Consider the following 56,789-nt stretch of genomic DNA (forward strand, 5'->3'; position numbering starts at 1 on the left):
CAGTAGGCGATGCCGACGATCAGGCAGGTGACCGTCAGCGTGCTGAAAGCGGTGAAGCCGACGATCCATGGCGAGGCCGCCAGGAACAGACCGGCCAGAACGGCCAGGGCCTCGACGGCCTGGGCCCGTGGGGTCAGGGTGACCCGCTCGTAGTGCTCCCGGAGTTCGACGATGTCCGGATGGTGCTCCATGCCCATCGGGATCTGGGTAGACACCGATACCACCTCCTACGTGCAGAACATGGAGGGCGCAAGCCCAGTACCATTCTGGCGCCGTTGGGCCGTTTTGCACCTTTTCGCCGGGGAAGCTACCCTGCCCACCCGCCGCTCCGGGCCCCCGCCCGACCGGGTGACCTCCGTCTCAACCCCGCCCGCCGCCATTGCGTATGCAACTCGTTGCATAGCAGGATGCCGCCCATGGCACTGGAGCACGCGATCCTCGTCTCGCTGCTGGAACAGCCCGGTTCCGGCTACGAGCTGGCCCGGCGCTTCGACCGGTCCATCGGCCGTTTCTGGACCGCCACCCACCAGCAGATCTACCGGGTGCTGCGGCGGATGGAGACGGACGGCTGGGTCTCGGTCGAGGAGGTCGCCCAGGACGGGCGGCCGGACAAGAAGGTGTACTCGGCGGCCGCGCCCGGCCGGACCGCGCTGGCCGCCTGGCTGCGCGAACCCGTCGAGGCGGAGACGGTCCGCCACGAGCTCGCCGTGCGGATCCGAGCGGCGGCCTTCGACGACCCCGCCGCGCTGATCCCCGAGGTCGAACGGCACCGGGACGGCCACGCCGCCCTGCTCGCCCACTACCTCTACGGCGAGGGGCGCGACTTCCCGGCCCCGGAGGCGCTCGACGCCCGGCAGCGGCTCCAGCACGTGGTGCTGCGCGGCGGGATCGAGTACGAGCGGATGACGCTCGCCTGGCTGGACGACGTGCTCGCCACCCTGCGCGAGCTGGCCGCGGACGCCTCCTCCCCCTCGTCCGACACCGCCACCGCCACCGCCACCGCCTGACCCTGCGCACTCCTCGCCCCACCCTCCACCCCCAGCTCTCCACCCTCGACCCCGGGAGCCCGCGATGCTCTTCAACCCGCGTACCTACGACCCCGCGCAGTTCGACGAGCCGACCCGCCGACTGCTGCGCGCGACCGTCGACTGGTTCGAGTCGCGCGGCAAGAAGGCGCTGATCGACACCTACATCGATCGCAGCTGGTACGCCGACTTCCTCGAATTCGCCGCCAAGGAAGGGCTGTTCGCCGAGTTCCTGACGCCGTCCGCCGCCGACCCGGAGAAGCGCTGGGACACCGCCAGGATCGCCGAGCTGAACGAGATCCTGGGCTTCTACGGCCTCGGCTACTGGTACACCTGGCAGGTCACCATCCTGGGCCTCGGCCCGGTCTGGCAGAGCGAGAACGAGGCCGTCCGGGCGCGGGCCGCCAAGCTCCTCGCCGAGGGCCACGTCATGGCGTTCGGGCTCTCCGAGCGCAGCCACGGCGCCGACATCTACTCGACCGACATGGTCCTCACCCCGGACGGCGAGGGCGGCTTCACCGCCACCGGCTCCAAGTACTACATCGGCAACGGCAACGTGGCCGGCCTGGTCTCGGTGTTCGGCCGCCGCTCGGACGTCGAGGGGCCGGAGGGCTACGTCTTCTTCGCCGCCGACAGCCGGCACGAGGCGTACCACCTGGTCAAGAACGTCGTGAACGCCCAGATGTACGTCAGCGAGTTCCGGCTGGAGGAGTACCCGGTCCGCGCCGAGGACGTGCTGCACACCGGCAAGGCCGCCTTCGACGCGGCGCTGAACACCGTCAACGTCGGCAAGTTCAACCTCTGCACCGCCTCCGTGGGCATCTGCGAGCACGCGATGTACGAGGCCGTGACGCACGCCCACAACCGGGTGCTCTACGGCAAGAAGGTCACCGACTTCCCGCACGTGCGCCGCGAGTTGACGGACGCCTACGCGCGGCTGGTGGCGATGAAGCTGTTCGCCGCCCGCTCGGTGGACTACTTCCGCACCGCCTCGCCCGAGGACCGCCGCTACCTGCTCTTCAACCCGATGACCAAGATGAAGGTCACCACGGAGGGCGAGAAGGTCATCGACCTGATGTGGGACGTCATCGCGGCCAAGGGCTTCGAGGCGGACACCTACTTCGACAAGGCCGCCAAGGACATCCGGGGCCTGCCGAAGCTGGAGGGCACCGTCCACGTCAACCTGGCGCTGATCCTCAAGTTCATGGCCAACTACCTGTTCGCCCCGGCCGAGTACCCCGCGGTGCCGACCCGCCGGGACGCCGCCGACGACGAGTTCCTGTTCCGGCAGGGCCCGGCCCGGGGCCTCGGCGCGATCCGCTTCCACGACTGGCGGGCCGCCTACGACGCGCACGGGCACCTGCCGAACGTCGCCCGGTTCCGCGAGCAGGCCGACGGCTTCTGCGCGCTGCTGCTGGAGCACGCGCCGAGCGCCGAGCAGCAGGCGGACCTGGACTTCCTGCTGGAGATCGGCCAGCTGTTCGCGCTGATCGTCTACGGCCAGCTGGTACTGGAGCAGGCCGAGCTCACCGGGCTGGACCAGGACCTGCTGGACCAGGTCTTCGACGCGCTGGTGCGGGACTTCTCCGCGCACGCCACCGAGCTGCACGGCAAGGCGTCCACCACCGAGGCGCAGGCCGCGTGGGCGCTGGCGCACGTGCGCCGCCCGGTCGCGGACGGCGCCCGGACGGCGAAGGTGTGGGGCATGGTCGAGGCGCTCTCGGGCGCCTACGAGATGGCCGAGTAGCCGCCCCGCCCGTGCGGAACCCGGGGGTGCCGGTCGGCGGACCGGCACCCCCGGAGTCGTGTCACCGGCGGACCGTCAGAAGGTGAGCTTCCAACTGTCGATGTAGCCGGTGTCCTGCGGCCCCACGTCCTGGACCTTGAGCTTCCAGGTCCCGTTGGCGGCCACCGCGGACGCGTTCACCGTGTAGGTGGTCAGCACGTTCGGCGCGGAGTCGCTGCTGGACGCCTTCAGCCGGAACGAGGTGCCGTTCGGCGCGACCAGGTCGATGACCAGGTCACCGCGGTAGGTGTGCTTGATGTCCACCCCGACCTGGAGCGCGGACGGCGCGTTGCCGGTGCGGCCGGTGACGGCCACGGAGGAGGTGACCGCCGCCCCGTTGTCCGGGACCTGCACGTCCGCGGTGTTCTCGAACACGGTGCCGGTGGGCGGGGTGGTGCTGCCGGCCGACAGGGTCCAGATCGCGTAGGCGATGGCGTCGGTCATCCGGTCCAGCGCGGTGTCGTTGATGTTGGCGCTGGTGTCGCAGGAGGAGTGGTAGCAGCGGTCGAAGGGCTGGCCCGCCGTTCCGCCCCACTTCGCGGCCTGGGCGCTGGTCTTGGTGTAGTCGGCGCCGCTGAACAGGCCGCCGACCCGGATGCCCGCGTCCTGGAACGGGGCGTGGTCGGACCGGCCGTCGCCCTCGAAGTCCTGTTCGGTGGTGATGCCGATACCGGCGAAGTAGTCACGGAACAGGGCGTCGAGCGCGCTGTCGTAGCGGTAGGTGAAGTAGCCGGGGTTGGGCGAGCCGATCATGTCGAAGTTGAGGTAGGTGTCGATCTTCGAACGGTCGGCCGCGGAGAGGCTGTTGACGTAGTTCTTGGAGCCGACCATGCCGTACTCCTCGGCGCCCCACCACCCGAACCGCAGGTGCTTGGAGGGCGTGAGACCGGCCCGGGAGACGGCGAGCGCGGTCTCCAGGATGCCGGCGGAGCCGGAACCGTTGTCGTTGATGCCCGGCCCGCCGGTGACGGAGTCCAGGTGGGCGCCGGCCATGACGACGTGCGAGGTGTCGCCGCCGGGCCAGTCGGCGATGAGGTTGTAGCCGGTCGAACCGTTGTAGCTGAAGGTCTTCAGCGCGGTGGTGTAGCCCGCCGCGTCCAGCTTGGCCTTCACGTAGTCGATGGACGCCTTGTAGCCGGTCCGGCCGTGGGCGCGGTTGCCGCCGTTGGCGGTGGCTATCGACTGGAGCTGGGCGAGGTGGGCCTTGACGTTGGCCACCGGGATGTCGGGGGCGGCGGCCGTCGCCGGGGCGGCGACGGGGGCGGCCGGGGACGGCGCCGAGGGCGCCGCGGCGGCGGCCGGGGTCAGGAGGGCGGCCGCGAGGGTGACGACGGCGGCGGCGGACAGGGCGGATCGGCGCAGGCGGGATCGCCGCGGGGCGCGCTCGGTCAATGGAGGCTCCGGTATCTGATGGGGCAGAACGGAAGCGCGCCGTTCGCGGGCGGCGTCGGGATGGTGAGGGGGGTGTGGGGCCGACATCGCATCGCAAAGTTGACGCGACCATGATGATTGAGGGTGCGTCCGGTCCCGTCAAGAGGCAGGGGTGAGAAGGGCCGCCGGGGCGGGCGGCGTGGAGCGGCGGCCGGGAGCGGCCGTCAGCCGTCGGCCGACGGCCGGTCCGGGGTGCGGGGCAGCTCCGCACGGACGAGGGCGCCGCCGTCGTGGTTGCCCGTGCTGAAGCGGCCGCCCAGCTCCTCGGCGCGCTCGGCCATCGAGCGGAGCCCCAGTCCCGACCCGCTCCGGCCGACCGACCGACGACCGCCCCCGCGCGCCGGGTCCGCCCCGTCGAGCGGCTCCGACAGCTCCGACAACCCGGGCTGCTCGGGCAGGTCCGACAGGTCCGACAGGTCCGACAGGTCCGTCGGGCCCGAGGGGAAGCCCCGGCCGTCGTCCCAGACCTCGACCACCACCGCCTCCGGCCGCACCCGCAGCGTCAGCCGGGCCTGCCCGGCCGCCGAGTGACGCAGGACGTTGTGCAGCGCCTCGCCGCTGATCCGCAGCGCCGCCACCTCCACCGCGGCCGCCAGCGCCGGCGGCGGGTCCGGGTCCAGCACCAGCGCGATCCGGACCCGCGGCCCGTCCAGCTCCGCGACCAGCCGTCGCAGCGCCACCGCGAGCCCCTCCCCCGCCAGCGCGGCGGGCGCCAACCCCTCCGTGATCCGCCGCAGTTCGTCGATCGCCTGCCCGATCCCCGCCGACACCGCCCGCAGCGAGCGGGCCGCCGACGAACCCTCCGGCACGGCCGCCCTGGCCGTGTCGACCCCCAGCCGCAGCCCCGAGAGCGTGGGCCCGAGCCCGTCGTGCAGGTCGTGCCGCAACCGGCGGCGCTCCTCCTCCCGGGCGAGCACGATCTGCCGCCGCCCGCGCTGCAGCTCCTCGTACATCCGCAGCGAGGCGATCGCGGGCGCGGCCTGGTCGGCGAGGAAGCGGAGCACCTCGTGGTCCTGCGCGTCCAGTTCCGGCTGCCCGGCCCGCGGCGGCGCGTAGAGGTCGCCGATCACCGCGCCCTCGTAACTGAGCGGGAACACCTGGCTGTCGGGGCCGACGGTGCCGACGGAGGCGAGTTCGTGCGGACCGGTGCGGGTGTGCAGGACCACGCGGGCGCCGGGCAGGCCGAGGGCTCCCACCACGGTGTCGCACAGCAGCGGCGGGGCGTCGGCCGGGCTGACCGCGCGGCTCAGACGCTCGGCGAGCGCCCGCACCACCTGGTAGGGGCGGGCCCGGTCGCCGTAGTAGAAGCGGTCGACGGCCCGCACGACCCAGCGGGTGGTGGGCCCCAGCAGTCCGCCGATGGCCAGCGCCCCGGCCGCCAGCAGCTGCGCGCCCGCGTTGCTGGCCTCCGGCAGGGCGCGGCGCAGCAGCAGGGCGATGCCGAGGTAGCCGGCGATCAGCAGGGCGATGACCGCGAGCACGCTGAGCATCCGGCGGGTCGCCCGGTCGAGGTAGCGGGAACGGTCGCGGGTGAACGCGTAGCCGACCGCGCCGAGCATCCACAGCGCCGACCCGGCGAAGTAGGCCACCGCCGCGACGCTCTCCGAACCCCCGATCCGCAGCGCGATGTTGGTCGTGACCAGCCACACCAGGTACGGCACCAGCACGGCGGTGACGCTGCGGTGCGGCCGCGCGGAGCGGCGCCAGCGGACGGCGGCCACGGTCAGGCTGGTGAGAACGATGCCCCAGGCGACCAGGGTGGCGTGCCATTCGTCGAGCGGCAGTCCGCGCCCGTCCGGGACGAGGACGTCGCCGAAGTACGGCAGCGGGCTGCCGAGCCGCACGGCGCAGGCGTGCAGCGCGCTCCAGACGGCCACGGCCGCGACGAACGCGCGGCCCGGCCCGCCGGGCAACCGCCCCTCGGGCAGCCAGAGCGGCAGGGCCAGGGAGACGAAGACGAACAGGGTGACGGAGGCGAGCAGCAGCCCGGCGCCGAGGGCCCGGACCGCCGGTCCGGCGTCGGCGGCGGCGCCCGCGAGGAGGGCGAAGCGGGAGAGGCAGCCGCCGAGACCGGCGGCCAGCAGACAGTGGCCGAGGCTTCGGCCCGCCGGTGCCCCGGTCGGGGCCGGGGCGGCCCCGATGCCGGTACCGATGCCGGAGCCGGGGCCGCCGTCGGAGGCCCGGGCGGGCGCCGGTTCCTCGGCTCCCGGTCCGGCTCGGTGGGCGAGGACGAGCAGCCCGGAGAGCGCGAACGCGAAGCCGAGGAGGACGGTCTCGCCGTCGTGGAGGTAGAACGGCGTGGCCCAGGCGGCGTCCTGGTGGGTGACGGCGAGCAGGACCCAGCCGAAGCCACTGAGCAGGGTCGCCGCACAGGCCCAGGCGGCCGGGGTGAGGCCGCCGCGCCGGGGCGGTGCGGACGGGCTGCCCGGCCGGGGGGCCGACGGCCGCGCGGGCGCGGCGGGCGGCCCGTGGTGCGCGGCGGTGCCGGTGGAAGCGGCGGTGCCGGTGGACGCGGCGCCGGGCCCGGTGCCGGTGGTGGCCGAGGTCGCGGCCGGTTCGCTCATGAGAGCCTCCTCTCCCGCATCCTCGGTGTCCCGGCGTCCCGGGGGCGCGGGACGCCGGTCCGGTCCCGGTCCCGGGCGCGCGGTCGGACGACGGTCCGGGGCCGGGCGCGCGGTCGGACCGCCGCCCGGGTCAGCTGTCGCCGAGGCCCATGTCCCTGGCCCGGGCCACGGCCTCCGCCCGGGTGGCGACGTGCAGCTTCTCGAAGATGTGGGTGACGTGGTTGCGCACCGTCTTCTCCGCGACCACCAGCTCGCGGGCGATCCGGCGGTTGTCCAGCCCCCGGGCCACCAGGTCGAGCACCTCCGCCTCGCGGGCGGTGAGCGCCGGGAACAGCTGCCCGGCCTCGCGCACCCGCGCACCGGCCAGCAGGGTGGTGATCCGCTCGGCCACGTCCGCGCCGAACACCGCGCCGCCGGCCGCGACCGTCCGCACCGCGTGCAGCACCTCCTCCCGGCCCGCACCCTTCACCAGGTAGCCGCGGGCCCCGGCCTGGAGCGCGGCGAGCAGGCTCCCGTCGTCGTCCGCCATGGTGAGCATCAGTACGGGCGGGGACGGCGGGTCGGCGGAGAGCCGTCGGGTGGCCTCCAGTCCGGAGCCGTCCGGCAGCGAGAGGTCCATCACGACCATGTCCGGACGGTGGCGGGCGACCGCCTCCGGCACCTCGGCCACCCGCTCGGCCTCGGCGACGACGACGATGCCCTCGGCGCTCTCCAGGGCGGCCCGCAGCCCCTCCCGGAACAGCGGGTGGTCGTCGACGATCAGGACCCGGACGGGTGCGGTCGCCGACTCCTCGTCCGGGTGCGGTCCCCCGGTCCGGGGGGCTTCGGAGGGCTGCTGTTCATCCACCTGGCCGACACTACCAGCGATGCCAGTGTGACTTTCCGTGACCGAATGGCCGGGTGGCCGGGGCGGACGAGACCGCTGCCCCATGCGCCCGGGACGGCGGGCGGCCGAGACTGGGGAGAACGCGCCCGATCCGGCGACCGGCCCCCGGTGGACCCCGCCCTCACCCCTCCCTAGGCGGTGCCATGACCACGGTGACCCCTCTCCCGCCCCTGCCGCGCACACCCGCCGGGGCCCCGCCGCGCCGGACGCCCGCCCGGCGCAGCCTCACCGGGGCCGCGGCGCTCACCGTGCTCTGCCTCGCGGTCGCCACCCTCTGGGTCTGCTACGTCCTGGTCCACCTCGACTCCCCGGGGGTGGAGGCCCCCCGGGACCAGCTCGCGATCCTGCTCTACGCGCTGCCCACCGCCGGCGCGGGCATGCTGCTGCACGCCCACCGGCCGGGAAATCCACTCGGTTGGGTGATGCTCGTCTACGCGCTGACGTCGATGCTGCCGAGCGCGGCCGCCGCGCCCGTCTGGGTGGAGGTCTCCGACCCCGGGCTCGTAGGCGCGGCGGCCGTGGTGCGGGCGGTGTGCGACACGGTCAGCACCACGCTGTTCTACGTCCTGCCGCTCTGGCTGCCGACCGGACGGCTCACCGCCCGCGGATGGTGGTGGTACATCGGCGCCGTCACCCTCTGGACGCTCCCCGACACCATGTCCTTCCTGGACCGGGCGACCGTGTTCGGCCGCCCGAATCCGCTCGCCGACAGCGCGGCCGCGAACGCCTTCGGCTCCGTGTCCGACCACCTGGACCGTCTCTACGAACCGGTCAACTACCTGCTGATCGGCGTCGCGGCGGCCGTGCTGCTGGTCCGGCTGCTCCGCCGGAGCGCGCGCCGCCACCGCGCCCACCTGGCCGGCCTGCTCGGCGCCTACCTGCTGTGGGCCGGCATGCAGGACTACTACACCCGGCGGTTCCAGTACGAGTACTGGCTGAGCTACTCGCTGTTCACGGCGGCGGGCGCGGTGTGGGCGGTCGCGGTGGCGTTCCTGGTGGTGCGCGGCGGCGGGTGGCGGCTGGACCGGGCCGCCCGGTCCGTGCTCACCGGCCTGCTGCTCGCCGCCGGGCTCACCGTGGTGTTCGTGGTCTGCGCGGCGGTGCTCTCGGGCTGGCTGGTGCCCGGCCGGGGCGGCGCCGCCCTGGTCCTGATCGCCCTGCTCCTCGCCCTGGGCGCGGGTCTGCCCCGGGCCGCCCGGCGGGCGGTGGGCGTCGTGGACCGGCTCTACTACGGCGAACGGGCCCAGCCCTACCAGGTTCTCCGCACCCTGGCCGGGCAGGTCCGGCAGGTCGTCGATCCGGAGCGGCTGCCGTCCGCGCTGTGCGGCACCGTCGCCGAGGAACTGCGGCTGCCGGGTGTGGCGTTGGCCGTCACCACCCGGGCCGGGCGGCGCCCGCTGGCCGCGGTGGGGCGGCTGGACGGGCCGGTGCAGGGCTTCGCGCTGGTCCACCACGGCACGACGATCGGGGAGTTGACCGTCGGGCTGCGGGCGGGCGAGGAGCGGCTCGACCCCAGCGACATCGACATCCTGCGCTCACTGGCGGACCAGGCGTCGCCGGCCGTCGCCTCGTTGCGGCTCCAGGAGGACCTCCAGGCCAGCCGGGAACAGATCGTCGCGGCGCGGGAGGAGGAACGGCGGTGGCTGCGGCGGGACATCCACGACGGGCTCGGACCGGCACTGGCGGGCCTGCGGCTGCGGGTCGACAACGCGGCCTCGGTCGCCGCCGGGGCGGCGGCCGACGTGCTGGCGCCGACCCTTCAGGGCATCTCCGGCGACCTGGCGCTGACGATCAAGGAAGTCCGGCGGATCACCGACCGGCTCGGACCCGCCCCGCTCGGCGAGTTCGGCCTCACCCGGGCCATCGAGCACCTGGCGGCCACGTTCAGCGGCGACGGCCTCGCCGTCAGCACCACGCTGCGGCCGGACCCGCTGCCGGAACTGCCCGCCGCCGTCGAGGTGGCCGCGTACCGGATCACCGCCGAGGCCCTGAACAACGTGCTCCGCCACGCCCGCGCCCGGCACGCCGAGGTGGCCCTCCGGGTGGACGAGGCGCACCTCACCCTGACCGTCCAGGACGACGGGGTCGGCTTCGGCGACCCCCGGACACCCGCCGAGGAGCACCCGGAGGCGGGCCCGGGGCAGCGCCCGGCCAGGGGCCCGGAGCAGCGCCCGGACGCGGGCCCCACCGGGACCGGCCCGGCCGACGGGGTCGGACTGCGGTCGATGTCGGACCGGGCGGCCGAGATCGGCGGCCGCTGCACCGTCGGCCCGCTCCCCCGCACCAGCGGCACCCGGGTCCTCGCCGTCCTCCCCCGCCATCCCTCCCGCGGTCCGCGCCCCGGCGCCTGACGGTCCCCGGTCCGCCACGGGTCGATGCCCGTGCCCCCGCGTGGAGCGCGGGGGCACGGGCGGGGGACGGTAGAGGGACGAGGGGACGCCGCGGGCGGAGGGCGCGGAGGGGTCAGGGCTTGCAGTCCTTCTCGCCCGGCTTGCAGCGGCACTCGGTGACCGTGGTCCCGTCGGCGGGCGCCGCCTTGGCCAGCGCGCCGACGGCGCTCCTGATGACCACGGTGGCGGTGGCGATGCCGACGACTACGGATGCGACGCCGAACGTCTTCGATCTCGTGTTCGTTGCCATGAGTGGTGCTCCAGACTTCTTCGCTTCGAACGGTCCGACCGATCGACCGCTCTGCCCTCCACTCTGGTCGGCGGCGCGCCCCGGGCACATGGGCCTGCCGTCCTGTTCCGGTCCCACGGCCGGAACCGCCCGGCCCCCGCCGGGGTGGCGGGGGCCGGGCGGCTCGGCGACGGTGGGGCAGGCCGGGGCCGGACGGGTCGTGGCGGATCAGGGCCTGCTGCGCCGTTCGGCGCGGCGCCGGGCCAGGGAGTCCCTGGTCGCGGTGGTGCGGCGCGGGGCGTCCAACGCGAGGCAGAGCACCTCGGCGCCGAGCGGGCCGGCCTCCAGTCGCAGCGGAAGCCCCCGGGGTGCCAGCAGCAGATCGCCGTCGACGGCCAGGTGGTCCGGCTCGTCGGCGGTCCGACCGACGAGCAGCGAGCCGCGCACCACGAAGAGGACGGTCTCACCGTCGGACCGTCCCGGCAGCGCGTGGTGCGCGCCGGGGCCGAGCCGCAGGTGGTCGAAGGTCTCGCAGGCGCTGGCGAGCATGGACCGGCGTGCCAGGCAGCGGAGGCGGACCCGTTCGCCGTTCGGGCCGAGGATGACGGTGGCCGAGGCGGTGGCGGTGGTGACGATCACCGTGCTTCGCCTCCCTTCGGGCTCGGAGGGGTCTCGGGGCGGTCGGGGGTCTCGGCGGCGCGACCGTTCGCGGACGGGCGGTCCGTGAACGGGTGGTCCGTGGACGGGCGGCCGGTCGGGGGACGCCGGGGCGCCGGGGGGTCCGCGCTCGGGTGTTCGGTGCCGGGCTGTTCGGTGCCGGGACGGTCGGCGAGGGGGCGGTCGGTGGCGGGGCAGTCGGTGGCGGGGCAGTCGGTGCCGGGCCGCTCGGCGGTCGGGTGGGCGGTGGCACCGCCCGGACGGCCGGTGACGGCGAGGACCGCGTGGAAGTACTCCAGCCCGGCCGTACCGGCCCTGAGCACGGTGCGCGCGCCGAGCGGCAGGGTCAGGGCGGTGCCCTCGACCAGCGGGAGTCCGGAGTCGGCGACCGTCGACGCGCCGGTCCCGTCCTGCTCCGGCACCGTGGCGGTGCCCGAGCCGGCCGTGATGTAGAGGGCGCGCTCGACGCCCTCGGCGGCGACCTCGACGCTGCGGCCCGGATCGAGCCACTGCAGTCCGACGGCGCGGAGCGGTCCGGTCAGCACCCGGGTGGGGTCGACGGCGCCGCGTCGGCGGAGGTCGGTGATGACGGTGCCCGTCATGACGGGAACTCCTTCTGCTGTGCCGCGGTCCCTGCTGGGCCGCTTCTGTTCTCCACCGTGCGGCGCCTGCCGTCCCGGCCGCACGGGGACCCGGTCCCGTCCTGTTCCCGTACGGCGCCCGGGCGTCCGTCCCCCCGGTCCGAAGATGTGGTCGGGCCGGTCCCGGCGGCCCGGTGGTCCGGCACCGCCGCCCGGCTGCGCGGAACGGTGACCCGGTCGGCCCGGGCCGCCGCCCAGTCGACGGCGGAGCGCAGTACCGCGCCGTCCACCGGGGTCAGCAGCCGCCCGTCGGCGCAGTACGGGCGCCCCAGGCCGGCGAGCAGCAGCAGCCCGGGCCGGGCGGCGGCGACGGCCGCGACGGCGAGCCGGCCGAGGTCCGACCCGGACGGCAGGGCGGTCGCGGAGCCGTTCCGCGCGAGCAGTTCCCGGTGGGCCCGGCCGGTCGGGCGGTCGGCCAGGCCGAGCCGGTCCGCCACCGCGGCGGTGAGCAGCAGGCCGAGGGCGTCGGCGTCGCCGGGAGCGAGGGCGGGGCCGAGGGCCGCCCGCACGGCGGCGGCGAGGCTCCGGCCGTAGCCGAGGGCGAGCGCGGGGCCGGTCTCGTCCGGGTCGAAGCAGATCAGGGCGGACCGGGCGTCGGCGCACAGGGCGAGCAGCGCCGTCAGGGTGCGGGCGTCGTGGCGGGCCCCGGGCGTGAGCAGGTCCGGGAGCGCCGGGTAGTGGACCGGGCAGACGGCGAGCACGTGCCGGACGACGGCGACGAGCCCGGCCCGGGTCCACGCGGCGGGGCGGGCGGCGCGCAGGTCCGACCGCACCCAGGCCAGGGCGGCCGGGACCGGACCGCGCAGGCCGAGGGCGGGACCGCAGGCGGCGGCGAGGTCGGTCGGCACCCTGACGACGGCGGCCAGGACCGCGCAGGCGCGTTCGCCGCCGACCGCGACCACCGTGCCGTCGGGGCGGGCGTCCGCGTCCGACCGGCCGTCGGCGGCGGCGAACGGCTCGGCCCGGAGATCACGCAGGACGGTGGGCGCCCGGGCCCCGGCGAGCGCGCGGACGCGGGCCAGTTGCTCCCGGGGCGCGGTGCCGTCGGTGACGAGGACGAACCGGCGGGTCTCGAACTCGGCCAACCGCGTGCCCAGTTCGCCCCAGGAGCGGTCGTCGTCGCGAACCGCGAGGGTGAGGTGCGCGGCACCGGCCTGGATCCGCCGGTCCAACCGGGCGCTGCGGCGCATGGGACCTTCTCCCGTTCGGGTCGGAGGCCCAGCGTGTCGCGCCCGCCGACCCGGATGCCTGGGGCCCGAGGCCCCTCCGTGCCCCGCCCGCCGGGCGGGACGCCCGGGGCGTTCGACCCAGGGACGTGCGACTTGCGGGCATGCGGGCTTCGGGTGTGCGGGCATGCGGGCTCGCGGCAGGGGCGGAAGCGGTCAGCCGTCGGCCGACGGCACGCACCCCGCCGCCGGCTCCGGCCGACGCCGGTCGGCCGGAAGGGTCGCCGGGAGCGCGGCCGCGGCGGCCGTCACCGCCGACCAGGCACGCAACCACCCCGCCGCGCCGACGAGTTCGCGGCCGCCCAGGTCGTCGACGAGCACTCCGGCGCCGATCCCGGACGGCAGCGGCAGCCGTCGCCGGCCGACCCGTCGGCCCACGGTGTCGGCGACCTCCTCGCCGAGCGCGATCGACTCCAGCAGCGGGTGCCAGACCGGCAGTTCGAGCCGCCGCATCAGCCGGAGGATCCGTTCGGCCTGCTCCCCGTCGACCAGACCACGTCCGCGGGCGACCGCCGTGGTCAGCGCCATGTCGACGCAGACCGCCTCGCCGTGCAGCAGCTCCGGCAGGGCGCGCGTCTCCACCGTCGGGCTGAACGTGTGCCCGTAGTGCGGCGGACGCTCCGAGCCCTCCTCCCCGGCCCGGGGAAGGATCTCGACGCGCGCGCCGTCGACGACGCTCCCGTCGAAGCCCTTCCCGTCGACGACGCGCGCGAGCACCGCGGTGCCGATGCCGGCGGCCTGGAAGCGGGTGTCGAGCAGGTCCCGGCCGCGCCGTTCCAGCAGCCCGAACAGCTCCGCGTCCGCGATCAGCGCGACCTTGAGGATCTCGGCGAGACCGCTGGCCACCTGTCGGCGCCCCAGGGTGACCAGGAAGGCCGGGTCGACCAGGGTCTCGACCCCGGGGCGGTGGGCGACCAGCCCGTGCAGGGTGGTGGGGACCCGCACGAACGGCGTGGACCGGCGGTAGAGGCCGCAGGCGAGCCCGACCACCTCGGCGAGCGCGCCGCCGCCGACCGCGAGCACCGGCGCGCCGAGGCGCGGGATCCCGAAGGAATCCATCCGGTCGGCGACCTGGAACACCGCGTCCATGGTCTTCACCTGCTCGTGGACCGGCAGCACCAGCGTCTCGCGCTCGACACCCCGGGCGTCCAGGTAGTGCCGGAGCCGGTGGCCGTGCAGCTCGTGCACCCGGGCGTCGACGACGACGAGCCGGCGGCCGGGCGGGCCACCGGCCCGGGCCAGCACCGGGCTGCCCGGATCCAGCAGGCCGGGCACGAAGCGGACCCCCGGGCGGGCGGGGTCGGCGGCCGGGGCGGGAGGAGGCACCGCGGGGGCGGGGCGGTCCTGGGATCGGGGGACGTTCACGGGTCGGCTCCTTCGAGCGGGACGGGACGGCGCCGGGGGACGCGGACGGACGCGGACCGCGGGCGGACGCGGACCGCGGGCGGGGGGACGGGCCGGCGGGTGAGGGATCGACCCGCCGGGCCGCTGTTCCCACGGTGCGGCGCCCGCCGTCCCGGATGCACGGGTGGACGGCCCCATCCCGGTCCCGACCCCGCGCGGGACCGCGCCCGGGCCGGGCGCCGGACACCGGGAGTCCGCCGGACCACCGGGAGTCCGCCCCGCCACCCCGGCGACGTACGGTGGAACGGAGAGGCCGCACCCATGCCCGCCACCCGCATCCGTTTCACCGACCGCGCCGACGCCGGCCGCCGACTGGCCGCCCGGCTCGCCCACCTGCGCGGCCCGGACACGGTGGTGGTCGCCCTGCCGCGCGGTGGGGTGCCGGTGGCCGCCGAGGTCGCCGCCGCGCTCGCCGCGCCGCTGGACATCTGCGTCATCCGCAAGCTGGGCGTCCCCGAGCAGCCGGAGCTGGGGGCGGGCGCGATCGGCGAGGACGGGGTGCGGGTGCTCAATCAGGAGGTGCTGCGGCTCGCGCGGGTCACCCCGGGGCAGTTGGCCGCCGTGGAGGCGCGCGAACGGACGGAGCTGGAGCGGCGGGCCCGCCGCTACCGGGGCGACCGGTCGCCGGTCGACCTGCGCGGGCGAACGGTGGTCGTGGTCGACGACGGTGTGGCCACCGGTTCGACCGCGCGGGCCGCCTGCCTGATCGCGCGGGCGCGCGGAGCCCGGCGGGTGGTGCTCGCCGTGCCGGTGGCGCCGGAGGAATGGACGGAGCGGCTCGGCGACGTCGCGGACGAGCTGGTCTGCGTCGCGACCCCCGCACCGTTCTTCGCGATCGGCGAGTTCTACGCCGACTTCGCGCAGACCGGGGACGCCGAGGTGCTGCGCCACCTCGGCGGGGCCGGAGCCACCGGCGGGACCGGGGCCGGAGCCGGAACCAGCGGCGCGAGCGGAGCCGGAGCCGCGGTGGCGGCCGCGACCGGGCCTACCGCCGCCGACCGCGAGCTGACCGTCCCCGCCGCCGGCGTCCGCCTGACCGGCCGGCTGACCGTCCCCGGCGGCGCCCGCGGCCTCGTGGTGTTCGCCCACGGCAGCGGCAGCGGTCGGCACAGCCCGCGCAACCTCCGGGTGGCCGAGGAGCTGAACCGCGCCGGGCTGGCCACGTTCCTGTTCGACCTGCTCACCGAGGACGAGGAGTCGGACCGGAGGAAGGTCTTCGACGTCGCCCTGCTCGGTGCCCGGCTCACCGACGTCGCCCGGGCCCTGGCCGCGGGGACCGGAGGCGGACCGCCCGTGGACTCCGGGAACGGACCACCCGTGGAAGCCGGGAGCGGACCGCTCCCGGGGCCTCCCCTCCCCCTCGGCCTGTTCGGCGCGAGCACCGGCGCCGCCGCCGCGCTGTGGACCGCCGCCCGGCTCGGCGACGGAGTGGCCGCGGTGGTCTCCCGGGGCGGGCGGCCGGACCTCGCCGGGGCCCGGGTCCTGGCCGCCGTGACCGCGCCGACCCTGCTGATCGTCGGCGGCCGGGACCCGGAGGTGGCCGACCTGAACCGGCGGGCGCGCGAGCACCTGCGCTGCGAGAGTGAACTCGCGGTGGTCCCGCGGGCCGGCCATCTCTTCGAGGAGCCCGGCACGCTGGACCGGGTCGCCGAGCTGGCCCGGGACTGGTTCCGCGACCGTTCCGGCGCGGGCCCGGGACTGGGAGCCGGACCGCTCTGAACACCGGCCCCGACGGAGGACACGGCCCGTCGACGACCTGCGGACGGCCGGTACGCAGAACCCGTGAAACCCCGCCGATCCACCGGGCATTCTGCACAGCCCGATCGGCGATTTCCTGATCACCTTGTACACATTGAACAGTGAAAACCCGACCTGTTGCCCAACCACCCCGACTGGAGCAAGCTCTCGGCACAACCGCCCGCACCGCCTTGCCCACCCCCAGCGGCGCGGTCGCCACCAGCGGATGCCTCAACGCCGAGGCTCAATGTGGAGGAACGACCGATGACCCCGCAGTCCCACGCCCTTGAGCTGACCCCCGAGGAGCGCGAGGCCGGTCTCGACGCCGAGCAGCTGCGCCGCCTCGTCGGCCTCGTCGAGCACGACCCCGCCACCGACCCGTTCCCGGTCACCGCGCAGGACGCCGTCGTGTTCGTGGTCGGCAACGCCACCCAGACGGCCCAGTTCTACCAGGTCGTCTTCGGCATGGAGCTGGTCGCCTACTCCGGCCCCGAGACCGGCCGCCGCGACCGCAAGGCATACGTGCTGCGCTCCGGCTCCTGCCGCTTCGTGATCAAGGGCGGCGTCGCCCCGGACAGCCCGCTGCTGGACCACCACCGCCGCCACGGCGACGGCGTCGTCGACCTGGCGATGGAGGTGCCGGACGTGGACAAGTGCATCGCGCACGCCCGCGCCCAGGGCGCCACCGTCCTGGAGGAGCCGAACGACGTCTCCGACGAGCACGGCACCGTCCGCCGCGCCGCGATCGCGACCTACGGCGAGACCCGCCACACCCTGGTCGACCGCTCCCGCTACACCGGCCCCTACCTCCCGGGCTACATCGCCGCCGAGAGCCGGGTCAAGCACCCCGAGGGCTCCCCGCGCCGCCTGTTCCAGGCCCTGGACCACGCGGTCGGCAACGTCGAGCTCGGCAAGATGGACGAGTGGGTCACCTTCTACAACAAGGTCATGGGCTTCGTGAACATGGCCGAGTTCGTGGGCGACGACATCGCCACCGACTACTCCGCGCTGATGTCCAAGGTCGTCGCCAGCGGCAACCACCGGGTGAAGTTCCCGCTCAACGAGCCGGCCATCGCCAAGAAGAAGTCGCAGATCGACGAGTACCTGGAGTTCTACACCGGCCCCGGCTGCCAGCACATGGCCCTGGCCACCAACGACATCCTCACCACCGTCGACGTGCTGCGCTCGCGCGGCGTCGAGTTCCTCAACACCCCCGACTCGTACTACGACGACCCCGAGCTGCGCGAGCGGATCGGCCACGTCCGGGTGCCGATCGAGGAGCTGAAGAGCCGCGGCATCCTGGTCGACCGCGACGAGGACGGCTACCTGCTGCAGATCTTCACCAAGCCCATCGGCGACCGCCCGACCGTCTTCTACGAGTTCATCGAGCGGCATGGTTCGCTGGGCTTCGGGAAGGGCAACTTCAAGGCGCTCTTCGAGGCCATCGAGCGCGAGCAGGACGCCCGCGGCAACCTCTGAGACCGGCCCGCCCCCGCGGGCGGCCGGCCACCGCTGGAGCCGTACGAAGGTCTGGGCCCCGGAGGGTCCGGGAGGAGCAGGGACGATGGCGCACTACCGGCAGCTGGGCAGCATCCCGCCCAAGCGGCACACGCAGCACCGCACGCCCGAAGGCGGACTGTACTACGAGGAGTTGATGGGCGAGGAGGGGTTCTCCTCGGACTCCTCGCTGCTCTACCACCGGGGCATCCCGTCGGCCGTGGTGAACGCGGTGCCGTGGGAGCTGCCCGACCAGTCGACGGTCGCCAACCACCCCCTGCTCCCCCGGCACCTCAAGCTGCACGAGCTGTTCGCGGGCCAGGAGTGGAAGTCCGCCGACGTCGTCGGCAGCCGGCGGCTCGTCCTCGGCAACGGTGACGTGCGGATCTCGTACGTCGCCGCCGGGGCGCCGAGCGAGCTGTACCGCAACGGGCTCGGCGACGAGTGCGTGTACGTGGAGTCCGGCTCCGGCACCCTGGAGACGGTCTTCGGCACGCTGGAGGTCGGCCGGGGCGACTACGTGATCATCCCCCGGGCGACCACCCACCGCTGGGTGCCGACCGGCGACGAGCCGCTGCGCGCCTACTGCATCGAGGCGAACAGCCACATCACCCCGGTCAAGCGCTTCCTCTCCAAGTACGGGCAGCTGCTGGAGCACGCGCCGTACTGCGAGCGGGACCTGCGCGGCCCGTCCGGCCCGCTGCTGGTGGACGGCACGGACGTCGACGTCCTGGTCAAGCACCGCGGCCCGAACGGCATCGCGGGCACCCGGTACACCGTGCCGCACCACCCTTTCGACGTGGTCGGCTGGGACGGCTGCCTGTACCCGTACGCGTTCAACATCAGTGACTACGAGCCCATCACCGGCCGGATCCACCAGCCGCCGCCGGCCCACCAGGTGTTCGAGGGCAACGGGTTCGTGATCTGCAACTTCGTTCCCCGCAAGGTGGACTACCACCCGCTGTCGATCCCGGTGCCCTACTACCACTCCAATGTGGACAGCGACGAGGTGATGTTCTACTGCGGCGGCGACTACGCGGCGCGCAAGGGCTCGGGCATCGCCCAGGGTTCGATCTCGCTGCACCCGGGCGGGCACACCCACGGCCCGCAGCCGGGCGCGTACGAGCGGTCGATCGGCGCCGAGTTCTTCGACGAGCTCGCGGTGATGGTGGACACCTTCCGCCCGCTGGAGCTCGGCGAGGGCGGCCGGGCGACCGAGGACCCGAACTACGCCTGGACCTGGGCCGGTCGGGGGCCGCAGTCGTGAGCGGCACCGCCTCCGCCGCCGGGGCGGCCACCGTTCCGCCGCTGTTCCAGGGGCTGTTCGACGACGCGGCGGTGTTCCCGCCCGGGAACCTGCCCGTCGCCGATGCGGTGCCCGCGCACCGCGCGCACCGCGCCGCCCCGTACGCCGACGCCGTCGGCCCGCTCCTCTGCGGGGCGGGCCGGCTGGGCGAGCTGGCCGCCGCGGCGGGCGCGACGACGGGCACCTCGGCGGGCGCCGCCGACGGCACCGCCCACCGGCTCCGGGTCGGGCTGGTGCTGCCGGGGGGCAGCTCCGAGCTCGGCCCGGCCCTCACCGCCGCCGCCCCGTTCCTGGTGGCCGGCGTCGAACTGGCCACCCGGGACGCCGCCGAGGCCGTCGCCGCACTCGATCTGCTGCTGCCGCCGGACGTGCCCGCCGCCGTCGAACTGCCGCGCGAACTGCTGCGGGGCGACGGGCTGGAGGAGGTCCTCGACGTCCTGGTCGACAGCCCGTACCGGGCCAAGTTCCGCACCGGCGGCGTGGTCGCCGGCGCCTTCCCGGACGAGGCCGAGCTGGCCGGCTTCCTCACCGGGTGCGCGCAGCGCGGCCTGCCGTACAAGTGCACCGCCGGGCTGCACCACGCCGTCCGGCACACCGACCCGGTGACCGGCTTCGAGCACCACGGGTTCCTGAACGTCCTGCTGGCGGCGGCGGAGACCGACCCGAAGGCGGCGGCCGACATCCTGGCCGAGCGCTCCGGCCCGGTGCTCGCCGAGGCCGTTCGCACCCTGACCGACCATCAGGTGACGGTGATCCGCAACTCGTTCACCGCGTTCGGCACCTGTAGCATCGCCGAGCCCCTGGACGACCTGGCCGCCCTCGGCCTGCTGTCGCCCACCCTGACGCCCCAGGAGGACCGTTGACCACCCCCCGCAGCTGGCTCGCGCCCGCGAACGACTCGCCGTTCGGCGTGCACAACCTGCCGTACGGCGTCTTCACCGCGGCCGACCGGCCGGGCACGCGGCGGATCGGCGTCCGGATCGGCGACTTCGTCCTCGACGCGGGCGCCGCCGCCCGGGCCACCGGGGAGCCCTCGGTCCTGCTCGACGCGGACTCGCTCAACCCCCTGCTGGCGGCCGGCCGCCCGGTGTGGACCGAGGTCCGCGCCGCGCTGACCCGCTGGCTGACCGACGAGGCCCACCGGGACGCGCTCACCCCGCTGCTGCTGCCGCTCGCCGAGGTGGCGCTGCACCTGCCGTTCGAGGTGGCCGACTACGTCGACTTCTTCGCCTCCGAGCACCACGCCACCAACCTGGGGAAGATCTTCCGCCCCGACTCGGAACCGCTGACGCCCAACTGGAAGCACCTGCCGATCGGTTACCACGGCCGCTCCGGCACCGTGGTGGTGTCCGGCACCCCGGTGCGCCGCCCGCAGGGGCAGCGCAAGGCGCCGGCCGACGCCGTCCCGTCCTTCGGGCCGTCCCGCCGACTGGACATCGAGGCCGAGGTCGGCTTCGTCGTCGGCGCGCCCTCGACGATGGGCGAGCCGGTCGCCCTGGACGGCTTCCGCGAGCACGTCTTCGGCGTCTGCCTGCTCAACGACTGGTCCGCGCGGGACATCCAGGCGTGGGAGTACGTACCGCTCGGCCCGTTCCTCGGCAAGTCCTTCGCCACCTCCGTCTCGCCGTGGATCGTGCCGCTGGACGCCCTGGAGCACGCCCGGGTCGCCCCGCCGGCCCGCGACGTCGAACCGCTCCCCTACCTCGACGACCGCGCGGGCGACGAGCCCTGGGGCCTGGACCTCGCCCTGGAGGTCCGGCTGAACGGCCACCCGATCTCCCGCCCGCCGTTCGCCTCGATGTATTGGACGGCTGCCCAACAGCTCGCCCACATGACGGTCAACGGCGCCTCGCTGCGCACCGGCGACCTGTTCGCCTCCGGCACCGTCAGCGGACCGGAGCCGGAGACCCGCGGCGCCCTGATCGAGCTCACCTGGAACGGCGAGAACCCGGTCAAGCTTCCGGACGGCTCCACCCGCACCTTCCTGGAGGACGGCGACGAGGTGACCATCACCGCGACCGCCCCCGGCCCGGCGGGCACCGTCATCGGCTTCGGCGAGGTCACCGGCCGCATCACCCCCTGACCCGGCGGGGACCCCCCACCCGGGTCCCCGTCGCGGCACCACCCGCGGTACCCGCAGCACGGAGGGCGGCACCGGTCACGCCGGTGCCGCCCTCCGCGTTCTCACGTCCCGCCGTACCGCCGTACCGCCCCGGCGTACCCGCCCCACCCGCCGTACTCGCCCCACCCGCCGTGCTTGCCGAACGGCCCGGGCCCGAAGGTACGGTGGCAGCAAGGATCTTGGCCGCACGGGCCGGCCGACCGACGGACGGGAGTGGGGACGATGGGCGACGAGGTGCTGGTCCGACGGGACGGCGGGGTGGGGCGGATCGTGCTCGACCGGCCCCGGGCGCTCAACTCGTTGACGCACGGCATGGTGCTGGACGTGCGGGCCGCGCTGGACACGTTCGCCGGGGACGACGCGGTGCGGGTCGTGGTGCTGACCGGCGCCGGGGAACGCGGCCTGTGCGCGGGCGGCGACATCCGGGCGTTCCACGACGACGCCAAGCTCGGCGGGGCGGGCACGCGCGCGTTCCTCCGCGACGAGTACCGGCTGAACGAGCTGATCTCCCGCTACCCGAAGCCGTACGTGGCCGTGATGGACGGCATCACCATGGGCGGCGGCGTCGGCGTCTCCGCCCACGGCTCGGTGCGGATCGTCACCGAGCGTTCCGTGGTCGCCCTGCCGGAGACCCGGATCGGCCTGGTGCCGGACGTCGGCGGCAGCCGGCTGCTGTCCCGGGCGCCCGGCGAGCTGGGCACCCACCTGGGGCTGAGCGCCGCCTCGATGACACCCGGCGACGCGCTGCTCTGCGGGTTCGCCGACCACTACGTGCCCTCGGCGGCGCTGCCGGAGCTGCTGGCCGGCCTCGGCGGCGGGCCGGTGGCGGAGGTCGTCGCCCGGTACGCGGAGCCGACGCCGGCCGCGCCGCTCGCCGAGCAGCGGGAGTGGATCGACGCCTGCTACGCGGCCGACAGTGTGGAGGAGATCGTCGCCCGGCTCCGGGCCAGTGGCGTGCCGGAGGCCAAGCAGGCCGCCGAGGAACTCGCCGAGCGCTCGCCGACGATGCTGAAGGTGACGCTGAGCGCGCTGCGGCGGGCCCGGTCGCACGGTTCGCTCGCGGAGAGCCTGGAGCAGGAGTACCGGGTTTCGTGCGCGGCGGTCGCGCACCACGACCTGGTCGAGGGCATCCGGGCGCAGGTGGTCGACAAGGACCGCAACCCGCGCTGGTCACCGGCGACGCTCGCCGGGGTCGACGAGCGGGCGGTGGCCGCGTTCTTCGAGCCCCCGGCGGACGGTGACCTGCGGCTGGACCGGATGGACGGGTGACGACCGTCTCGCGGATCGAGACTGGCGCGAGGAGGCCCGTTTCGGAGATCGTTGGACGGTCCTGGCGCGCCCCGAGAGGGGCCGAGCAGCGGAATGGGAGTCAACGGCGATGACCGAGACCTACGAAACGATCCTGGTGGACCGCAAGGGCCGGGTCGGACTGATCACGCTCAACCGGCCGGAGGCGCTGAACGCGCTCAACACCACGCTGATGAACGAGGTCGTGGCCGCCGCCACCGCGTTCGACCGTGACCCGGAGATCGGCTGTCTGGTGATCACCGGCTCGGAGAAGGCTTTCGCGGCGGGCGCGGACATCAAGGAGATGCAGGGCAACAGCTTCCCGGACGTCTACCTGGACGACTGGCTCGGCCCGTGGGACCGCCTCGGCGAGCTGCGCAAGCCGGTCGTCGCGGCGGTCGCCGGCTTCGCCCTCGGCGGCGGCTGCGAGCTGGCCATGCTGTGCGACATCCTGCTCGCGGCGGACACCGCGAAGTTCGGTCAGCCGGAGATCAAGCTCGGTGTCATCCCCGGCATCGGCGGCTCCCAGCGGCTCACCCGCGCCGTCGGCAAGGCCAAGGCGATGGAACTGTGCCTCACCGGCCGGATGATGGGCGCCGAGGAGGCCGAGCGGGCCGGCCTGGTGTCCCGGATCGTCCCGGCCGACCAGCTGCTCGCGGAGGCCCTCGCCACCGCCGAGAAGGTCGCCGCGATGTCCACCCCGGCGAGCATCATGATGAAGGAGAGCGTCAACCGCGCCTTCGAGACCACCCTCGCCGAGGGCGTGCGCTTCGAGCGCCGCCTCTTCCACGCCACCTTCGCCACGGCGGATCAGAAGGAAGGCATGGCCGCCTTCGCCGAGAAGCGCCCGGCGGAGTTCAAGCACCGCTGAGCCGGCTCTGAGGGGGCCCCTTCGTCGACCGGCGAAGGGGCCCCTGCTGCTCAATCACCCCTCCGAACGGTCCGGCTGGGGTCGTCCAACCAGACCTGCTGCCCTGCGGGCGTGACGGTCAGCCCGAACCGCTCGGGGCCCGGCCTGCCTTGCCGGTCCCACCAGCGGTGGGCCTCCTCCACCTCCGCCCAGAGTCGACGCGGCCCGTACTGGCGCACCGTGCCGTCCGGGTCGACGGCGGCCCAGGAACGGGCATCGGTGGTCGCCACCCAGAGCCGGGCGGCGTCCTCCTCCCACGCGGTCCACACTTCGCCGAGGCGCAGGCCCAGGGCGAACCGGGCCTCCCACGCATCCCCGGTGACCTGCCGGGGATCGAAGGAGGTCCGGCTCTCGTCGGGCACGTGCTCGTCCCCCACCACATCGCGGAAGATGCGCAGGTCCTGGCGCTGGGTGCGCATCAGCATGAACGCCGAGTGCGGGCCGAACCGGCCCTGTGCCGTCCGGTCCAGTCCGACGGTGAGCCTGAGCAGTCCCCAGCAGATCATCGGGCTGTCCCACGGCGTGAGGACGACGCCTCCGGGCGCGGTCTGCTCGATCCACGCCCGGGGCACCCGGCGGACCGAGCAGGTCGACACGATCCGGTCGTACGGGGCCCGGCGCCGCCAACCGTCGGCGCCGTCCCCGCAGATCACGTCCGCCCCGAGACCCGCCGCGTACAACGACGCCCGCGCCTGCCGGGCGACGTCGGGGTCGATCTCCACCGAGACGACGTTCTCGGGCCCGAGCCGGTGCGCCAGCAGCGCCGCGTTCCACCCGGTGCCGGTACCGATCTCCAGCACCCGCATACCCGGCCGGACGTCGAGGTCGCACAGCATCCGCACCACGACCGAGGGAGTCGAGGCGGAGGAGGACGGCCACGGATCGGGCGACTCCTGGCCGTCGTTGACCTGGGTGACTACTGGGACGTCGGCGTAGGCGGCGCCGAACCAGCAATCGTGGGCGGTAGGAAGATCACACGCCTCGTAGTCGCCGCTGTCGTCCGCCAGCCAGATCCGCTCCGGCAGGAAGTTGTGGCGCGGGACAGCCTTGATCGCCTCCCGCCACTCACGGGGAACGGGGCCACCGAGCGCTTCGCCGACGGCCCGGAGCAGGCCGCGCACGGCGGCCTGCTCCGGAAGATGCACGGAGTCCGTCACTTCTTGTCGTCGTCCTTCCGGTGCTTGGGGTCGGGCAGCGGCCGCGACCCGTCGGGCGACGGCTTGGCGGTGCCGGGGTCCTTCTTGCCGCCGTGCCTGCCGTTGCTGTCCTTGTCGGTTCCCCAGGCCATGGGTTCCTCCTTGTGGTGCTGTGTCTACCGGTCGGGCGGGCGGGGCGTGGGCGGGTTGAGGGGCTTGGGCTTCGGCGGCTTCGGGTCCGTGATGAACACAGCAGACCTACTTCCGATCTGACGAGGCGGGTTCGTCGGCCCGTCCGTGCCACCGGTTCGGCGGCACGGACGGGATTCAGCGGAATCGGTGGATCAGCACCAGGGCCGCAGCGACAAGATGGAAAGCCGCAGCGACCGAAACCCCGCATGCGGCCCAGAACGCCACTGGATCCGGTCCGATGGGCGATCCGTCCTCGGAGCCGCCGATCGACCGAGGCGGCGCGGTCGGCCGGGTGACAGTCCCCATGGTCGGGCCCGCCTCGACGCCCTGGAGTCGCGGGTCAACGGCGGGATTCTCGGTCACGGGTCGTCTCAAGTCCCCTCAGGGTGTCAGCAGTAGGGGGCAGACTCACGACGAAGGGTCCTTCCTCAGGAGCCGGATGCGGACCGATCACGGCCCACACCAGCTTGCCGCCGTGGTGGGGCTCGTAGCCGCTCGCCACCGCATATGTGCTGATCAGCCCAAGGCCACGCCCGGACTCGTCGCCAGAGCCGGCATCGCGGATCATCGGAACGTTGGTTGTGCTGTCCCTGACCGTGACAACGACGTGGTCGTTGTCGAGCCACATCTCAGTGTCGATCAGCCCGAGGTGGGGTCGACCGTGCCGACTCGCATTGGTCACCAGTTCAGTCAGGACGAGGAGCACGGCGAACGACTGGTCACCGTCCCGGTCGAGCCCCCATGTGCCGAGGACATCAGCGGTGTTGGCCCGGAGACCGGTGACGGCAGCAGGCGCCCGATCGACCACCCACGTGGCTCGTGGCACTCCGTACGGAGTCTGCGGGCAGGGTTGCAGCTCGGGACTGCGAGCGACGCATTGCGGCTCCACCGCATGGAGTCGGACAGGGTGCGGCACTGAGGGCTCCTGTGGGGTGACAGGGAGGCGGGAAACAGCATCCGGCCTGCAAGGGAGTTCAGGCCCGACACCGTCAGCCGCCCTGCACTCCGACGACCGACAATGCGGCCTTCCTGGCGGCTGCGTTCCAGTCAACGGGCATCACAGCCGTTTGGGCAGGGTGGTTTTCCGACCGCGCGCTCGCAGCACACCGGAGGTTTTGGTGTTCTCTTTACCTGCCCGGCTGTGCCCAATACCGTGAAGGCACTACTTTGCGCTCATGGGCGACAACGCTGCGCTTCGCCGACGACTGGCCGAACTCGGCCTGAGCCACGCCGAGCTGGCACATCGTGTGAATCGGCACATCGAGAAGGTCAGCGGCCGCTACGGCAGTTGCAGTCAGCGCACGGTGCGGGACTGGCTCAGCGGCAGGACGGCCTGGCCGCATCAGAAGCAACGCGCTTCGCTGGAGGCAGTATTCGACTGTCCGGCCGAAGAACTCGGCTTCACCCCGCGGGCTGCGAAGCGTCCCGCTCCGCCGCCGGAGGAAGACGTGCGACGTCGAACCTTCATCGCATCCGGTCCGGCCGCCGTCGCGGGCTCAGCGTTCCCGTCCTCCAGCAGCCGGACCATGCTCGGCGCATCCGACGTCCTGAGGCTGCGCTCGGGCCTGGAGACGCTCCATGCCCTCGACGACAACCAAGGCGGCCACGCCGCACTGGAACGGGCCGCCCTCACGCACGCCGAGCAGGTCCTGGCCGCGCTCCGCAGAAGCAGCACCACCGAGCGAGTGCGCCGCCGCCTCTTCAGCACCGCCGCCGACTTCACCGCGATGGCATCCTGGTCGTGCATCGATGCCCGCGCACTCGACGACGCACAGCGGCATGTCGACACCTGCATGCGGCTCGCCGGCCTGGCCCAGGATCCGACTGCTCAATTCAAAGCCTGGAACCTGATCGCCATGCTCAGCAATCAGCGAGGCCGCCACGCCGACGCCGTCGCCGCTGCCCAAGCGGCTCGGGCCACGGGCATCACACGCCGTGACCCGATGTTCTCCTCGCTCGCGCACGCTCGAGCGGCGGTCGGGTATTCCAACAGCGGCGAGCGTCAAGCAGCGATCCGCTCCCTCGGACTCGCCAATGAAGCGCTCTCCCGTACTCACCAGGAGCCCCGGCCGTCCTGGATGGCGTTCTACGGGCCGGCCGAGCTCCACGCACTGACCGCGCTCGTCCACGATCGGCTCGGCGAAAACCAACAGGCCGAGAGCGCGTCCCATCAAGCACTCGCCGTGCTTCCGGACCAGTTTCGCAGGAACCGTTCCCTCATCACCGCGCGCCTCGCCCTGGCCCAGCTTCGCCAAGGTGACCTGGAGTTGGCTGCCGCAACCGCGTCCACCGTCTTCGACCTGATGGACGGCGCCCCGCTGCCCGGCCGTCTACGAACCCTCCTCGGTGACTTCCACCGGGATCTGCTGACCCTTTCAGCGAACAGCGGGGCTGCGAGAGAGTGGGCCGACCGCCACCGGAGCGAATGGAGCCGAACGTGATCGAGCTACGCCACTACCAGCAGGACGCGCTCCCGGAGGGCTTCCGTCGAACGCTGCTCGACATCCACGCGGACGCCTACGCGGCCGAGTTGGTCACCGACGAGTTCGTGCAGCGCTTCCCGTGGTTCGTCGACCACTGGACGAGCCTGGCGGGCTTCGCCTGCGTCGTCGCCTACGACGGCGACGAACCGGTCGGCTTCGCCTACGGGGCCCCGCTGGCCGCCGGTCGGGAGTGGTGGCGCGAACTCCTCGCCGTCCCTCCTCAGCGGTCCGCTACTTTCGGCTTCTCCGAGCTGATGATCCGCCCGGCCTGGCGAAGGACGGGAATCTCGGCGCAGCTCCAGTCCGCGCTGATCGACAGCCGGCCCGAGGACCTTGCCGTACTCCTCGTCGACCCCGGGCACCACAAGGTGCAACGGCTCTACGAGTCCTGGGGCTACACCCCGGTCGGCTTCAGGCAGCCCTTCCCGGACTCACCCCGCTTCGCGGTCATGCTCCGCACGCTCAGGTAGGAGCGTGCGGAACGACACCACCCGATTCACCGGAGAGGATTCCGAGGAATGCCTGATGACTTGTCCTCCGTGGCACGCTTCCTGTTCGAGGCCGGGACGCTCAAGCACACCAAGCGCACGGGCTGGTGGATGGCGGGCGTCCGCGATCCCGAGTCGGTGGCCGAGCACTCCTGGCGGACCTCGCTGCTCGCGTCGATCATCGCCAGGCTCGAAGGGGCGGACCCGGCGCGGGCCGCGTTCCTCGCCACCTGGCACGACGTCGCCGAGACCCGGACCGGCGACATCAACTACGTCGGGAAGAAGTACTCGTCCGGCGCCGATCCGGAGGCGGTCATTGCCGACCAGGTTGCCGGTATGCCCGAGACCCTCTCCTCAACAGTGCGGGAGCTCGTCGCCGAGTACGAGGACAAGGAATCACCCGAAGCGCTCTGCGCCCGTGATGCCGACAAGCTGGAGTGCCTGATCCAGGGCGTCGAGTACCTGGCCCAGGGCTACGCGAACGCCCAGCGCTGGATCGACAACAGCCGTGCTCGGCTGACCACGAGGACCGCCAACGATCTCGCCGATGCCGTCCTCGCCACCGACTCCCTCGACTGGCTCCGCCATGCCCTCGGGGAGAAGCCGCGCTAGTTGGACCATACCTACTGTCAACCCTATTTCCAGGGAGGTCCATTGCCGGCGCACCACAACATCGACTCCGAGCGCGAACTCTGGGACACCTGCGCCGCCGGTATCAAGGACGACGTGTTCGACACCGGGCCCGTATTCCGCTGGACCCAGTACGCCGACCACGGGCCCGGGCCGGAGCTGCTCGGGTCGCCGGCCACTGCCTTGGAGATCGGGTGCGGCACCGGACGCGCGTTGGCCATGCTGGCCGACCGGGGTGTGAAGGTCACCGGCATCGATCTCTCGCCGGTCATGGTCGGGAAAGCCTCCGAGCGCTGGGGTCCGTCCGGCGTCCGGATCCACTGTGCCGAGGTCCTGGACTACCTGAGGGACACCGACGAGACGTGGGACGCGGTCTATTCGGTGTTCGGCGCGGTCTGGTTCACCGACCCGCTGAAGCTGCTCCCCCTCCTCGCCTCCCGACTGAACCCCGGTGGCGTACTGGCCTTTTCACAGCCACCCGCCATCCCCGGCGCCTACGGTCCGCAGGGCATGTACAAGGGCGGTTTCGCCGGGAGGGCGCTGTACACGTACCGCTACTCCTACACACCCCGCCGGTGGGTCGGCCTTCTCCGACGGAGCGGATTCGAGTCGGTGGAGGCAACGATCCTCGCCGCCCCGACCGAGGGACACATCGGCACGCTGATCGTTACGGGCAGGACTCCGGGAGCCTGAACTGCGGGCGATGTATCGGGCGGGAGAGTCACAGGCAGCTCTCCGGCTGTGCCGCCGGCTCGGCGGCACAGCGGGTGTTCGGACGGCCGACGCCCGAGCGCGGGACGTCGGCGTGGCCGACTTCCCGCGCTCAGGTGTTCTCTGTCAGGGTCGTGTTGAGGCGGGCGAGGCCGCTGCGGGTGGTGGCGACCACTACGCGGTCGCCCGGTTCCAGGGTCCGGGTGCGGTCGGCGTAGTTCCAATGGAGGAGTTGAGGGCTGCGGGCCAATCGAACTGCCAGGACCCTTACGCCGCCGGGGTCCTCCAGGTCGTGGCGGTTGAGGCCGATCAGGCCGCTGCCGAGGTCGGCGGACAGCTCCGCGATCAGCAGGACGTGCCGGAACACGGAGAGGGTGCCGAGCACTTCGCGGCCCATCAGGGCGGCGGCGAAGGCCGGGGCCGACAGGTAGGAGGTGGAGCGGGAGACGACGTTGTCCAGGGTGGCGTAGACGTGGCTGGCGAAGGAGTCGTCGAAGAGGCGCAGCACCACCCGGACGTCGGGGCGGACGGCGCGGGCCTCCAGTGCCGCCTCCAGGTTGGTGGCGTCGTCGCCGCTGACGGCGACGACCGCGCGGCTGTGCTTGAGGCGGGCGCGGCGCAGTTGTTCAGCGAGCGGGCCGTCGTCGACGACGACCGGGACGCCGAGGGCGCGGACGGCGGAGATGCCGCGGGCCTGCGGGTCGCTCTCCAGGCCGACCAGCGGCACGCCGAGGCCGTGCAGCTGCTCGACGACGCGGGTGCCGACGTTGCCGAGGCCGACGACGATGACGTGGTCGCGGGTGCCCGCGCCCGGGTTGCGGTGCTGGCCGCGCCGACCTGCGGCGAGCACCTCGACCATGATGGCGGTGGCGACCGGTGCGAAGGTGATGCCGCAGAAGGTGATCACCACCTGGGCGACCCGCTGCCAGGTGCCGCCGGTGCCGCTGCCGTCCCCCGCGCCCGGCTGGTCCGGCTGGGCGGCGCCGGCGAGGTCCAGCAGGGAGGCGTAGAAGGTCCAGGCGAAGTCGCCGTTGAGGTACCAGAGCAGACCGAACGAGAACAGCACGGCAGCCAGGGCGGTGATCAGGACGACCCGGAGGCGGGCGCTCGTGAAGAAGCGCAGGGTGTCGAGGAAGCGCCAGCGCAGCCGCCGCCACCAGGGGATCCGGACAGCGGGTTCGCGCGGCAGGGTCTGGAGCGCGGCGACGCCACCGGTGGCGGGGGACGGTTCGTCGGGGACGGGGGCGGGTTCGGCGGCGCGGCGGGCCTCGGCGCCGGAGCGGATCGGCCCGCCGTCGCCGAACTCGCCGGCCAGCCGGACGAAGGAGGCCGAGTCGCCCTCCTGATCGGGCAGCAGGCGGATCCGGCCGAGGTCCTGGCGGTCGATGCGGTCGGCGACGACGCAGATCCGGTCGGCGGCTATGTCCTCGTCGTAGGCGATGTGCAGGAAGCGGTCGCCGACCTGGACGGAGTTGGGCCGGGACAGCGCGGCGTCGGCGAAGGCCGGGGCGGCGGTGGCGGAGCCGGAGAGCGCGGTGCCGTTGCGGAGCAGCCGTTCGATGTTGGAGCCGAGCCGCTGGTTGAACATCCGCAGCACGATGCGGATGTTCGGGTTGTGTCCCTGGGCGGAGAGCGCGGCGTGGATGTTCTCCTGGTCGCTGCCGTCGACGAGGGCGATGCCGCGCGCGGTCTCGACCCGGACGGCGCGCAGGGCCTCCTCGGTGACGCTGCTGTACTCGACGACGGCGGCGACGCCGTCCAGCTGTTCGATCCGGGGCGCGTGGTCGCGGGTGCGGTCCGGGACGAGGACGACGACCGGTACTTCGTAGTGCTCGACGAGTTCGAGGACCAGGCGGTGGGCGAGTGCGTTGCCGCCGCAGACGATGTAGTGCTGACCGATCGGCTCGACCGGAGGGGTCCCCCACCCTTCAGAAGTCATATCGACGGATCTTATCGACGGTAAGTGAGGGTGGGGTGACGTTCGGGGAACCCCGGGGGAAATCCGTTCGATCGCCCGAACGGGTGCGCCCCGCGAGCGAGAACGGGCGCGGGCGGTGATCGTGAGGAACGCCGTCCGCTGCCCGCACTCCAGGAGGATGCCACCGTGGTCTCCCCGATCATCACTCCCGACGGTTCCCCGGTCCGGGGTCCGCTCGGCATGCTCGCCAAGGCCGCCTGGCAGGTACTGCTGCTCGCCGGACTGGTCTCGCTCGCGCTCGGCATCATCGTGTTCGTCTGGCCGCGACAGACGTTGTGGGTGGTCGGCGTGCTGTTCGGCCTCTATCTGCTGGTCATCGGCATCGTGCAGCTGGTCGCGGCGTTCGGCACCCACGGCGCCACCGCGATGCGGGTACTGGCCTTCATCAGCGGCGCGCTCTGTGTACTGCTCGGCCTGCTGTGCTTCCGCAGCGCGGCGCAGTCGCTGCTGCTGCTGGCGATCTGGATCGGCATCGGCTGGCTGTTCCGCGGCATCACCCAGCTGGTCGCCGCGATCTCGGACGAGACGATGCCGGCCCGCGGCTGGCAGGCGTTCGCGGGCGCGGCGAACACGCTGGCCGGGGTGCTGCTGATGGTCTGGCCGGTCGGCTCGATCACCGCGCTGACGGTGCTGGCCGGGTGCTGGCTGCTGTTCCTGGGGGTGGTCGAGATCGTGACGGCCCTCCAGGTCCGCGGCTCGGCGAAGCGGATCCCGTCGGGCGTCTGACGGCGGGCGGAGCAGACGCCGGAACGGGAGCCGGAACGGCGGGCGGACCGGCAGGCGGACCGGCGGCCGGACCGGCCCCGGGACGGGACGCCGCCCGCAGCCGGTTGCGGCGCGCCGGAGGGTCAGCGCCAGGTCGGCGTGTCCGTGCCCCAGCGGCCCGGGGGGCGGGACCAGTCCGTGGGGGCGCCCGCGTAACCGAGGGGCGGGCGGGCGTGGCGGAGCCGACCGTGGTCCGGCGAGTCGGTGTCGGTGATCCACCGGGCCGGGTCGTAGGGCTCGTCGTTCGGCAGGACGTGCGGGTCGGCGGTGGGGGCGATGCCCTGCAGCAGCCAGGAGGCGGTGCCGGCCAGGGAGTAGCGCAGGTGGCGGCTCCCCGGGCGGCCGGTGCGCTGGTCGGTGAGGGCGCGCAGGACACCGGCCGCGATCAGGTAGCCGGTGCCGTGGTCCAGGGCCTGGGCGGGCAGGACGCCGGGGCGGCCGTCCGCCCCGGCCTCGATGGCGGCGATGCCGCAGCCCGCCTGGACCAGGCTGTCGAAGCCGCGGCGTCCGCTCCACGGTCCGGTCCATCCCCAGGCGTTCAGCTCGACCGCGACCAGGCCCGGCCGACGGGCGAGCAGTTCGTCGGGGGCGAGGCCGTACGCGTCCAGGGCGCCGGGGCGGTAGGCGGTGACGAGGACGTCGGCGGTGGCGAGCAGTTCCTCGAACGCGGTCCGGTCGGTGGGCCCGGCGAGGTCGAGGCGGGTGGAGCGCTTGCCGAAGCCGGTGTCGACGTGGGCGTCCTCGGCCTCGGGCAGGCGCGGCGGGTCGACCCGCAGCACGTCGGCGCCGAGCAGGGCGAGGGTGCGGGTGGCGACCGGTCCGGCGATCACCCGGGTGAGGTCGAGGACGCGGATCCCGGCGGCGGGCAGCTCGGCGGGGGCCAGCGGGCGGGGCGCGGCCGCGTCGACGGTCCGGCGTTCGACCAGCGGCAGGACGAGGTCCCGGGCCGGCGCGACCGCGACGGCGAGCGCGCCGGCCGCGTAGGCGCGCTCCTGGACGACGGCGGCCGGGCGGTCGCGCAGCACGGCGGCGAACCGTTCCGGCCCGGTGTCGGCGGGCAGGCCGAGGGCGGTGAGGAGCCGCTCGCGGTGGTGGGGGTAGTTGGCGTGGGTGCGCAGCCAGCCGTCGGCCGTCTGCCAGAAGCCGGAGAGCGGCGCGAAGCTGACCGGTGCGCGGCCGTCGATCCGCAGGTGGCGTTCGCTGACGAAGGCCGTGGCGACCGCGCCCTGGTCGATCCGGACCTCGGCCACCGGACCACCGGAACGAGGACCACCGGGACCCGGAGCACCGGAACGAGGACTGTCGGCACGCAGGTCACCCGAGCGCAGCGCGGCGAGTTCGGCCGCGGCCAGCGAGCAGGCGGCGACGGTGGCCCGGGCCAGTCGCCCTACGGGCAGCCGCGAGGGCAGTACCGCGTCGGGACCGTGGAAGGAGACCCGCTCCAGCAACGCGGCCGGCCCGCCGAGCGCGGTCCAGGCGTCGGCGGTGGGCCCGTCGACGCCGGACGGCAGCGGGTCGGCGGGGCCGGGGCCGGGGCCGGGGCCGGACGGGGACGCGGAGAGCGAACGGTCGGTCATGTCCGCATTCTGCTCCGTGCCCCGGGTAGGCGCAGTGATGTCCGCCACCGCGGCCCCGCGCGGCACGGTGGCCCCACGACCGCAGGAGAGCCGGATGACCGCACCTTCACTGCGGCGGGAACCCGCTGCTGGCGGGGGTGCCGGTCCGGGTGCAGGGGGTGGAGCCGACGGCGGCCCGGGCGGGCGGGCGGGCGGGCGGGTACACGATCGACGCGCTGGTGGACTTCCCGGGTGCCCGTTACCGGGAGCTGGACGGGGAGGCGGAGGTCCGGCCGGGCGTGCGTGCGGGTGGTGCCGACGCCCGGTCACACCGCCGGGCACCAGTCGCTGGTGGTGGACGGGCTGGACGGCTCCACCGTGCTGGCCGGGCAGGCGTACGACTCCGCCTCGGCGTACGGCGCGGCGGTGCCGACCCGGCGGGCGGCCCGGGAGGGGGTGGTCGGCGCGCCGTTGCCCGGGTTCCCGGCCCGGCTGGACCGGTTGGCGGAGTTCGCCCCGCGCCGGGTGCTGTTCGCGCACGACCACGCGGTCCGGGAGGCCGACGGGCCCGCGCGGGACGACCCGGGGCCGGCCGGACCCGGCCCGGGCGAACGGTGACGCTCAGAAGGCGAACGGCAGCGCGCGGACCCGGTGGTCGAAGCTGGACGGCGCGAGGTCCGGTTCGCCGACCGACCGGGCCTCGGGGAGCCGGGTGAACAGCTCCCGGTAGAGCACCTTCATCTCCTGCCGGGCGAGGTGCGCGCCGAGGCAGTAGTGCGGACCGCCGCCGCCGAAACCGAGATGGGGGTTGGGGGTGCGGGTGATGTCGAAGGCCGCGGGGTCGGCGAACACGGTCTCGTCGTGGTTGGCGGAGCCGTAGTAGAGCACCACCTTCTCGCCCGCCCGCAGCAGCGGCCCGTCCGGTCCGCCGAGCCGGTGGTCGACCGCCAGGGTGCGGCGGAACTGGATGATCGGCGTCGAGTGGCGGACGATCTCGTCGACCGCTCCGCCGAGGTGACGGTCGAGGTCGCCGAGCAGCAGGGCGCGCTGGCCGGGGTGGACGGTGAGCAGGTGGAGGCCGTGGGCGAGGGCGTTGCGGGTGGTCTCGACCCCGGCGACGAGCAGCAGCGAGAAGAAGGCGCCGAGTTCGCGGCCGGTGAGGCGGCGGCCGTCGACGTCGGCGGTGACCAGGGCGGAGATCAGGTCGTCGGCGGGGCGGCGGCGCCGTTCCCGGCCGAGGGCGGCGACCATGCCCTGCATCCGGGCCAGGGCGCGCAGCCCCCGGCCGGGTGTCCGGAGGCGTTCGCGCAGCGGGCGCGCGACGCCGGTGTGCTCGGAGGCGTGGTTGACCTGGTCGAGGATGGCACGGCGGAGTTCGGCCGGAATGCCCATCATGTCGCAGATCACCCGGAAGGGGAGCTCGGCGGCCACCGCGTTGACGAAGTCCCTGGGGCGCTCGCGCTCGACCCGGTCGACCAGCTCGGTGGCGGTCCGGCGGATGTCCTCCTCCACCCGGGAGAGCAGCCGCGGGGTGAAGGCGCGGAAGACGATCCGGCGCAGCTGGGCGTGCCGGGGATCGTCCAGGTTCACCATCGAGTCGCCGAACAGGAGGCGCACCCAGCGGGCGGGTTCGGGGGTGGTGACGCCCGGTCCGCTGAGGAAGACGCCGGGGGTGCGGCTGGCCTCGACGACGTCGGCGTGCCGGACGAGGGCGTGGAAGCCCTGGTCGGCCCGCCGTCCGGGGGCGCCGCCGAAGCGGGCCGGGGCGGGGAGGCGGCGCAGTTCGGCGAAGGCGGCGGCGCGGGCCGGGGCGGGCAGTCGCCAGAAGGCCGGATCGGCGAGGTCGACACCGGTCGGCCGGTCGGCGGCGGACCCGGGGCGGACGTCCGTGCCCGCGGGGTGGACGTCCGTACTCCCGGACCGGCCGACCGCGCTCCCGGAGCCGCCGGTCGCGGCCGCTCCGGCCGTCGCGTCGCTGGTCGTGGTCGCGCCGGCGCCGGATGCGGTGGTGCCCATCCCGGCCTCCTGTCCCTGTCGTCCCGTGTGTGCGGAGTCACATTGCGGAGTCACATTCAGTGCGTATCGGAACGAAGCTGTCAAACCGATATGACGGCATGAATAGCACCTTCCGGGACCAGTCGGACGCCGCTCCGCACCCCGCCGCCGTCCGCACCGTCGGGATCCGGCCACCGCGTGACGACCGTCGCGCACCACCCTTCCCGGCCGCCCCGGACGTACCAGTGCCCGAACGACCCGCTCCGGCCGGCCCCGCCGGAGGTGCCCGGACCTGCCGTCGCAGGGGTGGAACCGGCCAATACCGGAGGGTGCGGTACTGGTCGGCGGAGGCGGATGCGACGATGAGTGTCATCGTGATGACCGACCGGATTCGCTCGCTGCGCGCCGTGGTCTTCGCCGCGCTCTGCGTGGCGCTGGCCGCCACGGCGCACGTCTCCATGTCCGGTTCCGGGGTTTCGGCTCCCGTCCTCGCCGGCGCGTTCGGTCTCACCCTCGCCGTCACCTGGTTGCTGGCCGGCCGCCGTCGCGGGCTCACCGTGATCAGCCTCTGGATGGTGGCGGCGCAGACGGCCCTGCACCTGACCTTCGAACAGGCGGGCTCGCTGTTCGGCGGCGGCGGTGCGGGGCGCGTTCCGGCGACGGACTGGGCCTCGCTCCTGCTGTGCAATCCGGACTCGACGCCCACCGGGGTGACGCCGGACGACCTGGCCCTGATGGCCGGGCTCGATCCGGACGTTCCGCCGGCCGGTGCCCAGGCCGCGGCCGCCGCGCACCACACCCACGGCGCGGCGGCGACGCCCGCCCTCCCGTCGGGGTCGGGCACGGGGTCCCTGGCCGGTCAGGGCGCGGGCGGTCACAGCACGGGCGGTCACGACATGGCCGCGCACGGCATGTCCACCGGCATGATCGCGGCCCACGTGCTCGCCGCGCTCGCCTGCGCGCTGCTGCTCTGGCGCGGCGAGACGGCGCTGGTGCGGCTGTTCGACCTGCTCGGCGCGCTGGGCGCCGTCCTGGCCGGGGCGCTGCTGGCGCCGCTGCTGGTCCTGTTCGGCCGGCCCGCCGGGTACCGGCCGCCGGGAGCGCCGAGACCCGTCGGCGGCGGGGCCCGACCGCCGCGGCTGGTGCTGCTCTCGCACGCCCTGGTGAGGCGTGGGCCGCCCGGTGCCGCGTTCGCCCGCTGACGCGCCCTCCGCCGTCCCGGACACCACCGGTGTCCTCGGCGCGGTGGGCAGGTCGCCCCGCGCCGCAGCCGCGCCGCCGGGTACCGCCGCCCGTCCCGGACGACCCCGACCGATCGCGCACCACCGCACCGCCGTGCCGTCGCACCGCCCCGTACCGCGCCTCCTGCCGAGGCCGGGACCGGGAGCGACGGACACCGAAGGCGACGGGGGCCGCTGCCGGCCGGACGGCCCGGAACGGCGCGCCGCCGGTACCGACGGACGCCGCCCGCGCCACCGGGGCCAGGGCCCGTGCGCGCCGACCGTCCCGCCGCTCCGCCGGACGGGGCTCCGGACGCGCGGCCGCCCACCGACGCCGACGGTTCCGCCCGCAGCGGGACCGCACCACCGTCTTCCCCTCGGGACCCTTCCATGTCTCACTTCGACGGCGCACCGGTCCGAACCGGCGCCACCGTCCTACCGCGTCCGCCCGCCGTCCCCCTGCCCGGGGCGGCCCTCCACCTCGCCGGCCGTCAGGTCGGCCGCCTCCGCCACTTCGGTCGCCCCGGTCGCCCCGCGCTCCGGCCCCGCGCCGAGGCGGGCGAGCAGCTCCGCCGTCCACTCCGCCGACGGGTCGCCGCCGGTCCGGTCGGCGACCAGCGGTCCGCGCAGCCGCTCCGCCCGCTCCAGCCAGTCCCGGCAAGCCGCGCAGCGCGCGACGTGCTTGTCCAGTCGACCGTCCGGCACACCGGCCGCCTCACCGTCGAGGCGGGCCGAAAGGGCGGTACGGAGTTGCTCACATCTCATATGACCATCGTCCCGCACCTTCTCCGAAGTGGGACTGTCCGGGTGGGGGGCCGCCATGGATGACGAACAGCTGACCGCTCTCGCGCTGGCCGCCCGCGAGGGGCGGTCCGCCGACGTCGAAGCCTTCGTCCGCGCCACCCAGCGGGACGTGTGGCGGTTCGTCGCCCACCTCACCGACGTGCAGTCCGCCGACGACCTCGCCCAGGAGACCTTCCTGCGCGCCCTGCGCAGCCTGCCCGGGTTCGCCGGACGCTCCTCGGCGCGCACCTGGCTGCTCTCGATCGCCCGCCGGACCGTCATAGACCGCTACCGGACCGCCGCCGCCCGCCCGCGCTGCGCGGCGCTGCCCGACTGGCAGGAGGCCGCCGAACGGCAGGGCACCGCGCCCGCCGCGGGCTTCGAGGACGGCGTGGCGCTCGGCGACCTGCTCGACCGGGTGCCCGCCCAGCGGCGCGAAGCCTTCGTCCTCACCCAGGTGGTCGGGCTCAGCTACGCCGAGGCCGCCGAGGTGGCCGGCTGCCCGGTCGGCACCGTCCGCTCCCGGGTCGCCCGGGCGCGCGAGGAACTGATCGCCCGTCTGCGGGCCGCCGAGGCCGGTGAGCCGGCACCGGGCACGGCGGCGGCGGAACTGGCGGCCGCCTGCTGAGGGGTGTGCGACGACCGACGGACGGGGGGGCGGGGGGCCCGGCCCCCCCCCCGCCCCCCCGGGGGGGGGCCGGGGGGGGGGGGCGGGGGGGGGGCCCGGGGGGCGCCCCCCCCCCCCCGCCCGCGCCGGGCCCCCCCCCCCCCCCCCCCCCCCCCCCCCCCCCCCCCCCCCCCCCCCCCGCCCCCGCCCCCCCCCCCCCCCCCCCCGTCCGGGTCCGGCCACGCGGCCGGACCCGGAGGTCACACGCACACCATTGTCACCCGAAAGTGGATCAGCCCTGACCGGCGTCGAGGATGTCGACGACGAAGACCAGCGTGGAGTTGGCCGGGATGTCGCCCTGGGCCTGGTCCTTGTAGCCGAGCGAGGCCGGGATGACCAGCTCGACGCGGCTGCCGATGGTCTGGCCCTCAAGACCCTGGTCCCAGCCGGCGATGACCTGGCCGCCGCCGAGCGGGAAGGAGAACGCCTGGCCCTTGCTGAGCGAGGAGTCGAAGACCTTGCCGTCCTTGAACAGCGCGCCGGTGTACTGGACGAGGATCTTCTCGCCCTTCTCGACCTTGCGGCCCTCGCCCTTGATCAGGAGGTGGCTCTTGAGCTCGGTCGGGTCGGCGGCGCCCGGCACCGGGGTGATGTCGGCGGGCTTCTTGCCGTTGTCCTTGACCTGCGGGAAGTCCGCGGGCGGCGGGGTCACGGTGCCGCTGACGACGGCGTCGGGGGCGTTGCTGTTGCGGATGTCGATGACGAAGACCAGGTTGTCCTTCGCCCCGATCGACATGCTGGGGTTGCCCTGGGCGCCGAAGGCGGCGGCCGGCGGGGCGACCACGAGCAGCCGGGAGCCGGCCTTCTTGCCGACGACGGCCTGGTCCAGCGCCGGGATGAGGGCGTCGGTGCCGGCCTGGAAGATCTGCGGCTTGCCCTTGTCGTCGTACGAGGACGGGATGTCCTTGCCGGTGTTCCAGTCCTTGCCGGTGTAGTCGACCGAGGTCCAGGAGTTCTTCTCGACCTTGGGGCCGGTGCCCTCGGAGAGGACCTTCACCACGAAGCTGCCGTCGGCCTGGTCGGCGGACGGCACCTCGATGGTGGCCTTCTTGCCGAACTCACCGGTGACGGTCGGCAGCACCTTGGCGCTGTCCTTGATCGGCGGGACGGGATCGGCGGTCGGCGTGGCCGGGGCGGACTTCGCGGTGTCCGGCTTGGCGGCGGCGCTGTCGTCGGAGGAGCCGTCCTTGTTCACCAGGTACAGGGTGACGGCGCTGCCGATGAGCAGGACGCCCAGGACCGTGCCGAGGATCACACCGAGCCGGCCGACGTTGCCGGGGTTCTCGTCGTACCCGGCCTCGGACCCGTCCTGGCGGCGGACGGTGGACGCGAAGATCTGCGGGACCTCGTCGGTCTTCGTCCCTCCCGTCCGCGGCACCTCGTCGGTGCCGCCCCAACCGGCCTGCTGCCGCAGGATCGCGGGCGGGACGACGATCGACTCGCCGTCGCCCGGGAGCGGGCCGCCGGGCCGCGAGTCGGCCGGGTCTCCGGCGGAGTTACCGTGCGCGGTGCCGGACCCGCCCGGGCTCGACGCTTTCTCAGACATGACTCCCCATCCATCTCGCCACGAGGTATTCGAGGTCTACGGCCGGCGTGGTGGCGCCGGGGTGCTTGTCGCACTGCCCGCCCGGACCCCGGACGCCGGCGGCGCCTACCACAGTGCGAGGGCAGTATGACAGGTCAGGATGAGGGCGGGCGCTTCCGTGTGCGAGCGCCCGCCCAAGCGTACGGAATCCCCCGGGGCCGGAACCAGCCCGCGCGAAGGATCTCCGCATTCCCCACGCCCCGGGGCGGCTCCGTCTCCCCCGCTTCCCGGGGCGGTCCGACCGGGCCCTACCGGCTCCGCCCCGGTCCGCCCCGGTCCGACGAAGGGACCCTAGACGGCTTCCAGGATGTCGATCACGAAGACCAGGGTGGAGTTCGGCGGCACGGAACCCTGCGCCTGGTCCTTGTAGCCGAGGGCCGGCGGCACCACCAGTTCGACCCGGCTGCCGACGTTCTGCCCGACCAGGCCCTTGTCCCAGCCCTCGATGACGCTGCCGGTGCCGATCTGCAGGGCCTGCGCCCCGCCGTGGCTCCAGGAGGAGTCGAACTGCTGGCCGTTGGCCCACAGCACACCGGTGTACTGCACGACCAGCGTCTGCCCGGACTTGACCTGCTTGCCCTCGCCCTTGATCAGCACGGCCTGCTGGAGCTCGGTCGGCGGGGCCTGTCCGGCCGGCACGGTGATGGTGACCGCGGCCTTGCCGTTGTCCTTGACCTGCGGCAGGTTGGCCGGCGGCGGCGTCATGGCGCCGGAGAGGGTGGCGTCCGGCGGCAGGCTCTCCATGATGTCCAGCACGAAGACCACGGTGTCGCCGCCGGCGACGCCGAGCTGGGTGCTGCCCTGGGTGCCGAACGCGGCGGCGGGCGGGGCGACGACCAGCAGCCGGCTGCCGACCTTCTTGCCGATCACGCTCTGGTCGAAGGCCGGCACCAGCTGCCCGCTGCCCGCCTGGTAGAGCTGCGGCTTGCCGCCGGAGTCGTAGGAGCTGGGCAGGTCCTTGCCGGTGGTCCAGTCCTTCGCGGTGTAGTTGACCGTCACCCAGTCGCCCTTGTTGACGGTGGACCGGTCGCCCTCGCTGACGGTGTTCACCACGAACTGCCCGCTGGGCTGCTGGCCCTCGGGGATGGTGATGGTGGCCTTGCTCCCGAAGCCCCCGCCGGACAGGGTCGGCATCGGCGCGGCCTCGTTCACCGGGGCCGGCACCGTGGGCGCGGCACTGGGCGACGCGCTGGGCGTGGCCTGGCTGACGGGCTTGGCGGAACTGCTGCAGGCCACCGCCAGCAACAGGGGCAGGGTGACAAGCAACCCGGCGGTGCGGCGCACGGCTTTCCTCACTGTCGGTCAAAGTCGGCTCTCCGGACCCGGCTCCGGACTCGACGGACAGCGTATGCGCAGACGGTGTCCGGTCCCGGGAGGCACCACCGGGACCGGACACCGCGAAGATCACATCGGCGGGGGCACCGCTCCCCCGCCGCCGCGCCGGCCGGACGCCGGCGCGGTGCCGGTCACATGCCGGCGATGAGCTTCTCCACCCGCTCGTCGACGGACCGGAACGGGTCCTTGCAGAGCACGGTGCGCTGGGCCTGGTCGTTCAGCTTGAGGTGCACCCAGTCGACGGTGAAGTCGCGGCGCTGCTCCTGCGCGCGGCGGATGAAGTCGCCGCGCAACCGGGCCCGGGTGGTCTGCGGCGGGATCGACTTGGCCTCGAAGGTCTTGAGGTCGGTGGTGACCCGCTCGGCCTGGTTCTTGGCCTGGAGCAGGTAGAACAGGCCGCGGCGGCGGTGGATGTCGTGGTAGGCGAGGTCGATCTGGGCGATCCGGGGGTTGCTCATGCTCATCTGGTGCTTCTCGCGGTAGCGCTCGATGAGCTTGTACTTCATGATCCAGTCGATCTCGCCGGCGACATCGTCGAGCCGCTCGCTCCGGACGGCCTCCAGGGTGCGGCCCCACAGGTCGAGGACCCGCGCGATGGTGCCGGTGTTGATGCCCTTGCGGTCGGCGAACTCCAGCGCCTTGGTGTAGTACTCCTCCTGGATGTCCAGGGCGCTGGCCTCCCGGCCGTTGGCGAGCCGGACCTGGTGGGTGCCGGTGAGGTCGTGGCTGACCTCGCGGATGGCCCGGATCGGGTTCTCCAGGGTGAGGTCGCGCATGACCACGCCGGCCTCGATGAGCCGGAGCACCAGGTCGGTGGAGCCCACCTTGAGCAGGGTGGTGGTCTCCGACATGTTGGAGTCGCCGACGATGACGTGCAGCCGGCGGTAGCGCTCGGCGTCGGCGTGCGGCTCGTCGCGGGTGTTGATGATCGGACGGGAGCGGGTGGTCGCGGAGCTGACGCCCTCCCAGATGTGCTCGGCCCGCTGGCTGACGCAGTAGACCGCGCCGCGCGGGGTCTGCAGCACCTTGCCGGCGCCGCAGATGAGCTGTCGGGTCACCAGGAACGGGATCAGCACGTCCGCCAGCCGGGAGAACTCGCCGTGCCGGGCGACCAGGTAGTTCTCGTGGCAGCCGTAGGAGTTGCCGGCCGAGTCGGTGTTGTTCTTGAACAGGTAGACGTCCCCGGCGATGCCCTCCTCGTGCAGCCGCCGCTCGGCGTCGACCAGCAGCCCTTCGAGGATGCGCTCACCCGCCTTGTCGTGCGTCACCAGCTCGACGACGTCGTCGCACTCGGGGGTGGCGTACTCGGGGTGGGAGCCCACGTCGAGGTACAGGCGGGCACCGTTGCGCAGGAACACGTTGCTGCTGCGGCCCCAGGAGACTACGCGGCGGAAGAGGTAGCGGGCGACCTCGTCCGGGGACAGCCTGCGCTGCCCGCGGAAGGTGCAGGTGACCCCGTACTCGTTCTCCAGCCCGAAAATTCGGCGGTCCATGGGCCATCCATTCTCTGATGGGAGCTGTCCGAAACCGCCTCCGCGACGCCGTTCCGGCCGCCGCAGGGGCACCGGGGTCCCGTCCGGCGGCCGTGGCCGGCGCCGTCCGGGACCCCGTGGGCACTACTGGTCGGAGTCGCCCGGCGGGGTGGCCGCCGGCTTCTCCTCGTCGTCCGTCTCGGCGGACTCGTCGCCGTCGAGCAACCGGGCGAGCTGACCGCCCAGGATCCGCTTGAACTTGCGCTGCTGGAAGCGCTCGCGGTCGAGGACCGCGACCTCCAGCTGGTCGGGGGTGAGGGCGCGCGGGCTGCCGCCGTTGGGGTCGCGGGCGAGCGAGTCCACGGCGACCTTGACGGCCTCGGTGAGCGAGAACCCGGCCCGGTGGCGCTGGCCGAGGTAGTTGCCGATCGAGTCGGCGTTGCCGCCGACCACCACGTAGTTCTTCTCGTCGACGACCGAGCCGTCCGGGGTCAGCCGGTAGATCTGGTCGTCCTCGGTGGTGCGGCCGACCTCGGCCACGATCAGCTCGACCTCGTAGGGCTTCTCGCCGACCGAGGAGAAGATCGTGCCGAGCGTCTGCGCGTAGACGTTGGCCAGGCCCCGGGCGGTGACATCGGCCCGGTGGTAGGTGTAGCCGCGCAGGTCGGCGTAGCGCACGCCGCCGATGCGCAGGTTCTCGAACTCGTTGTACCGGCCGACCGCGGCGAAGGCGATCTGGTCGTAGATCTCGGACACCTTGTGGAGCGCCCGGGAGGTGTTCTCGGCGACGAAGACGATGCCGTCGGCGTAGGTGAGCACGACCACGCTGCGACCGCGCGCGATGCCCTTGCGGGCGTACTCCGCGCGGTCCGCCATGGCCTGCTGGGGGGAGACGTAGAACGGTGTCGACACCGGCGGTCGTCCCTTCCTTCTCGGGTGACGGCTAGAGCAGCGGGGCCTGCGGCCCGTTGGGGTTGTTCAGGCGCTGATCGGTGATCGAGACGGCGATCTCGGTCACCTCGGCCTCGGTGAGCCGGCGGAAGCCGTCCTCGGTGATCAGCGAGACGATCGGGAAGATCTTGCGGGCCAGGTCGGGGCCGCCGGTCGCGGAGTCGTCGTCGGCCGCGTCGTAGAGGGCCTGGACGACCATGGTGCACGCCTGCTGGGCCGTCAGGTCCGCGCGGTGGAGCTTCTTCATCGAGCCGCGGGCGAAGACCGAACCGGAGCCGGTGGCGGCGAAGCCGCGCTCCTCGGAGCGGCCGCCGGTGACGTCGTAGGTGAAGATCCGGCCGCGGCCCAGGTCGAGGTCGTAGCCCGCGAACATCGGGACGACCGCGAGGCCCTGCATCGCCATGCCCAGGTTGCCCCGGATCATGGTGGTGAGCCGGTTGGCCTTGCCCTCCAGGGAGAGGACGGCGCCCTCGATCTTCTCGTAGTGCTCCAGCTCCAGCTGGAACATCCGGACCATCTCGATCGCGAGGCCGGCGGTGCCGGCGACGCCGACCGCGCTGTACTCGTCGGCCGGGAAGACCTTCTCCATGTCGCGCTGGGCGATCACATTGCCCATCGTCGCGCGGCGGTCACCGGCGAGGACCACGCCCTTGTCGAAGATCGCGGCGACGATGGTCGTCCCGTGCGGGGCCTCGACCACGCCCTCGGGAAGCTGCCGCCGCCCGGGGATCAGCTCGGGCCGGTGGGCCTCCAGGAAGTCGAGGAACGACGAGGACCCCGGGGTGAGGAAGGCAGCCGGTAGACGCCCGGTGCCACGAGTGTTGGCTTCCACACGATTCCTTCCAGGTAGCTTGAAGAGCGCACTGCCCGACCCTATCGGCCGGGCGATCACTGTCCAGCGGGCCCGGGGGCGGACCCGGCGGACGGACGGCTCACGCCGCCCGTCCGCCGCTGTCGGCCTCGGCCGTGAATTCCCGGAATACCCGCCGGGACGCCCGGCCGGTTTCCGGTCCGGCTACTGCCCGCCCTTTTGCACGAACTGCCGCACGAAATCCTCGGCGTTCGATTCCAGGACCTCGTCGATTTCGTCCAGAACCGCGTCGACGTCGTCGCTCAGCTTTTCCTGGCGTTCCTTGAGCTCGTCGGAATTCTGCGCTTCCGCGGCCTGCTCCTCGACCTCCTCGGAGGAGCGGTTCGCCCGCTGCTGGCCGCCGTCGGTGTCCTTGCTCGCCATTTACCTCACCCCGCTCGATCGTCTGGCACGGTTTGGTCGCTGCTTGCTGCACCGACCCTATACACAAGGTGCGACAACCCGCTTCCGGTTTGCCGGTGGCGCTTCCTGTCCAACACCCGCCGTCCCCCCGGATGATTCCCATTTGCCCGGGCTTCACCCGTGGTGATCGAAAAGTTACCCGCCGGACAGCACCCGCAGCAGGTCCTCCGCCGTGCGGCAGCGGTCCAGCAGTTCCTTGACGTGGTTCCGGGTGCCGCGCAGCGGTTCCAGGGTGGGGACCCGCTGCAGCGAGTCCCGGCCCGGCAGGTCGAAGATCACCGAGTCCCAGGAGGCCGCCGCGACATGCTCCGCGTACTGCTCCAGGCAGCGCCCCCGGAAGTACGCCCGGGTGTCCTCCGGCGGCTTGGTGACCGCCCTGAGGACCTCCTCCTCGGTCACCAGCCGGTCGAACCGGCCGCGGGCCACCAGGCGGTTGTAGAGGCCCTTCTCGGGCCGCACGTCGCTGTACTGGAGGTCGACCAGGGCGAGCCGCGGGCTGTCCCACTCCAGCCCGTCCCGGTTGCGGTAGCCCTCCAGGAGTTCCCGCTTGGCGATCCAGTCCAGCTGCCGGGAGAGCGACATCGGGTCCCGCTCCAGCCGGCCCAGCACGTCCTCCCAGCGGGCCAGCACGTCCACGGTCTGCTCGTCGGCGTCGGTGCCGAAGCGGTCCTCGACGTACTTGCGGGCCAGCTCGCAGTACTCCAGCTGGAGCTGGACGGCGGTGAGCCGACGCCCGCTGCGCAGCGTGACCAGGTGCTTCAGCGAGGGGTCGTGGGAGATCCGGTGCAGGGTGCGCACCGGCTGGTCGACGGCGAGGTCCGAGGTGATGAAGGCGTCCTCGATCATGGCCAGGACGAGCGAGGTGGTGCCGAGCTTGAGGTAGGTGGAGATCTCGGAGAGGTTGGCGTCCCCGATGATCACGTGCAGCCGGCGGTACTTCTCGGCGTCGGAGTGCGGCTCGTCCCTGGTGTTGATGATCGGGCGCTTGAGGGTGGTCTCCAGGCCCACCTCGACCTCGAAGAAGTCGGCGCGCTGGCTGATCTGGAAGCCGTGCGCGGAGCCGTCCTGCCCGATCCCGATCCGGCCGGCGCCGGTGACCACCTGGCGGGAGACGAAGAACGGGGTGAGGTGGCGGACGATGTCGGCGAACGGGGTCGCCCGCTTCATCAGGTAGTTCTCGTGGGTGCCGTAGGAGGCGCCCTTGTTGTCGGTGTTGTTCTTGTACAGGTGGATGGTCTGCCCGTTGGGCAGTTCCAGGGCGCGCTGTGCGGCCGCTGCCATGATCCGTTCGCCGGCCTTGTCCCAGAGCACGGCGTCGCGCGGGTTGGTCACCTCGGGCGAGCTGAACTCGGGGTGCGCGTGGTCGACGTAGAACCGCGCGCCGTTGGTGAGGATGACGTTGGCGAGGCCGATGTCCTCGTCCGTCAGCTGGCTGGAGTCGGCGACGTCGCGTGCGAGGTCGAAGCCCCGGGCGTCGCGCAGCGGATTCTCCTCCTCGAAGTCCCAGCGGGCCCGACGGGCCCGGTGCATCGCCGCCGCGTAGGCGTTGACGATCTGGGACGAGGTGAGCATGGCGTTGGCGTTGGGGTGCCCGGGCACGGAGATCCCGTACTCGGTCTCGATGCCCATCACGCGCCGTACGGTCATGCGGCCCTCCTTGCCCCGGTGTGCCGCCCCCGACGGACGGCACACGCTGACGTACCGCTGATCAACACCGATGCCGGGCCGTCTGCCCGCGAACGGTGGGTCGAGCCTAGAACGCCGTACCGGGCGGCGGGTCCCGAGACGCGCCGTCCGGCTGCGGGGCCGCGAGGCGCCACAGCCGGACGGGGTGCGTGCGTTCCGGAAGCCCGGACCGGACCGGTTACAGGTACTGCCCGGTGTTGGCGACAGTGTCGATGGAGCGGCCGGACTCGGCGCCCTGCTTCCCGGTGACCAGGGTGCGGATGAAGACGATCCGCTCGCCCTTCTTGCCGGAGATCCGGGCCCAGTCGTCCGGGTTGGTGGTGTTCGGCAGGTCCTCGTTCTCCTTGAACTCGTCCACGCAGGCGTTGAGCAGGTGGGAGACCCGCAGACCCCGCTGGCCGTGGTCGAGGTAGTCCTTGATGGCCATCTTCTTGGCCCGGTCGACGATGTTCTGGATCATCGCGCCGGAGTTGAAGTCCTTGAAGTACAGGACCTCCTTGTCACCGTTGGCGTAGGTGACCTCCAGGAAGCGGTTCTCCTCCGTCTCGGAGTACATCCGCTCCACCACGGACTGGATCATCGCGGCGACGGTGGCCTCCAGCGAGCCCTCGTGCTCCTTGACGTCGTCCGGGTGGAAGGGCAGCGAGCCCTTGAGGTACTTGGAGAAGATGTCCTTCGCCGCCTCGGCGTCCGGGCGCTCGATCTTGATCTTGACGTCCAGGCGGCCGGGCCGCAGGATCGCCGGGTCGATCATGTCCTCGCGGTTCGAGGCGCCGATGACGATGACGTTCTCCAGGCCCTCCACGCCGTCGATCTCGGCGAGCAGCTGCGGGACGATGGTGTTCTCCACGTCCGAGCTGACGCCGGAACCGCGGGTGCGGAAGAGCGACTCCATCTCGTCGAAGAAGACGATGACGGGCGTGCCCTCGCTCGCCTTCTCCCGGGCCCGCTGGAAGACCAGGCGGATCTGCCGCTCGGTCTCGCCGACGTACTTGTTGAGCAGCTCCGGGCCCTTGATGTTGAGGAAGTAGCTCTTCCCCTGGGGCCGGCCGGTGACCTCGGCGACCTTCTTGGCCAGCGAGTTCGCCACCGCCTTGGCGATGAGCGTCTTGCCGCAGCCGGGCGGGCCGTAGAGCAGGACGCCCTTGGGCGGGCGCAGCTCGTACTCCTTGAAGAGGTCGGCGTGCAGGTACGGCAGCTCGACCGCGTCGCGGATCTGCTCGATCTGGTTGGCGAGGCCGCCGATCTGGCGGTAGTCGATGTCCGGGACCTCTTCGAGGACGAGCTCCTCGACCTCGGACTTCGGCACGACCTCGTACACGTAGCCGGAACGCGGTTCCAGCAGGAGGGCGTCCCCCGCCCGGAGGGTGAGCTCGCGCAGCGGTTCGGCGAGGCGCACCACCCGCTCCTCGTCGGTGTGGCCGACGACCAGGGCCCGCTCGCCGTCCTCCAGGACCTCCTTGAGCGTGACGAGGTCGCCGATGCGCTCGAAGGCCATCGCGTCCACGATGTTGAGGGCCTCGTTGAGCATCACTTCCTGGCCGCGCCGCAGTTCGTCGAGGACGACGTTGGGGCTGACGTTCACGCGGAGCTTGCGGCCGCCGGTGAAGATGTCGGCGGTGCCGTCCTCGTTGGAGCTGAGGAACACGCCGAATCCGGCCGGGGGCTGTGCCAGCCGGTCCACTTCCTCCTTGAGGGCCACGATCTGGTCGCGGGCCTCGCGCAGGGTGGAGGCGAGCCGTTCGTTCTGGGCGGACACGCCGGCCAGATTGGTCTGGAGCTCGACGATCCGCTCTTCGAGGATTCTCGAATTGCGCGGCGAGTCGGCGAGCTTGCGGCGCAGTCCGGCGATTTCCTGCTCAAGGTACGAGACCTGAGCGGCCTCGTCGGAACCACGAGCGGGCCTGCCGGTGCTGCGGTTGTAGTCGTCATCGTGGGCTGCCACGGTCCTCACCTCCTCCGGGGAGCTGGACGCTTCCAGACCCTACCTGGGACCAGGGGTCCGTAAACCCCTAGATCAAGAAAGATGGAACGGGCGTGTCCGATCTTCGCCCTCGCGTGCTTCCCCTCTGCTAGGGGGATACCCACCGCGCACCGGCCAAAGCGGACCAGATGTATCGTCGGGCGAGTCGATATCCGATCGCGACCGACGCCCGAGGTCCGATCGTTGTACGAATGGCGGGAATGCCCCAGGACGGGGCGTCCCGGGACAGAAACGGCGGACGAAACATGTCGGTGAGCGGGACAACGGCGGCGGCCGAGCCACTGGAGGTCTGGATCGACCAGGACCTGTGCACCGGCGACGGCATCTGCGCGCAGTACGCGCCGGAGGTGTTCGAGCTGGACATCGACGGCCTCGCCTATGTGAAGGGCGAGGACGAGGAGCTCCGTCAGCAGCCGGGCGAGAGCGTGCCGGTGCCGCTGACGCTGCTTCAGGACGTGGTGGACTCGGTGAAGGACTGCCCCGGGGACTGCATCCACGTGCGCCGGGTCGCCGACCGGGTCGAGGTCTTCGGGCCCGACGCCGACTAGCGGTTCACGGCCCTCGGTCCACTGTCCTCGGCACCCGGGCCGGCGCGGCGGGAGACCGGCCTAGGTGAGCGCCGACGGGACGGCGGTCTGGGAGCGGTCCCAGGCCCCGCCCCGGTGGGTCCAGGTGAGGTCGAGCGAGATGTCGGGCGCGAAGCGCGGCACCTCGTCGCTCGAATACCCCTGCGCGTGCCCGGTGATGGCGCCGTCCGAGCGCAGCGCGAGCCGGCTGACGGTGAGGTTCTCGCGCTCCGGGAGCAGGGTGGCCAGGACGACGGGGCGGCCGCCGGGGCCGGGGCCGAGCAGGAAGACGCCGTCGGGCGGGGTGCCGTTCCCGGCCGCGCAGTGCGCGGCGGCGACGGTGCCGGGGCGGCCGTCGCCGAGGTCGGCGGCGAAGCTGATGGCTATGGCCACCGGGAACGGCCCGCAGTCGAGCGGGAGTTCGGCCCGGGCCGGATCGGGGGCGGCGGCCGCGGGGAGGGCCCTGGGAGTGGGCCGGGCCGGCCCGGTGGTGCCGCCGGCGGGGCCGGCCGCGAGCGCGACGGCCACCAGCGCGACGCAGCCTCCCACGGTGACGCCCCAGTGCCAGGGGGTGGTGCGCCCCCGACCGGGGCCGGTGCGGCCCGTCGCGGTCCGCTGTCCAGCCGTCGTCCCGAGCGCGCTCTCCACCAGGCGTCCCCTCCAGTGGTCCGTGTGAGCGAGCATCGTCCCACACCGGGGCGGCCGGGGAGTGTCACGGGTGTGCGGGAACGCGGGAGGGGTGGTACGGCGATGCCGTACCACCCCTCCGTGAGGTGTCTCAGCCGAGGTCGACCTGGTCGGCGGCCTCGGTGCGGGCGGCGGCCCGGGCGGCCGCGCGCTCCTGCAGGGTGGGCTCGGGGGCCCCGTTGTCGTACTCCTCGCCGTAGGCGCCCTTGGCCGGGCGGCGGCGGCGCAGCGGCGGCTCGACGCCGTCGGCGAGGCGCCGGGCGGTGAGCAGGAAGCCGGTGTGACCGATCATCCGGTGGTCCGGGCGGACGGCCAGGCCCTCCAGGTGCCAGGTGCGGACCATGGTCTCCCACGCCTGCGGCTCGGTGTAGGTGCCGTGCTCGCGCAGCGCCTCGACGGTCCTGGACATCTGCGTGGTGGTGGCCACGTAGCAGCAGATGAGGCCGCCGGGGACGAGCGCCTTGGACGCGATGTCCAGGCACTCCCAGGGGGCGAGCATGTCCAGGATGACGCGGTCGACGTCGGTCTCGACCAGGTTGTCCTGGAGGTCGCCGACGGTGAGCTTCCACGCCGGGTGCGGGCCGCCGAAGTAGCGTTCGACGTTGGCCTGCGCGATGTCGGCGAAGTCCTGGCGGCGCTCGTACGAGGCGAGCACGCCGGTGTCACCGACGGCGCGCAGCAGGTACGTGGAGAGCGCGCCGGAGCCGACGCCGGCCTCGACGACGCGGGCGCCGGGGAAGATGTCGGCCATCGCCAGGATCTGCCCCGCGTCCTTGGGGTAGATCACGGCGGCGCCGCGCGGCATGGACAGGACGTAGTCGGGGAGCAGGGGGCGCAGCGCGAGGTACGGGACGTTCCCCGTGGTGCGCACGACCGTGCCTTCGGGGGCGCCGATCAGCTCGTCGTGGGGGAACGCACCCTTGTGGGTGTGGAACTGGTTCCCGGCCTGGAGCGTGAACGTGTAGTGGCGACCCTTGGGGTCGGTCAGCTGGACCTGGTCCCCGACCTGGAAGGGCCCGCGTCGGCGGGCGGCACCGGTCGGTTCGGACATGCGCTCAATCCTAAGGGAAGCGCGCCGTCCGCCTTACCAGGTGATCGTCCCGGCCTCCCCCGGCGGTCGTGTCAGCGGCCGGTGACGGCCGCGGTGAGCCGCTGTTCGATGTCGGTGAGCGCGACGACGCCGAACACCCGCCCGTCCTCCTCGACCACCAGGTACTCGCCGGCGGGGGTGGCCCGGACGGCGCGCAGCAGGTCCTCGCCGGCGAGGTCGGCGGACAGCCGCAGTCCGGGTTCGAGGTCGCGGGCGAGCGGGCCCACCGCGACCCAGGGCCGGCGGTGCTCGGGGACGGCGCGCACGGCGGACTCGCGGACGAGGGCGATCGGCTCGCCGCGCCCGTCGACGACGACGACGGCGCCGGCCCGGGCCTCGTGGGCGCGCCGCATGGCCTCGCCGAGCGGGGTGTCGGCGGTGACCTCGACGGCCCGGCGGGCGAGGTCGCGCAGCCGCAGGCCGGGCAGGACCTCCTTGAGCCGGGCGTTGCGCAGGGCGCCGGTGGCGCCGTTCCAGATGATGGCGGCGAGGACGGCGGCGAGGACGGCGTCGACCAGGGTGTCGGTGCGGCTGCGGTCGAGCTCCCGGGCGGAGCTGACCAGTGGCAGGCCGATCAGGACGGCGACGGCGAGCGCCCGGCCGGCCCAGGCGGCGGCGACGGTACCGGCCATCGGCCGGCCGGTGACGGCCCAGACGACGGCGCGCAGCATCCGGCCGCCGTCCAGCGGCAGTCCGGGCAGCAGGTTGAAGGCGGCGACGACGAGGTTGGAGGCCATCAGTCCGGTGAGCAGGACACCGGGGACGGTGGACAGCTCGACGGCCTGGAGGGCGAGGTAGAACACGCCGCCGAGGACGAGCGAGAGCAGCGGGCCGACGAAGGCGAGCCAGAATTCGCGCCAGGGACGTTCGGCCTCGTTCTCGATCTCGGAGACGCCGCCGAAGAACTGCAGCTGGATCCGGCGCACGCCGAGCTTGTAGCGCAGGGCGACCAGGGTGTGGGCGAGCTCGTGGATCAGCACGGAGCCGTAGAAGGCGACGGCGAAGAAGAAGGCGACGAGGTAGCGGGCCGCGCCGAGCTCGGGCAGGACCCGGTCGAGCTGGCCGCCGAAGACCCAGGTGATGAGGGCGGCGATGACGAACCAGGACGGGGTGACGTAGATCGGTACGCCGAAGGGGCGGCCCATCAGGATGCCGCCGCGGGGCTCCGGGTCCTCGGGCGGCGGGGGCCCGGTCCGGGTGCCGCCGCCGGGCGGTGGCTGGTCGGAGGTCGGCCGGCCACTGGAGTCGCTCACCGTGTTCCCTTCGTCCGTCTGCCACCGGCGCGCGCCGCGCGCCGGTGCGCCCACGCTACGTGATCGGGACGGTCGGGCGGCGCGCGCCCCTCGCCCTCCCCTGCTTCATACCCAGCCGCGGCGGCTTGCGGCAGCACCGTGGCAGCGGGATGACAGCACGGGGCAATAGGGTCTGGGGTATGCAGCAGACCGAGACCAGCAGCGCCGTCGTGGCCCCGGCGCGGGCGGCGGCGGCCCCGACCGGGCTGTCCCCGTCGCGCGCGGGCGACTTCCTGACCTGCCCGCTGTTGTACCGGCTGCGGGTGATCGACCGGCTTCCGGAGCCGCCGAGCTCGGCGGCGACCCGGGGCACGCTGGTGCACGCGGTGCTGGAGCGGCTGTTCGACTCGCCGGCGGCGGACCGCACGCCGGAGCGGGCGCTGGGGCTGCTGCGGCCGCAGTGGGAGCGGCTGCTGGGCGAGCGGCCGGAGCTGGCGGACCTGTTCCCGGAGGACCCGGACGGCGCGGCGCTGACGCGCTGGCTGGGGGACGCGGAGAAGCTGGTCGCGCAGTGGTTCCGGCTGGAGGACCCGACCCGGCTGCATCCGGTGGAGCGCGAGTTGTACGTGGAGACGGCCCTGGAGTCGGGGCTGCTGCTGCGCGGGTACATCGACCGGGTCGACGTCGCGCCGACCGGCGAGGTCCGGCTGGTGGACTACAAGACCGGCCGGGCGCCTTCGAGGGATTTCGAGGGCAAGGCGATGTTCCAGATGAAGTTCTACGCGCTGGTGGTCTGGCGCTGGAAGGGCGTGCTCCCCCGGCGGCTGCAGCTGGTCTACCTGGGCGGCGGCGGGGACGTGGTGAGCTACGACCCGGACGAGGCGGACCTGCTCGCGGTGGAGCGCAAGCTGCTGGCGCTGTGGGAGCGGATCGGCCTGGCGGTGGCCACGGGCGACTTCCCGGCCACCCGCAACCGGCTCTGCGACTGGTGCGACCACCGGGCCAGCTGTCCGGAGTTCGGCGGCACGCCCCCGCCGTACCCGCTGCCACTGGCGCGTACGCCCGACGAGGACGATCCCACGGGGGATCCGACGAGCAAGGAGTCCTAGGTGACGATCCGAGTGCTGCTGGTCGACGACCAGCCGCTGCTGCGCACCGGTTTCCGGATGATCCTGGAGGCCGAGTCCGACCTGGTGGTGGTCGGTGAGGCCGGCGACGGCCAGCAGGCGCTGGACCAGGTGCGGGCGCTGCAGCCCGATGTGGTGCTGATGGACATCCGGATGCCGCGGATGGACGGGGTGGAGGCGACCCGCCGGATCGCCGGTCCGGGGCGGGACGGCCCGGCCAAGGTGCTGGTGCTCACCACCTTCGACCTGGACGAGTACGTGGTGGAGGCGCTGCGCGCGGGTGCCAGCGGCTTCCTGCTGAAGGACGTGCCGGCGGAGGAGCTGGTGCAGGCGATCCGGGTGGTGGCGGACGGCGCGGCGATGCTTGCGCCGTCGATCACCCGTCGGCTGCTGGACATGTACGCCACCAAGCTGCCCTCGGGCGAGGAGGCGCCGCCGCAGGCGCTGAACGCGCTGACCGAGCGGGAGCTGGAGGTGCTGAAGCTGGTGGCGCGCGGGCTGTCGAACGCGGAGATCGCGGCGGAGCTGTTCGTCAGCGAGACGACGGTGAAGACGCATGTCGGCCATGTGCTGACGAAGCTGCAGCTGCGGGACCGGGTGCAGGCTGCGGTGTACGCGTACGAGAGCGGCCTGGTGCGGCCGGGAGCGCTCTAGACGCCGGAACGGACGGCGGCCCGTCCGCTCCCCTCCCCCGGTCGTCCGGGGTGGGAGCGGGCGGGCCGCTTCGTCGTGTGCGGGGCGCCGGCGCCCCTCGGGTCACGCGCCCTCGCGGGTCACTTGCCCTTGCCGACCCGGCCGATCTCCCAGAAGCGGAAGAAGCCGGTGGTGTCGACGGTCGACTCGACGCCGGTGATGTTGGAGCGGGAGGTGTAGAACGCCTTGTTCTGGAACAGCGGGATGAGCGGGGCGTTCTCGGCCACGATGCCCTGGATCTGGGCGTAGGTGCTGCTGGCGGCGGCCCGGTCGGTCTGCTTCAGGGTGTCGGGCACCAGCTTCTGGCTGATCCGCTGGTCGTCCCAGCCGTGGTGGTAGGCACCGCCGTCGACGATCAGCGGCGCGACGTAGTTGTCGGGGTCCGGGTAGTCCGCGAACCAGCCGATCAGGTACATCTGGTACTTGCTCTCGTTCCAGCCCTTCTTGAAGGCGTCCCAGTCGGGCTCCTGCTGGACGGTGACCTGGAACAGGCCGCCGGCCTCCAGCTGCTTCTTGAGGGTCTCGGCCTCGACGGCCTCGGCGCGCGAGCGGGACCAGGTGAGGTTGAGCTTGACCGGGGTGGCCACCTTGGCGGCGGCGAGGATGGCCTTGGCCTTGGCGGGGTCCTGGTCGCCGTAGCGGTCGAAGAAGGCGGTGTTGTGGCCGGTGACGCCGGCCGGGACCATCGAGTACAGCGGCTGGACGGTGCGGGCGAAGACGTCGCGGGCCAGCGCCTTGCGGTCGACCAGCTGGGCGGCGGCCTGGCGGACGGCGACGTTGCCGGCGGTGGCGTCCTTGGTGTTGAAGACCAGGTACCGGGTGTCGTTGCTGTCGCCCTCGACGACGCGCAGGTCGGTCTTGCCGCCCTGCTGGTCGGAGAGGATCTGCGCGGCGGTGTTCGGCTCCAGGCTGTTGTCGGCCAGGTCGACCTCGCCGTTGTCGATCGCGGTCTTGAGGTCGGCCGGCTTGTCGAAGTAGCGCAGCACGAACTTCTTGTTCCGCAGCTTGGCGTCGCCGGTGTACTTGTCGTTGGGCAGCAGCACGACCTTGGCGGGGCCGCTCTTGGGCGTCGCCTCGATGGAGTCGATCTTGTACGGGCCGGAGCCGACCAGCTTGTCGTTCGGCAGCGCCTTGTCGGCCGGGAAGACCTCCTGGTCGACGATGGCGCCGGCCGGGCCGGCCAGCTTCGCCGGGAGGGTGGCGTCGGGCTGGGCGAGGTGGAAGAGCACCTCGGTGTCGTTGACCGCCTCGACCGTCTTGATCGACGACAGCAGGCCGGCCGGGCCGTTGGGGTCGTTGATCTTCAGCGTCCGCTGGATCGAGTGGACCACGTCGGCGGAGGTCAGCGCGTGCCCGTTGGAGAACTTCAGCCCGCTCTTGAGCGTGCAGCGGTACTGGGTGGCGTCGCCCGCGGTGAACTCGCAGGACTGGGCGGCGTCCGGGGTGGGGGCGCTCGACGCGGCCGGGTAGCTGAGCAGCGACTGGAAGGTGTTGCGCAGCAGCAGCCAGGAACCGGCGTCGTAGGCGACGGCCGGGTCCAGGGCGTTGGTCGTCGCGGTGGTGCCCAGGGTGATCGCCTTGTCGCTGTCCCCCTTGACGGCGTCGGTCACCGAGCCGCAGCCGGCCACCGAAACGGCCACGAGGCCGGCGCAGCCGAGGACGGCCAGTCGTTCAGCGGAAGTCTTCACGGGTCGCGTCCTTCTGGGTGCGGGGCTGCGACCGCGGGCACGACGGGGGTGCCCGTCAGCGGCGGTGCCTGGGCTCGGGGGGTGGAACGAACTGGAGTAGCGTGCCATATCGAACACACACCCCCGATACCCGCACCGGTGACGTTTGGGACACGGGCGGGGGTGCTGGGCTGGCCTCTCCCACGAGTTGTCAGGCAATGCCCGTTTTCTCCCCGGGCAGTCCCCCGACCCGGCCGGATCCGTGCGCTTACCGGTCGGTACTGGCGCTCCGCAATGAGACGACAATCACACTCGCGAGGCGACCAGCGAGCGCAGCAGCTCCAGATCGACCTCTTCCAGCGAGGACAGCACCAGGCGTCCCGGCGCGGGCTCGATCGGCGCCACCGAGGGGACGGCGATCACCGGGCAGCCGGCCGCCTCGGCGGCCCTCACCCCGGTCGGCGCGTCCTCCACCACCACGCAGCGGGCCGGGTCGGCGCCGAGCCGGCGGGCCGCCTCCAGGTACGGGTCCGGGTGCGGCTTGGTGCGGGCCACCTCGTCGCCAGCGACCGAGAAGGCGAAGTGCTCGGCGCCCAGCGAGCGGAGCACGATGTCGATGATGTGCCGGTGCGAGGCGGACACCAGGGCGGCCGGGACGCCGTGCGCGGCCAGCGTGTTGAGCAGCCGCTCGGCGCCCGGCATCAGCGGGACCCCGCCGTCCAGCAGGTCGACGAAGCGCCGGTTGATCAGCACGGTCAGGTCGGCCGGCGAGAGGTCCACCCCGGTGCTGCGCAGCAGGTGGTCGATGACCCGGGTCATCGGGCCGCCGACCACGTGGGCGCGGTCCTCGGCGGTCAGCTCGTGGCCCAGCTCGGCGAAGAGCGAGGACTCCGCCTGCCACCAGAAGTCCTCGGTGTCGACCAGCGTCCCGTCCATGTCCAGCAGCACCGCCTGCAGGCCGCCGTCGTCGTCGCGGCCGAGGGTCGGGGTGGCGGTGGAGATGGTGGTCATTGGCGGGATCCTTCCGTCCGTGCCCGGATCGGACCCGGGGATGGCACGGGCCGGCCCGCTTTTGAGCGGACCGGCCCGTTCAGGATCATCAAGGATACGCCCGGGGACCCCGAATGAAGCGAACGCTGCGCAGCGTGCGCGTTACCGGGCGTTGAAGTACTTGGCCTCCGGGTGGTGGATCACGATCGCGTCGGTGGACTGCTCGGGGTGCAGCTGGAACTCCTCGGAGAGCACCACGCCGATCCGCTCGGGCTTCAGCAGCTCGGCGATCTTGGCGCGGTCCTCCAGCTCCGGGCAGGCCCCGTAGCCGAGCGAGAACCGGGCGCCGCGGTACTTGAGCGCGAACATGTCCTTGACGTCCTGCGGGTCCTCGTCGCCGAAACCGAGCTCGTAGCGGACCCGGGCGTGCCAGAACTCGGCCAGCGCCTCGGCCAGCTGGACGGACAGGCCGTGCAGCTCCAGGTAGTCCCGGTAGGAGTTGTCGGCGAACAGCTCGTTGGCCGCCTCGGAGATCCGGTTGCCCATGGTGACCACCTGGAGGCCCAGCACGTCGCGGACCCCGGACTCCTCCGGACGGAAGAAGTCGGCCAGGCAGAGCCGGCGCCCGCGCCGCTGGCGCGGGAAGGTGAACCTGGTCCGCTCGCTGCCGTCCTCGTGGAGGACGACCAGGTCGTCGCCCTTGGAGTTCGCCGGGTAGAAGCCGTAGACGACCGCCGCCTCCAGCCAGC

At 73.2% G+C, this 56,789-nt stretch carries 50 protein-coding genes and 1 pseudogene (2 of these 51 cut by a window edge); 21 read left to right on the top strand and 30 right to left on the bottom strand.

What is annotated here, in order from left to right; genetic code table 11:
* Positions 1-215 carry the 5' end (the start) of an SPW repeat protein gene (locus ACIQ9P_RS18960; RefSeq protein ID WP_037778888.1) on the bottom strand. The gene continues 256 nt to the left of window position 1, outside the view, so only the first 215 of its 471 coding nucleotides appear in the window; its start codon is at positions 213-215; the stop codon falls past the left edge of the window.
* A gap of 201 nt (positions 216-416) precedes the next feature.
* On the opposite strand from ACIQ9P_RS18960, the gene ACIQ9P_RS18965 reads away from it, so the two are divergent.
* Together ACIQ9P_RS18965 and ACIQ9P_RS18970 are read left to right on the top strand one after the other, a co-directional pair.
* Positions 417-1,007, top strand: a complete 591-nt coding sequence (locus ACIQ9P_RS18965; protein ID WP_402356786.1) for a PadR family transcriptional regulator — start codon at positions 417-419, stop codon at positions 1,005-1,007.
* A gap of 64 nt (positions 1,008-1,071) precedes the next feature.
* Positions 1,072-2,772, top strand: coding sequence for an acyl-CoA dehydrogenase family protein (locus ACIQ9P_RS18970; RefSeq protein WP_402356789.1), 1,701 nt, complete (start codon positions 1,072-1,074; stop codon positions 2,770-2,772).
* Between the two features lie 75 nt (positions 2,773-2,847).
* Here ACIQ9P_RS18970 and ACIQ9P_RS18975 read toward each other — a convergent pair whose 3' ends face one another.
* From ACIQ9P_RS18975 to ACIQ9P_RS18985, 3 genes are all read right to left on the bottom strand, one after another.
* Positions 2,848-4,203 (bottom strand): M28 family metallopeptidase, encoded by a 1,356-nt coding sequence (locus ACIQ9P_RS18975; protein ID WP_402356792.1) that lies wholly within the window; start codon positions 4,201-4,203, stop codon positions 2,848-2,850.
* Positions 4,204-4,406: 203 nt separating this feature from the next.
* Complete coding sequence (locus tag ACIQ9P_RS18980) at positions 4,407-6,806, bottom strand: ATP-binding protein (protein ID WP_402356795.1); 2,400 nt, start codon at positions 6,804-6,806, stop codon at positions 4,407-4,409.
* A 130-nt stretch (positions 6,807-6,936) separates the two neighbouring features.
* Positions 6,937-7,569 (bottom strand): response regulator, encoded by a 633-nt coding sequence (locus tag ACIQ9P_RS18985; protein WP_402357047.1) that lies wholly within the window; start codon positions 7,567-7,569, stop codon positions 6,937-6,939.
* A 266-nt stretch (positions 7,570-7,835) separates the two neighbouring features.
* Here ACIQ9P_RS18985 and ACIQ9P_RS18990 point away from each other — a divergent pair, with 266 nt between their 5' ends.
* Positions 7,836-10,043, top strand: a complete 2,208-nt coding sequence (locus ACIQ9P_RS18990) for an ATP-binding protein (RefSeq protein WP_402356798.1) — start codon at positions 7,836-7,838, stop codon at positions 10,041-10,043.
* Positions 10,044-10,155: 112 nt separating this feature from the next.
* Here ACIQ9P_RS18990 and ACIQ9P_RS18995 read toward each other — a convergent pair whose 3' ends face one another.
* The 5 genes from ACIQ9P_RS18995 to ACIQ9P_RS19015 form a co-directional block, all read right to left on the bottom strand.
* Positions 10,156-10,332 carry a hypothetical protein gene (locus ACIQ9P_RS18995; RefSeq protein ID WP_402356801.1) on the bottom strand — a complete coding sequence of 59 codons (177 nt, stop codon included), beginning with the start codon at positions 10,330-10,332 and terminating at the stop codon, positions 10,156-10,158.
* 207 nt (positions 10,333-10,539) lie between these two features.
* On the bottom strand, positions 10,540-10,950 hold the full coding sequence (locus ACIQ9P_RS19000) for a hypothetical protein (RefSeq protein ID WP_402356804.1): 411 nt from the start codon (positions 10,948-10,950) through the stop codon (positions 10,540-10,542).
* A complete protein-coding gene (locus tag ACIQ9P_RS19005; protein ID WP_402356807.1) occupies positions 10,947-11,570 on the bottom strand; it encodes a hypothetical protein in 624 nt (207 codons plus the stop codon). Before ACIQ9P_RS19005 ends, ACIQ9P_RS19000 begins: the two co-directional genes overlap by 4 nt.
* The gene (locus ACIQ9P_RS19010) at positions 11,567-12,799 is read right to left on the bottom strand and encodes a hypothetical protein (protein ID WP_402356810.1); all 1,233 of its coding nucleotides are present in this window, start codon (positions 12,797-12,799) and stop codon (positions 11,567-11,569) included. Before ACIQ9P_RS19010 ends, ACIQ9P_RS19005 begins: the two co-directional genes overlap by 4 nt.
* A gap of 192 nt (positions 12,800-12,991) precedes the next feature.
* Positions 12,992-14,200: a 2-epi-5-epi-valiolone synthase gene (locus ACIQ9P_RS19015; RefSeq protein ID WP_402356813.1), complete on the bottom strand. Its 1,209-nt coding sequence runs from the start codon at positions 14,198-14,200 to the stop codon at positions 12,992-12,994.
* Between the two features lie 315 nt (positions 14,201-14,515).
* On the opposite strand from ACIQ9P_RS19015, the gene ACIQ9P_RS19020 reads away from it, so the two are divergent.
* The 7 genes from ACIQ9P_RS19020 to ACIQ9P_RS19050 all read left to right on the top strand — a co-directional run bounded on the left by ACIQ9P_RS19020 (position 14,516) and on the right by ACIQ9P_RS19050 (position 23,059).
* Positions 14,516-15,958 (top strand): phosphoribosyltransferase family protein, encoded by a 1,443-nt coding sequence (locus tag ACIQ9P_RS19020; RefSeq protein ID WP_402357050.1) that lies wholly within the window; start codon positions 14,516-14,518, stop codon positions 15,956-15,958.
* A 282-nt stretch (positions 15,959-16,240) separates the two neighbouring features.
* Positions 16,241-17,455 (top strand): 4-hydroxyphenylpyruvate dioxygenase, encoded by a 1,215-nt coding sequence (gene hppD / locus ACIQ9P_RS19025; RefSeq protein ID WP_402356816.1) that lies wholly within the window; start codon positions 16,241-16,243, stop codon positions 17,453-17,455.
* An 85-nt stretch (positions 17,456-17,540) separates the two neighbouring features.
* Entirely contained in the window at positions 17,541-18,740 is a 1,200-nt protein-coding gene (locus ACIQ9P_RS19030) for a homogentisate 1,2-dioxygenase (RefSeq protein ID WP_402356819.1), read from the top strand.
* Positions 18,737-19,642 carry a hypothetical protein gene (locus tag ACIQ9P_RS19035; protein ID WP_402356822.1) on the top strand — a complete coding sequence of 302 codons (906 nt, stop codon included), beginning with the start codon at positions 18,737-18,739 and terminating at the stop codon, positions 19,640-19,642. The genes ACIQ9P_RS19030 and ACIQ9P_RS19035 overlap by 4 nt, the downstream gene beginning before the upstream one ends.
* Positions 19,639-20,862: a fumarylacetoacetase gene (gene fahA / locus ACIQ9P_RS19040; protein ID WP_402356825.1), complete on the top strand. Its 1,224-nt coding sequence runs from the start codon at positions 19,639-19,641 to the stop codon at positions 20,860-20,862. The genes ACIQ9P_RS19035 and fahA overlap by 4 nt, the downstream gene beginning before the upstream one ends.
* A 261-nt stretch (positions 20,863-21,123) precedes the next feature.
* Positions 21,124-22,170 carry an enoyl-CoA hydratase/isomerase family protein gene (locus tag ACIQ9P_RS19045; RefSeq protein WP_402356828.1) on the top strand — a complete coding sequence of 349 codons (1,047 nt, stop codon included), beginning with the start codon at positions 21,124-21,126 and terminating at the stop codon, positions 22,168-22,170.
* A 109-nt stretch (positions 22,171-22,279) separates the two neighbouring features.
* Positions 22,280-23,059, top strand: coding sequence for an enoyl-CoA hydratase (locus ACIQ9P_RS19050; protein WP_402356831.1), 780 nt, complete (start codon positions 22,280-22,282; stop codon positions 23,057-23,059).
* A gap of 50 nt (positions 23,060-23,109) precedes the next feature.
* On the opposite strand, the gene ACIQ9P_RS19055 is transcribed toward ACIQ9P_RS19050, so the two are convergent.
* The 3 genes from ACIQ9P_RS19055 to ACIQ9P_RS19065 form a co-directional block, all read right to left on the bottom strand.
* The gene (locus ACIQ9P_RS19055; protein ID WP_402356834.1) at positions 23,110-24,255 is read right to left on the bottom strand and encodes a methyltransferase domain-containing protein; all 1,146 of its coding nucleotides are present in this window, start codon (positions 24,253-24,255) and stop codon (positions 23,110-23,112) included.
* On the bottom strand, positions 24,252-24,386 hold the full coding sequence (locus ACIQ9P_RS19060; RefSeq protein ID WP_402356837.1) for a hypothetical protein: 135 nt from the start codon (positions 24,384-24,386) through the stop codon (positions 24,252-24,254). The genes ACIQ9P_RS19055 and ACIQ9P_RS19060 overlap by 4 nt, the downstream gene beginning before the upstream one ends.
* 380 nt (positions 24,387-24,766) lie before the next feature.
* Positions 24,767-25,234, bottom strand: a complete 468-nt coding sequence (locus ACIQ9P_RS19065; protein WP_402356840.1) for an ATP-binding protein — start codon at positions 25,232-25,234, stop codon at positions 24,767-24,769.
* Between the two features lie 367 nt (positions 25,235-25,601).
* Here ACIQ9P_RS19065 and ACIQ9P_RS19070 point away from each other — a divergent pair, with 367 nt between their 5' ends.
* The 4 genes from ACIQ9P_RS19070 to ACIQ9P_RS19085 are packed head-to-tail and all read left to right on the top strand — an operon-like array spanning position 25,602 to position 28,720.
* Entirely contained in the window at positions 25,602-26,867 is a 1,266-nt protein-coding gene (locus ACIQ9P_RS19070; protein WP_402356843.1) for a helix-turn-helix domain-containing protein, read from the top strand.
* Complete coding sequence (locus tag ACIQ9P_RS19075; RefSeq protein WP_402356846.1) at positions 26,852-27,379, top strand: GNAT family N-acetyltransferase; 528 nt, start codon at positions 26,852-26,854, stop codon at positions 27,377-27,379. Before ACIQ9P_RS19070 ends, ACIQ9P_RS19075 begins: the two co-directional genes overlap by 16 nt.
* A gap of 48 nt (positions 27,380-27,427) precedes the next feature.
* On the top strand, positions 27,428-28,009 hold the full coding sequence (locus tag ACIQ9P_RS19080) for an HD family hydrolase (RefSeq protein ID WP_402356849.1): 582 nt from the start codon (positions 27,428-27,430) through the stop codon (positions 28,007-28,009).
* A 42-nt stretch (positions 28,010-28,051) separates the two neighbouring features.
* Complete coding sequence (locus ACIQ9P_RS19085) at positions 28,052-28,720, top strand: class I SAM-dependent DNA methyltransferase (RefSeq protein ID WP_402356852.1); 669 nt, start codon at positions 28,052-28,054, stop codon at positions 28,718-28,720.
* A 130-nt stretch (positions 28,721-28,850) separates the two neighbouring features.
* On the opposite strand, the gene ACIQ9P_RS19090 is transcribed toward ACIQ9P_RS19085, so the two are convergent.
* Complete coding sequence (locus ACIQ9P_RS19090; RefSeq protein WP_402356854.1) at positions 28,851-30,677, bottom strand: NAD-binding protein; 1,827 nt, start codon at positions 30,675-30,677, stop codon at positions 28,851-28,853.
* 165 nt (positions 30,678-30,842) lie between these two features.
* On the opposite strand from ACIQ9P_RS19090, the gene ACIQ9P_RS19095 reads away from it, so the two are divergent.
* Entirely contained in the window at positions 30,843-31,442 is a 600-nt protein-coding gene (locus tag ACIQ9P_RS19095) for an HdeD family acid-resistance protein (RefSeq protein ID WP_402356857.1), read from the top strand.
* Positions 31,443-31,564: 122 nt separating this feature from the next.
* On the opposite strand, the gene ACIQ9P_RS19100 is transcribed toward ACIQ9P_RS19095, so the two are convergent.
* The gene (locus ACIQ9P_RS19100; protein ID WP_402356860.1) at positions 31,565-33,058 is read right to left on the bottom strand and encodes a CoA transferase; all 1,494 of its coding nucleotides are present in this window, start codon (positions 33,056-33,058) and stop codon (positions 31,565-31,567) included.
* 107 nt (positions 33,059-33,165) lie between these two features.
* Here ACIQ9P_RS19100 and ACIQ9P_RS19105 point away from each other — a divergent pair.
* Positions 33,166-33,655 (top strand): annotated as a pseudogene (locus ACIQ9P_RS19105) (hypothetical protein); the annotation flags it as partial.
* 3 nt (positions 33,656-33,658) lie between these two features.
* Here ACIQ9P_RS19105 and ACIQ9P_RS19110 read toward each other — a convergent pair.
* Entirely contained in the window at positions 33,659-35,053 is a 1,395-nt protein-coding gene (locus ACIQ9P_RS19110; protein WP_402356863.1) for a cytochrome P450, read from the bottom strand.
* Positions 35,054-35,394: 341 nt separating this feature from the next.
* Here ACIQ9P_RS19110 and ACIQ9P_RS19115 point away from each other — a divergent pair, with 341 nt between their 5' ends.
* The gene (locus ACIQ9P_RS19115; RefSeq protein WP_402356866.1) at positions 35,395-36,234 is read left to right on the top strand and encodes a hypothetical protein; all 840 of its coding nucleotides are present in this window, start codon (positions 35,395-35,397) and stop codon (positions 36,232-36,234) included.
* Positions 36,235-36,687: 453 nt separating this feature from the next.
* Here the strand turns inward: ACIQ9P_RS19115 and ACIQ9P_RS19120 are convergent, their stop codons facing one another.
* Positions 36,688-37,017: a zf-HC2 domain-containing protein gene (locus ACIQ9P_RS19120; RefSeq protein WP_402356869.1), complete on the bottom strand. Its 330-nt coding sequence runs from the start codon at positions 37,015-37,017 to the stop codon at positions 36,688-36,690.
* A 55-nt stretch (positions 37,018-37,072) separates the two neighbouring features.
* Here ACIQ9P_RS19120 and ACIQ9P_RS19125 point away from each other — a divergent pair, with 55 nt between their 5' ends.
* Positions 37,073-37,663: a sigma-70 family RNA polymerase sigma factor gene (locus ACIQ9P_RS19125; RefSeq protein ID WP_402356872.1), complete on the top strand. Its 591-nt coding sequence runs from the start codon at positions 37,073-37,075 to the stop codon at positions 37,661-37,663.
* Positions 37,664-37,934: 271 nt separating this feature from the next.
* On the opposite strand, the gene ACIQ9P_RS19130 is transcribed toward ACIQ9P_RS19125, so the two are convergent.
* The 8 genes from ACIQ9P_RS19130 to arc form a co-directional block, all read right to left on the bottom strand.
* Positions 37,935-39,248, bottom strand: coding sequence for an FKBP-type peptidyl-prolyl cis-trans isomerase (locus tag ACIQ9P_RS19130; RefSeq protein ID WP_402356874.1), 1,314 nt, complete (start codon positions 39,246-39,248; stop codon positions 37,935-37,937).
* Positions 39,249-39,578: 330 nt separating this feature from the next.
* A complete protein-coding gene (locus tag ACIQ9P_RS19135; protein WP_402356877.1) occupies positions 39,579-40,571 on the bottom strand; it encodes an FKBP-type peptidyl-prolyl cis-trans isomerase in 993 nt (330 codons plus the stop codon).
* A gap of 182 nt (positions 40,572-40,753) precedes the next feature.
* Entirely contained in the window at positions 40,754-42,115 is a 1,362-nt protein-coding gene (gene pafA / locus ACIQ9P_RS19140) for a Pup--protein ligase (RefSeq protein ID WP_402356880.1), read from the bottom strand.
* A gap of 123 nt (positions 42,116-42,238) precedes the next feature.
* On the bottom strand, positions 42,239-43,006 hold the full coding sequence (gene prcA / locus ACIQ9P_RS19145; RefSeq protein ID WP_402356883.1) for a proteasome subunit alpha: 768 nt from the start codon (positions 43,004-43,006) through the stop codon (positions 42,239-42,241).
* 31 nt (positions 43,007-43,037) lie between these two features.
* Positions 43,038-43,877, bottom strand: coding sequence for a proteasome subunit beta (prcB, locus tag ACIQ9P_RS19150; protein WP_402356886.1), 840 nt, complete (start codon positions 43,875-43,877; stop codon positions 43,038-43,040).
* 183 nt (positions 43,878-44,060) lie between these two features.
* Entirely contained in the window at positions 44,061-44,279 is a 219-nt protein-coding gene (locus ACIQ9P_RS19155; RefSeq protein WP_402356889.1) for a ubiquitin-like protein Pup, read from the bottom strand.
* 174 nt (positions 44,280-44,453) lie between these two features.
* Positions 44,454-45,965 (bottom strand): depupylase/deamidase Dop, encoded by a 1,512-nt coding sequence (gene dop, locus ACIQ9P_RS19160; protein WP_402356892.1) that lies wholly within the window; start codon positions 45,963-45,965, stop codon positions 44,454-44,456.
* A gap of 217 nt (positions 45,966-46,182) precedes the next feature.
* Entirely contained in the window at positions 46,183-47,949 is a 1,767-nt protein-coding gene (gene arc, locus ACIQ9P_RS19165) for a proteasome ATPase (RefSeq protein ID WP_402356895.1), read from the bottom strand.
* A gap of 290 nt (positions 47,950-48,239) precedes the next feature.
* Here arc and ACIQ9P_RS19170 point away from each other — a divergent pair, with 290 nt between their 5' ends.
* A complete protein-coding gene (locus ACIQ9P_RS19170; protein ID WP_402356898.1) occupies positions 48,240-48,536 on the top strand; it encodes a ferredoxin in 297 nt (98 codons plus the stop codon).
* 60 nt (positions 48,537-48,596) lie between these two features.
* Here ACIQ9P_RS19170 and ACIQ9P_RS19175 read toward each other — a convergent pair whose 3' ends face one another.
* The 3 genes from ACIQ9P_RS19175 to ACIQ9P_RS19185 form a co-directional block, all read right to left on the bottom strand.
* Positions 48,597-49,238, bottom strand: coding sequence for a hypothetical protein (locus ACIQ9P_RS19175; RefSeq protein ID WP_402356901.1), 642 nt, complete (start codon positions 49,236-49,238; stop codon positions 48,597-48,599).
* Positions 49,239-49,332: 94 nt separating this feature from the next.
* Positions 49,333-50,292 carry a tRNA (adenine-N1)-methyltransferase gene (locus ACIQ9P_RS19180; protein WP_402356904.1) on the bottom strand — a complete coding sequence of 320 codons (960 nt, stop codon included), beginning with the start codon at positions 50,290-50,292 and terminating at the stop codon, positions 49,333-49,335.
* A gap of 71 nt (positions 50,293-50,363) precedes the next feature.
* Entirely contained in the window at positions 50,364-51,584 is a 1,221-nt protein-coding gene (locus ACIQ9P_RS19185) for a site-2 protease family protein (protein WP_402356907.1), read from the bottom strand.
* A gap of 179 nt (positions 51,585-51,763) precedes the next feature.
* On the opposite strand from ACIQ9P_RS19185, the gene ACIQ9P_RS19190 reads away from it, so the two are divergent.
* Together ACIQ9P_RS19190 and ACIQ9P_RS19195 are read left to right on the top strand one after the other, a co-directional pair.
* On the top strand, positions 51,764-52,672 hold the full coding sequence (locus ACIQ9P_RS19190) for a RecB family exonuclease (protein WP_402356910.1): 909 nt from the start codon (positions 51,764-51,766) through the stop codon (positions 52,670-52,672).
* Positions 52,673-53,344 carry a response regulator transcription factor gene (locus ACIQ9P_RS19195; protein ID WP_030299918.1) on the top strand — a complete coding sequence of 224 codons (672 nt, stop codon included), beginning with the start codon at positions 52,673-52,675 and terminating at the stop codon, positions 53,342-53,344.
* A 119-nt stretch (positions 53,345-53,463) separates the two neighbouring features.
* On the opposite strand, the gene ACIQ9P_RS19200 is transcribed toward ACIQ9P_RS19195, so the two are convergent.
* The 3 genes from ACIQ9P_RS19200 to metH all read right to left on the bottom strand — a co-directional run.
* Complete coding sequence (locus tag ACIQ9P_RS19200; protein ID WP_402356914.1) at positions 53,464-55,071, bottom strand: ABC transporter substrate-binding protein; 1,608 nt, start codon at positions 55,069-55,071, stop codon at positions 53,464-53,466.
* 285 nt (positions 55,072-55,356) lie between these two features.
* Positions 55,357-56,061, bottom strand: a complete 705-nt coding sequence (locus ACIQ9P_RS19205) for an HAD family hydrolase (RefSeq protein ID WP_402356917.1) — start codon at positions 56,059-56,061, stop codon at positions 55,357-55,359.
* A gap of 141 nt (positions 56,062-56,202) precedes the next feature.
* Positions 56,203-56,789, bottom strand: partial view of a methionine synthase gene (gene metH, locus ACIQ9P_RS19210; protein ID WP_402356920.1) — the end only. Its footprint extends 2,923 nt past the window's final position; the window shows 587 of its 3,510 coding nt (coding positions 2,924-3,510); the start codon falls outside the window, past its right edge — the gene reads right to left on this strand; it ends in the stop codon at positions 56,203-56,205.

This window comes from Kitasatospora sp. NPDC094019 (assembly GCF_044764505.1).
Lineage (GTDB): Bacteria > Actinomycetota > Actinomycetes > Streptomycetales > Streptomycetaceae > Kitasatospora.

Bases quoted from the DNA above. Each gene is read 5' to 3' on its own strand.
- ACIQ9P_RS19075 (WP_402356846.1), top strand. From the start codon at position 26,852: ATGGAGCCGAACGTGATCGAGCTACGCCACTACCAGCAGGACGCGCTC.
- ACIQ9P_RS19175 (WP_402356901.1), bottom strand. From the start codon at position 49,238: ATGCTCGCTCACACGGACCACTGGAGGGGACGCCTGGTGGAGAGCGCG.
- ACIQ9P_RS18965 (WP_402356786.1), top strand. From the start codon at position 417: ATGGCACTGGAGCACGCGATCCTCGTCTCGCTGCTGGAACAGCCCGGT.
- pafA (WP_402356880.1), bottom strand. From the start codon at position 42,115: ATGGACCGCCGAATTTTCGGGCTGGAGAACGAGTACGGGGTCACCTGC.
- ACIQ9P_RS19120 (WP_402356869.1), bottom strand. From the start codon at position 37,017: ATGAGATGTGAGCAACTCCGTACCGCCCTTTCGGCCCGCCTCGACGGT.
- ACIQ9P_RS19190 (WP_402356910.1), top strand. From the start codon at position 51,764: ATGCAGCAGACCGAGACCAGCAGCGCCGTCGTGGCCCCGGCGCGGGCG.
- ACIQ9P_RS19205 (WP_402356917.1), bottom strand. From the start codon at position 56,061: ATGACCACCATCTCCACCGCCACCCCGACCCTCGGCCGCGACGACGAC.
- ACIQ9P_RS18980 (WP_402356795.1), bottom strand. From the start codon at position 6,806: ATGAGCGAACCGGCCGCGACCTCGGCCACCACCGGCACCGGGCCCGGC.
- ACIQ9P_RS19125 (WP_402356872.1), top strand. From the start codon at position 37,073: ATGGATGACGAACAGCTGACCGCTCTCGCGCTGGCCGCCCGCGAGGGG.
- dop (WP_402356892.1), bottom strand. From the start codon at position 45,965: ATGACCGTACGGCGCGTGATGGGCATCGAGACCGAGTACGGGATCTCC.
- ACIQ9P_RS18990 (WP_402356798.1), top strand. From the start codon at position 7,836: ATGACCACGGTGACCCCTCTCCCGCCCCTGCCGCGCACACCCGCCGGG.
- ACIQ9P_RS19045 (WP_402356828.1), top strand. From the start codon at position 21,124: ATGGGCGACGAGGTGCTGGTCCGACGGGACGGCGGGGTGGGGCGGATC.
- ACIQ9P_RS19005 (WP_402356807.1), bottom strand. From the start codon at position 11,570: ATGACGGGCACCGTCATCACCGACCTCCGCCGACGCGGCGCCGTCGAC.
- ACIQ9P_RS19030 (WP_402356819.1), top strand. From the start codon at position 17,541: ATGGCGCACTACCGGCAGCTGGGCAGCATCCCGCCCAAGCGGCACACG.
- ACIQ9P_RS19060 (WP_402356837.1), bottom strand. From the start codon at position 24,386: ATGGCCTGGGGAACCGACAAGGACAGCAACGGCAGGCACGGCGGCAAG.
- ACIQ9P_RS19010 (WP_402356810.1), bottom strand. From the start codon at position 12,799: ATGCGCCGCAGCGCCCGGTTGGACCGGCGGATCCAGGCCGGTGCCGCG.
- ACIQ9P_RS19050 (WP_402356831.1), top strand. From the start codon at position 22,280: ATGACCGAGACCTACGAAACGATCCTGGTGGACCGCAAGGGCCGGGTC.
- ACIQ9P_RS19155 (WP_402356889.1), bottom strand. From the start codon at position 44,279: ATGGCGAGCAAGGACACCGACGGCGGCCAGCAGCGGGCGAACCGCTCC.
- ACIQ9P_RS19180 (WP_402356904.1), bottom strand. From the start codon at position 50,292: ATGTCCGAACCGACCGGTGCCGCCCGCCGACGCGGGCCCTTCCAGGTC.
- ACIQ9P_RS18995 (WP_402356801.1), bottom strand. From the start codon at position 10,332: ATGGCAACGAACACGAGATCGAAGACGTTCGGCGTCGCATCCGTAGTC.
- ACIQ9P_RS18970 (WP_402356789.1), top strand. From the start codon at position 1,072: ATGCTCTTCAACCCGCGTACCTACGACCCCGCGCAGTTCGACGAGCCG.
- hppD (WP_402356816.1), top strand. From the start codon at position 16,241: ATGACCCCGCAGTCCCACGCCCTTGAGCTGACCCCCGAGGAGCGCGAG.
- ACIQ9P_RS19100 (WP_402356860.1), bottom strand. From the start codon at position 33,058: ATGACCGACCGTTCGCTCTCCGCGTCCCCGTCCGGCCCCGGCCCCGGC.
- ACIQ9P_RS19110 (WP_402356863.1), bottom strand. From the start codon at position 35,053: ATGGGCACCACCGCATCCGGCGCCGGCGCGACCACGACCAGCGACGCG.
- ACIQ9P_RS19130 (WP_402356874.1), bottom strand. From the start codon at position 39,248: ATGTCTGAGAAAGCGTCGAGCCCGGGCGGGTCCGGCACCGCGCACGGT.
- ACIQ9P_RS19115 (WP_402356866.1), top strand. From the start codon at position 35,395: ATGAGTGTCATCGTGATGACCGACCGGATTCGCTCGCTGCGCGCCGTG.
- ACIQ9P_RS19090 (WP_402356854.1), bottom strand. From the start codon at position 30,677: ATGACTTCTGAAGGGTGGGGGACCCCTCCGGTCGAGCCGATCGGTCAG.
- ACIQ9P_RS19070 (WP_402356843.1), top strand. From the start codon at position 25,602: ATGGGCGACAACGCTGCGCTTCGCCGACGACTGGCCGAACTCGGCCTG.
- ACIQ9P_RS19080 (WP_402356849.1), top strand. From the start codon at position 27,428: ATGCCTGATGACTTGTCCTCCGTGGCACGCTTCCTGTTCGAGGCCGGG.